Genomic DNA, 56096 nt, shown 5'->3' with positions numbered 1-56096 from the left:
GGTGTGCAATCGCACACCATTGGTTTCGATGAGCCGTTCAGTCGAGCGGGCGGTATCAGGCACGTGTCTCACCAAAGCACACGCCCGGCCTGCCCGGAAGGGTCCGACCAGCGGCCGCGACGGCCTTCGGAGGCCTTGGGAACTGTCGTTCGTTCAATTCACTGACGGGCCGGCGGCGACGTGCCGCGCCCGCCTCCGCCGCGCTGGCCTCGGCCAGTTGCCCGTCTCTTCCGCGGGCAGCGCACCGCCCGCATCGTCGCCGGGCGGGCCACTGGCGGTAGCCTGGACTATTCGAGCTGCGTGTATCGGGGAAGGACCTGGCCGGCACGGCCGATGATTGATGAACCGAAAAAACGTGATCCGCACCCTCACGGCGATCGCTGTCGTGCTGCTGCTGGGCTGGTCATTCTTCTATTTCAGTGACGACACCCGCGGCTATCAGCCCGTCGACACCTCGGTGGCGGTGGCCCAGATCAAGGCCGACAACGTCAAGACCGCCCAGATCGACGACCGCGAGCAGCAGCTGCGGTTGACCTTGAAAAAGGCCGACAGTGACACCGAGGGCTCCGACAAGGTCATCACCAAATACCCCACCGGCTACGCCGTCCCGCTGTTCGATTCGCTGAGCAGCAAAAACACCAAGGTCGGCACCGTGGTCAACCAGGGCAACATCCTGGGCTCACTACTGATATATGTGCTGCCGCTGCTGCTGCTGGTCGGCCTGTTCGTGATGTTCTCCCGCATGCAGGGCGGGGCGCGGATGGGCTTCGGCTTCGGCAAATCGCGGGCCAAGCAGCTCTCCAAGGACATGCCCAAGACCACCTTCGCCGACGTGGCCGGTGTCGACGAGGCGGTCGAGGAGCTCTACGAGATCAAGGACTTTCTGCAGAACCCGGCGCGCTACCAGGCGCTGGGCGCCAAGATCCCCAAGGGCGTGCTGCTCTACGGCCCGCCGGGAACTGGTAAGACGCTGCTGGCGCGCGCCGTCGCAGGCGAGGCCGGCGTCCCATTTTTCACCATCTCCGGGTCGGACTTCGTCGAGATGTTCGTGGGGGTGGGCGCATCCCGGGTCCGTGATCTGTTCGAGCAGGCCAAGCAGAATAACCCGTGCATCATTTTCGTCGACGAGATCGACGCGGTGGGCCGCCAGCGCGGCGCCGGGCTCGGCGGCGGCCACGACGAACGCGAGCAGACGCTGAACCAGCTGCTGGTCGAGATGGACGGTTTCGGCGAACGCGCCGGCGTCATCCTGATCGCGGCCACCAACCGCCCCGACATCCTCGACCCGGCGCTGCTGCGGCCCGGCCGCTTCGACCGTCAGATCCCGGTTTCGAACCCCGACCTCGCCGGCCGGCGCGCGGTACTGCGCGTGCATTCCAAGGGCAAGCCGATCGGGCCCGACGCCGACCTCGACGGGCTGGCCAAGCGGACCGTGGGTATGACCGGCGCCGATCTGGCCAACGTCATCAACGAGGCTGCGCTGCTCACCGCCCGGGAGAACGGCACCGTGATCACCGCCGCCGCTCTGGAGGAGGCGGTCGACCGGGTGATCGGTGGGCCGCGCCGCAAGGGCCGGATCATCAGTGAGCAGGAGAAGAAGATCACCGCCTACCACGAGGGCGGGCACACGCTGGCGGCTTGGGCGATGCCGGACATCGACCCGGTTTACAAAGTGACGATCCTGGCCCGCGGGCGCACCGGCGGGCATGCGGTGGCAGTACCCGAAGACGACAAGGGGCTGCGGACCCGCTCGGAGATGATCGCGCAGTTGGTGTTCGCGATGGGCGGTCGCGCCGCCGAGGAACTGGTGTTCCGCGAGCCGACGACGGGCGCGGTGTCCGACATCGAGAAGGCCACCCAGGTCGCCCGCGCGATGGTCACGGAGTTCGGGATGAGCTCGCGGCTGGGCGCGGTCAAATACGGCACCGAACACGGCGACCCGTTCCTGGGCCGGACGATGGGCACCCAGCCGGACTACTCGCATGAGGTGGCCCGCGAAATCGACGAGGAGATCCGCAAACTCATCGAGGCCGCGCACACCGAGGCGTGGGAAATCCTCACCGAATACCGGGATGTGCTCGACACCCTGGCCGGCGAGCTGCTGGAGAAGGAGACCCTGCACCGCGCCGAACTCGAGGCGATCTTCGCCGACGTCGAAAAGCGCCCGCGACTGACCATGTTCGACGACTTCGGCGGCCGTATCCCGTCGGACAAACCGCCGATCAAAACACCGGGTGAGTTAGCCATCGAGCGTGGCGAGCCGTGGCCCCAGCCCGCACCCGAGCCCGCATTCAAAGCCGCGATCGCGCAAGCGACCCGGGAAGCCGCGCAGGCCGAGACCGATCGAGGCACCAACGGAACCAATGGTTCGCACGGGCCGGACGACGCCGTTGCGGCGCGCCCGACCCAACCCGATTACGGCGCGCCGGCGGGTTGGCACGCGCCCGGCTGGCCGCCCCAGCAGCAGCCGCCCGGCTACCGCTACCCGTCGCCGCCGTCACAGCCACCGCATTGGTCGCCACCGCAGCACTACGCGGGCCACCAGGGTCAGCCGTATCCGCCCTACCCTCCGTATCCGCCGCCTGGTAAACCAACTCCGGAGACCGGGCCGCCCCCCGAGCAGCAGGGCGGGGACCCGAGTCGGTCCAACCCGCCGGCGCGCGGCTGACAAAAGGGGGTCCGATGGCTTCGATAGCACAGCCGAATTCCCGTATCGCCAACCTGCACACACCGAAGTTCGACCAGGCGCGTGTCGAGGCAGCGGTCCGCGAATTGCTCTGTGCGATCGGCGAGGATCCGGATCGCCACGGCTTGGAAGACACCCCGGCGCGGGTCGCCCGCAGCTACCAAGAGATGTTCGCCGGGCTCTACACCGACCCCGACTCGGTGCTGGACACCACATTCGACGAACAGCACGACGAGTTGGTGATGGTCAAGGAAATCCCGCTGTACTCGACCTGCGAGCACCACTTAGTGGCATTCCACGGGGTGGCGCACGTGGGCTACATCCCCGGATCCGACGGTCGGGTGACCGGGCTGTCCAAGATCGCCCGGTTGGTGGACCTGTACGCCAAGCGGCCGCAGGTGCAGGAGCGGCTCACCGCGCAGATCGCCGACGCGCTGATGCGAAAGCTCGATCCGCGGGGGGCGATCGTGGTGATCGAGGCCGAGCACCTGTGCATGTCGATGCGTGGAGTGCGCAAGCCCGGCGCGATCACCACCACGTCGGCCGTGCGGGGTCTGTTCAAGACCAACCAGGCATCTCGAGCCGAAGCGCTCGAGCTCATCTTGCGCAAGTGAGCACGACACGCGTCCATGTCATGGGAGTGGTGAACGTCACCGACGACTCGTTCTCCGATGGCGGTCGCTACCTGGACGCTGACCGCGCCGTCGAACACGGCCTGGCCATGGTTGCCCAAGGCGCGTCGATCATCGACGTCGGCGGAGAGTCGACCCGTCCCGGCTCGATCAGGCTGGACGTCCGAGTCGAGGCGGCCAGGGTGGTGCCTGTAGTGAAAGCGCTTGCAGCAGAGGGAGTTACGGTCAGCATTGACACCATGCACGCCGGTGTGGCGCAGGCGGCGCTGGACAATGGCGCGCGGATCGTCAACGACGTGTCCGGTGGGCGTGCCGATCCCGCGATGGCGCCGCTGTTGGTGGAAGCCGGCGTGCCGTGGGTCTTGATGCACTGGCGATCGGTCTCGCATCAGGTGCCGCGCTACGACGACGTGGTCGCCGACGTGCGCGCCGAACTGCTTGCCAGTGTCGACAACGCAGTGACCGCCGGCGTCGACCCGGCGAAACTGATCATCGACCCAGGGCTGGGATTCGCCAAGACCGGGCAACACAATTGGGCGCTGCTTCATGCGCTGCCGCAATTGGTGGCCGCCGGGGTGCCGGTCTTGGTGGGAGCCTCGCGCAAACGCTTTCTCGGCACGTTGCTGGCCGACCCGGACGGTGCGGTGCGGCCACCCGACGGGCGTGAAACGGCGACCGCGGTGGTGTCGGCGCTTGCTGCACTGCACGGTGCGTGGGGGGTACGGGTGCACAACGTGCGAGCCTCGGTCGACGCGCTCAAGGTGCTGGCGGCTTGGGAATGGGCTGGGGCCAATGACTGATCGAATCGAGTTGCGCGGCTTGACCGTTCGTGGCCACCATGGTGTTTTCGAACACGAACGAACCGACGGTCAGGACTTCGTCGTCGACATCATCGTGTGGATCGACTTGGCCGACGCCGCGGCCAGCGACGACTTGACCGACACCTATGACTACGGCGCACTGGCCCGGCGCGCGGCCGATATCGTCGGCGGGCCGGCCCGCAACCTGATCGAAACTGTCGCCGCCGAGATCGCCGAGAATGTGATGAACGACAAGCGCGTGCACGCTGTCGAGGTGACCGTGCACAAGCCGCAGGCCCCGATCCCGCAGGCCTTCGCTGATGTGGCCGTGGTGGCCCGACGCTCGCGGCGCAATGGCCGCGGCGCCGTGATTCCGGCTGGAGGGCGACGCGCGTGACGCAGGTGGTGCTGTCGATCGGTTCCAATCTCGGGGACCGGCTGGCTCGATTGCAATCGGTGCTCGACCGACTCGGGGAGAACGTGCGGGCCATTTCACCGGTGTACGAGACCGCAGCGTGGGGCGGTGTCGAACAGGGACCTTTCCTCAACGCGGTGGTGATCGCCGACGATCCGGCGCTCGACGGCCAGGGCTGGTTGCGCTGTGCTCAGGAAATGGAGCAGGCCGCCGAGCGGGTACGCGGCCAGCGGTGGGGACCGCGGACCCTCGACGTGGACCTGATCGCTTGCTACGACGACGGCACCGAGCTGTTCTCCCGGGACAACGGCCTGACGTTGCCGCATCCGTTGGCGCATCTGCGCGCATTCGTCATGGTGCCCTGGCTGGCGGTCGAGCCGGACGCGGAACTGACCGTGGCCGGCCACAAGCGGTCGATCGCCAAGTTGCTCGCCGAGCTGGATCCCGCCGACCGCGCCGGCGTGCGACTGACCGATTTCGCGCTGACGCCTCCGGGAGCCTGATGGGACCTACCCGCAAACGTGACCTGACGGCCGCGGTGATCGGCGCGGCGGTAGCCGGATACCTGGTGGTGGTGCTGCTATACCGGTGGTTTCCGCCGATCACGGTCTGGACCGGGCTGTCGCTGCTGGCCGTCGCCGTCGCCGAAGCGCTGTGGGGACGATATGTGCGGGCCAAGATCAGCGACGGCCAGATCGGCGACGGGTCGGGCCGGCTGCATCCGCTGGCGGTGGCCCGCAGCCTGGTGATCGCCAAGGCCTCGGCGTGGGTCGGCGCCCTGATGCTGGGTTGGTGGGTCGGGGTCCTGGCGTACCTGCTGCCGAGGCGATCGTGGCTTCGAGTGGCCGGCGATGACACTGCGGGCACCGCGGTGGCGGCCCTCAGCGCGCTGGCGTTGACGGTTGCCGCGCTATGGCTACAACATTGCTGCAAGTCACCTCACGACCCGACCGAACACGGCGAGGGCGCGCAAAGTTAACGCGCCCGGCGACGATGCAGCCCGCGGAGAGGGGTGAGAAGGAGCCGGGCAATTAGTCCAGGTGAGAATCGCCGGAGTGCGGCGACACGCGGAGTGACCTCGGCCCGGTACAGTCGGGCCATGACCGTTCTGTCCCGCGGCGCCCGGGTCCGGCGCGGCGGCCGCAGGCCGGGTTGGCCATTGTTGACGGCGTTGCTGGTTCTCGCGATCGGGGCCAGTTCCGCCTTGGTTTTCACCAATCGCGTGGAGCTTCTCAAACTCGCGGTGATCCTGGCGCTGTGGGCTGCCGTGGTGGCCGCGTTCGTGTCGGTGATCTACCGGCGGCAAAGCGATGTCGATCAGGCGCGGGCGCGAGACTTGAAACTCGTTTACGACCTGCAGTTGGATCGGGAGATTTCGGCGCGCCGCGAGTACGAGCTGACCGTGGAGTCCCAGCTGCGCCGCGAGCTGGCCTCGGAATTGCGCGCCCAGGCAGCCGATGAGGTCGCCGCGCTGCGCGCTGAGCTGTCGGCGTTGCGCACCAACCTCGAGATCCTCTTCGATGCCGAGCTCGACAACCGGCCGGCGTTGGAGACCGAACGCAAAACCGTGCGCGGCTACAGCGACTGGGAGCGGGAAGACGAGAGCCCACGGGATCGGATCAATCGAGTGACCTCGGTTCGCGCGGAACAGACCGCGCAACGGGCCGAAGACAACTCGATCATCGACGTTCCCGAGGAGCCGTTGGCACCCCCGCCGCGACCGAGTGCGTACGCCTACCAGACGCCCGACGCGTACCAAGCCGCCGAACCACACGAGCCACCCGGTTACCGCGGTTCGCACTGGCAACAGGCCGAGTCCCGGGGCCAGCCGCCGCACGGCCAGCAGCCGTCGAGCCCCGGTTGGGCACCGCCAGAACCACACTCGCGAGGCGGTTGGTCAGACGCCGAGGAACACGACGAACCGCAACCACGGCAGCGTGCCCGTCGGCGATACGCGTTCCAGCCGCCGCCCGGCGAGCCGCGGTTCGAACCTCCGCCGATGCCGCAAGCGCCGCAACCGCCGCAACCGGAAGAGCGGCGGCCGGCATGGTCGCCTCCGGACGAGGAGCCAGCGCCGCCCGCTGCGGCCAGCGACTGGCAGCCCATCGGTGCGGAGGGTCAGTGGCTGCCGCCGGGGGCACCCGGCAGCAATTGGGCACCTGGTTCCGCGCCTGGCGGTAGCGCGGTGACCGACGACGGCACGGCCCGCGAGCCCACGCTGGCTGCGCCGCCGCCGGCCGAGCCCCGAGGACGGCATTCCAGCCCGGCCCAGCCGGTGACGACCCAACACGGCGAGGCCGAAAGTGGTTGGGAATTCGGTGAATCCGATCGTCGGGCGAGGGCGCGCCATTCTGTGGAAGCCGCCGGAGATGCTGGTCCGACGCCACCGCATGGCCAGCCGGCGCCGGCCATGTCGCCGCCACCGCAGCCCGCCGCTCGGCACCGCGGCACCGACTCGTCGTCGGATTCCGACGGCGTGCACACCGGCGGCCAGTCGGTCGCCGAACTACTGGCGCGGCTGCAGGCCAGCCCCGGTGGAGGTGGCCGGCGTCGTCGCCGCGAGGACTGAGCGTGGCGCACGCCACGTCGCGTCACCGGCCCGCATCACGGTAGAGTTTTGCTGACCGTCCGGTACCTGCTTCGCGGGACTGGAACGAACTAACGAACTTGTGAGGGTCGTCTGCGATGGTGCAGTTCGACGGATTGCGCCCGGCCCGGCTCAAAGTGGGAATCATCTCCGCGGGCCGGGTAGGCACCGCGTTAGGAGTCGCGCTGGAGCGCGTCGACCATGTCGTGGTGGCATGCAGCGCGGTCTCTCGCGCATCCCGGCAGCGAGCCGAGCGTTGGTTGCCGGACACCCCGGTATCCCCGGTACCCGAAGTCGCCGGCTCAGCTGAGCTGCTGCTGTTGGCCGTGCCGGACACCGAGTTGCCCGGCCTGGCGGCCGGCCTGGCCGCTACCTCGGCAGTACGGCCCGGGACCATCGTGGCGCACACCTCCGGCGCCAACGGGATCGGCGTACTGGCCCCGCTGGCCGAGCAGGACTGCATTCCGCTGGCCATTCACCCGGCGATGACGTTCACCGGATCCGACGAGGACATCGGCCGGCTGGCGGGCGCCTGTTTCGGGATCACCGCCGCAGACGACATCGGCAATGCGATCGCGCAGTCGCTGGTCCTGGAAATCGGCGGTGAGCCGTTCCGGGTTCGCGAGGAAGCGCGGACGCTCTATCACGCCGCGCTGGCCCACGCCGGCAACCACATCGTGACGGTGCTCGGCGATGCCCTGGACGCTTTGCGGTCCTCGTTGTCCGGGCAGGAGCTCCTCGGGCAACAGCTGATCGATGACCAGCCCGGTGGACTCGCCGAACGTGTCCTTGGCCCGCTGGCCCGGGCAGCGCTGGAGAACACTCTGCAACGCGGTCAGGTGGCGCTGACCGGGCCGGTCGCCCGCGGTGACGCCGACGCACTTGCCGGCCACCTGTCCGCTCTGAGTGCGCTTGACGCGCGGCTGGCGCAGGCCTACCGGGTGAACGCACTGCGCACCGCCGAGCGGGCGCATGCGCCCGAGCACGTTTTCGAGGTGCTGGCGCAGTGATCAACCGCAAGATGCCGGCGTTTCGCCCCGATGAGCTCAACGTGTACTCGACGCCCGGTGATGTCAGCGCCGTCAGTCGCGCGCTGCGCCACACCGGGCGGCGGGTGATGCTGGTGCCGACCATGGGGGCGCTGCACGACGGGCACCTGGCCCTGGTCCGTGCCGCCAAGCGGGTGCCCGGCGCGGTGGTCGTGGTGTCGATCTTCGTCAATCCGTTGCAGTTCGGCGCCGGCGAAGATCTCGAGGCCTACCCGCGCAATCTCGAGGACGACCTGGCACTGCTTCGCGGCGAAGGTGTCGAAGTCGCGTTCACGCCCAGTGTCGCGGCGATGTATCCCGACGGCCCCCGCACTGCCGTACATCCGGGACCGTTGGCGGCGGAACTCGAAGGCGCTTCCCGGCCAACGCATTTCGCTGGCATGCTGACCGTCGTGCTGAAACTGCTACAGATCGTGCGGCCCGATCGGGTGTTCTTCGGCGAGAAGGACTATCAGCAGCTGGTGCTGGTACGGCAAATGGTCGCCGATCTCAACGTCGGAGCAGCGGTGGTCGGCGTACCGATCGTGCGTGAAAACGACGGGCTGGCAATGTCATCGCGTAACCGCTATCTCGATCCGGACCAGCGGGAGTTGGCCGGCGCACTGTCGGCGGCGCTGGTGGCCGGAATGCACGCCGCACCGGCCGGAGCGGACGCCGCGCTGGCGGCGGCCGCCGCCGTGCTCTCGGAGCTACCGGCGATCGAGGTCGACTACCTACAGGTCCGCGACCCAGCACTCGGGCCGGCGCCGGCCCACGGCCCCGGTCGACTGCTGATCGCCGCCAGACTCGGCACGACCCGACTCCTGGACAACATCGCTATCGAAATCGGTACCACCGTCGGCATTGACGGGCGAGAGCCCGCTATGCATCACCAAACATCGTGGAGGAACTGATGTTACGGACAATGCTCAAGTCGAAGATCCACCGCGCGACCGTCACGCAGGCGGATCTGCATTACGTCGGCTCGGTGACCATCGACGCCGATCTGATGGACGCGGCCGACTTGCTCGAAGGTGAGCAGGTGACGATCGTCGACATCGACAACGGCGCCCGACTCGTCACCTACGCCATCACCGGCGAACGCGGCAGCGGTGTGATCGGAATCAACGGCGCCGCCGCGCATCTGGTTCATCCCGGTGACCTGGTGATCCTGATTGCCTACGCGACCATGGATGACGCGGAGGCCCGCGCCTACCGGCCGCGGATCGTTTTTGTCGACGCCGACAACCGCCCGATCGACCTCGGGCACGACCCGGCATTCGTGCCCGACGATGCCTCCGACCTGCTTTCCCCGCGGTAGCCGTGCTGCTCGCGATCGACGTCCGCAACACGCACACCGTCGTAGGCCTGCTCTCTGGGTCCAAAGAGCACACGAAGGTGGTGCAGCAGTGGCGGATACGCACAGAATCCGAAGTCACCGCCGACGAGTTGGCGCTGACCATCGACGGGCTGATCGGTGATGATTCGGAACGGCTCACGGGCGCGTCGGCGCTGTCCACCGTTCCGTCGGTGCTGCACGAGGTGCGAATCATGCTCGAGCAGTACTGGCCGTCGGTGCCGCATGTACTGATCGAGCCCGGTGTGCGCACCGGCATCCCACTGCTGGTCGACAACCCCAAAGAAGTCGGAGCCGACCGGATCATCAACTGCCTGGCAGCTTTTCACAAGTACAAGACCGCGGCCATCGTCATCGATTTCGGTTCGTCGATCTGTGTCGATGTGGTGTCTGCCAAGGGCGAATTCCTCGGTGGCGCCATCGCGCCCGGGGTGCAGGTGTCCTCGGATGCCGCGGCCGCGCGGTCGGCGGCGTTGCGACGCGTCGAACTGGCCCGGCCCCGCTCAGTGGTCGGCAAGAACACCGTCGAATGCATGCAGTCCGGCGCGGTGTTCGGCTTCGCCGGGCTGGTCGACGGCCTGGTGCAGCGCATCCGCGACGATGTGGACGGGTTCGGCGGTGACGACGTCACCGTGGTGGCCACCGGGCACACCGCCCCGCTGCTGTTAGCCGAACTGGACTCTGTCGACCACTACGATCAGCACCTGACGTTGCAAGGGCTGCACCTGGTGTTCGAACGCAACCGCGACAGCCAGCGCGGCCGGCTCAAGACCGCGCGCTAGTCATCGCGAAACAGAAGCCATGGCTGCGATCGGACGGGGATCACTACCCTGGCTTCCATTTCGCGGGCCGTGTCGCGCGCTCATCTAAGCTGGCTGGTCGTGAGCTCCGCCGAGGACATCCCCGAGCAGTACCGGATCCGCCGGGACAAGCGCGCTCGGCTGTTGGCGGAAGGCCGCGACCCCTACCCGGTCGTTCTTGAACGGACCCACAGCCTGGCCCAGGTCCGTGCCGCATATCCCGATCTTCCGACAGATTCGGCGACCGGCGACTTCGTGGGCGTTGCAGGTCGAGTGATATTCATTCGCAATTCCGGCAAATTGTGCTTTGCGACGCTGCAGGAGGGCGACGGCACCCAACTGCAGATAATGATCAGCCTCGCCGGCGTCGGGCAGGACGCGCTCGACGCGTGGAAGGCCGACGTCGACATCGGCGACATCGTCTACGTGCACGGCGAGGTGATCAGCTCACGACGCGGTGAGCTGTCGGTGCTTGGCGACTCCTGGCAGATCGCGTCGAAGGCACTGCGGCCGCTGCCGGTCGCGCACAAAGAGATGAACGAAGAGTCGCGGGTACGTCAGCGCTACGTCGACTTGATCGTTCGCCCGCAGGCCCGCGAGGTTGCCCGTCAGAGAATCGCCGTCATCCGTGCGATACGGACGGCGCTGGAACAGCGCGGGTTTTTTGAGGTCGAGACGCCGATGTTGCAAACTTTGGCCGGCGGCGCGGCGGCTCGGCCGTTTGTCACACACTCCAATGCACTCGACATGGATCTGTACCTTCGGATCGCGCCGGAACTGTTCCTGAAGCGCTGTGTGGTGGGCGGGTTTGACAAGGTCTTTGAACTTAATCGGGTGTTCCGAAACGAAGGCGCCGATTCCACGCATTCCCCGGAGTTTTCCATGCTGGAGACTTACCAAGCCTATGGAACCTACGACGATTCGGCGGTTGTCACTCGCGAACTCATTCAGCAGGTGGCCGATGAGGCGATAGGCACTCGTCAACTGCCACTGCCCGACGGCAGTGCCTATGATATCGACGGAGAATGGACCTCGATACAAATGTATCCGTCACTATCCGCTGCGGTCGGTGAAGAGATCACGCCGGATACTACCGTCGATCGCTTACTGCGCCTCGCCGGGGCGCTCGGCGTCGAAATTCCCGCCGACCGCGGTTACGGACACGGCAAACTGGTCGAGGAACTGTGGGAGCATACCGTCGGCGCCGGCTTGTCCGCACCGACCTTTGTCCGGGACTTCCCGGTTGAGACAACACCATTGACACGCCAGCACCGCAGCATTCCGGGTGTCACCGAGAAGTGGGATCTCTACGTGCGCGGTGTCGAACTTGCCACCGGCTATTCCGAATTGATCGACCCAGTGATACAGCGGGAAAGATTCGCGGCCCAGGCGAAGGCTGCGGCCGCCGGCGACGACGAGGCGATGGCGCTCGACGAAGATTTTCTTACTGCACTCGAGTATGGTATGCCGCCGTGCACCGGAACAGGAATGGGTATCGATCGGTTGTTGATGGCTTTGACCGGCCTGTCAATTAGGGAGACCGTTTTGTTCCCGATTGTTCGTCCGCACGGCAACTGAACTGTCTTGCCGCGGCGCCGGTATTGAATACCGTGCCTTTGTATGGCAGATTGATGCCAAGGGGTTCAACGAAAACTCGCACACCAAGTGCACAGGAAAGTCGAGGGTGGGAGCTAATGGCGAAGAAAGTTACCGTCACCTTGGTCGATGATTTCGACGGTGAGGGTGCCGCTGATGAAACAGTCGAATTCGGCCTCGACGGTGTGACCTATGAGATTGATCTTTCAACCAAAAATGCAACAAAACTGCGTAACGACCTGAAGCAATGGGTGGAAGCCGGCCGTCGTGTTGGTGGCCGGCGCCGTGGACGTTCCGGCTCGGGTCGTGGCCGTGGCGCCATCGACCGCGAGCAGAGCGCGGCTATCCGGGAATGGGCTCGTCGTAACGGACACAACGTGTCGACGCGGGGCCGTATCCCGGCCGACGTCATCGACGCGTTCCACGCCGCCACCTGACCCTAGGAGCACTTTCGCTGGTGGCGAACTGATCACCCGTTAATACGGGAAACGTTTCGGGCATTCGCGGCGTTGCCTTGTTGTGCTGACCGTGTGGTAGGAACCCCGGGCCAGTCGACCACTACAGTGGACGGCAGGTACGCAGGGACCGACCTAATGCCCGTCGTTGTACCGATGGTGAGGGAGAGCAGGTAACCACCAATGTTCGAGAGATTTACCGACCGTGCCCGCAGGGTCGTCGTCCTGGCGCAAGAAGAGGCCCGGATGCTCAACCACAACTACATCGGCACCGAGCACATCCTGTTGGGCCTGATTCACGAAGGTGAAGGCGTGGCGGCCAAGTCGCTCGAGTCGCTCGGTATCTCGCTGGAAGGTGTCCGCAGCCAGGTCGAAGAGATCATCGGCCAGGGCCAGCAGGCGCCGTCGGGCCACATTCCGTTTACTCCACGGGCCAAGAAGGTCCTCGAGCTGAGCCTGCGCGAGGCGCTGCAGCTGGGCCACAACTACATCGGCACCGAGCACATTCTGCTCGGGCTGATCCGCGAGGGCGAGGGTGTGGCCGCCCAGGTGCTGGTGAAGCTCGGCGCCGAGCTGACGCGGGTGCGTCAGCAGGTGATCCAGCTGCTGTCGGGCTACCAGGGCAAGGAGACCGCCGAGGCCGGCACCGGCGGCCGGGGCGGAGAGTCCGGCTCCCCTTCGACGTCATTGGTGCTCGACCAGTTCGGTCGCAACCTGACCGCCGCCGCGATGGAAGGCAAGCTCGACCCCGTCATCGGTCGCGAGAAGGAAATCGAGCGGGTGATGCAGGTGCTCTCCCGTCGTACCAAGAACAACCCGGTGCTGATCGGCGAGCCCGGCGTCGGCAAGACCGCCGTCGTCGAGGGCCTGGCCCAGAACATCGTGCACGGCGACGTCCCCGAGACGCTGAAGGACAAGCAGCTCTACACCCTGGATCTGGGTTCGTTGGTCGCCGGCAGCCGCTACCGCGGAGACTTCGAGGAGCGCCTGAAGAAGGTGCTCAAGGAAATCAACACCCGCGGCGACATCATCTTGTTCATCGACGAGTTGCACACTTTGGTCGGCGCCGGGGCCGCAGAGGGGGCGATCGACGCCGCGTCGATCCTGAAACCGAAGCTGGCCCGCGGTGAGCTGCAGACCATCGGCGCCACCACGCTCGACGAGTACCGCAAATACATCGAGAAGGATGCCGCCCTGGAGCGTCGCTTCCAGCCGGTGCAGGTCGGTGAGCCGACGGTGGAGCACACCATCGAGATCCTCAAGGGTCTGCGGGACCGCTACGAGGCGCACCACCGGGTGTCGATCTCCGACTCCGCGATCGTGGCCGCCGCCACCCTGGCCGACCGCTACATCAACGACCGGTTCCTGCCGGACAAGGCCATCGACCTGATCGACGAGGCGGGTGCCCGGATGAGGATTCGCCGGATGACCGCGCCGCCAGATCTGCGCGAGTTCGACGAGAAGATCGCCGACGCGCGCCGCGAGAAGGAGTCGGCGATCGATGCGCAGGACTTCGAGAAAGCGGCCAGCCTGCGCGACCGGGAGAAGCAACTAGTTGCCCAGCGCGCCGAGCGCGAGAAGCAATGGCGTTCAGGCGATCTCGATGTGGTTGCCGAGGTCGACGACGAGCAGATCGCCGAGGTGCTGGGCAATTGGACCGGTATCCCGGTGTTCAAGCTCACCGAGGCAGAGACCACCCGGCTGCTGCGTATGGAGGACGAGATCCACAAGCGGATCATCGGCCAGGAGGATGCGGTCAAGGCGGTCTCCAAGGCGATCCGCCGTACCCGCGCCGGGCTGAAGGACCCCAAGCGCCCGTCCGGTTCGTTCATCTTCGCCGGCCCGTCCGGGGTGGGTAAGACCGAGCTGTCCAAGGCGCTGGCCAACTTCCTGTTCGGTGACGACGACGCGCTCATCCAGATCGACATGGGTGAGTTCCACGACCGGTTCACCGCGTCGCGGTTGTTCGGCGCACCGCCTGGATACGTCGGCTACGAGGAGGGCGGTCAGCTCACCGAGAAAGTCCGGCGCAAGCCGTTTTCCGTGGTGCTGTTCGACGAGATCGAGAAGGCGCACCAGGAGATCTACAACAGCCTGTTGCAGGTCCTCGAGGATGGCCGGCTCACCGACGGGCAGGGCCGCACGGTGGACTTCAAGAACACCGTGCTGATCTTCACGTCCAACCTCGGCACCGCCGACATCTCCAAAGCGGTCGGTCTGGGCTTCACCCAGGGCGGCGGCGAGAACGACTACGAGCGGATGAAGCAGAAGGTCAACGACGAGCTGAAGAAGCACTTCCGCCCGGAGTTCCTCAACCGCATCGACGACATCATCGTCTTCCACCAGCTGACTCGTGACGAGATCATCCGGATGGTCGATCTGATGGTCACCCGGGTCGAGAAGCAGCTCAAGACCAAGGACATGGCGCTTGAGCTGACCGAGAAGGCCAAGTCGCTGCTGGCCAAGCGGGGCTTCGATCCGGTGCTGGGCGCGCGTCCGTTGCGCCGAACCATTCAGCGTGAGATCGAGGACCAACTCTCGGAGAAGATTCTGTTCGAGGAGATCGGTCCGGGACAGGTCGTCACCGTCGACGTGGACAACTGGGACGGCGAAGGTGCCGGCGAGGATGCGGTGTTCACGTTCACCGGAACCCGCAAGCCGGCCGAGCCGGCCGAGGAAGATCTGGCCAAGGCCGGAGCCCACAGCGCCGGTGGTGCGCACAGCGCCGAGTAGCGACAGCGCCGAGGCAGCCGGTCTCAGTCAGGCTTGACCGGCTGCCAGCGCGCTTCGACGTTGGCCAGCTTCCAGTAACCGATCGCGCCGATCCATGTCACCGCGAACAGCACGACGATCGCCAGACCGGCATTGTTCAGGTTGATGCCGGCGATCCAACTGGTGACCGGGTCGACCCAGCCGAGGTCGTCGTGCAGGATCGACACGAGCTCGATCGACCCGATCAGCAGTGCGACCGCGATCGACAGTCCGGTGACCGTCAGGTTGTAGTAGATCTTGCGGGCCGGCTGCATGAACGCCCAGTCGTAGGCCGCGGTCATCAGCAGGCCGTCCAACGTGTCCATCAGGCTCATGCCGGCGGCGAACAGTAAGGGCAGGACCAAGACTGCGTACCACGGGAGGCCGGCCGCCGCGCCGGTGCCCGCCAACGCCAGCAGCGCGACTTCAGTTGCGGTGTCGAAGCCAAGGCCGAACAGCACACCGACGGGATAAAGCTGCACCGGCCGTTTGATGCGGTTCATGATCGGCCGCAACAGCCGCGCCAGGAAACCGCGGTCGTTGAGGGCTACTTCGAGTTCTTGGTCGGAATATGTCCCGCCCCGAAGTTTGGTGAAAGCCCGGACTATTCCGCTCAGCGCGATGATGTTCATGATTGCGATGAGATACAGGAACAGGCCAGAGGCCAGCGTGCCTGCGAAGCCGAGTGCATGCCGGGCCGGTGAGCCGTCGTCGACCAGAGCACCCACCGCGTGGGCGCCGAGGACGACCAGGACCGCCATCGCCAGCACGATCGTGGAATGGCCCATGGCGAACCAGAATCCGACCGACTTCGGTTTCTGGCCGTCGCTCATCAACTTGCGGGTGGTGTTGTCGATGGCGGCGATATGGTCGGCGTCGAACGCGTGCCGGAGCCCGAACAAATAGGCGGTTACACCGAGCCCGACTCCGAAGATTTGGGTTCCGGCCTGATACCGGTGTGGCGCGATGAACAGAATCAGCGTCGCGAATCCGAGAACGTGCATCAGCACGATCACGCCCAGCAGGGCACCGATCTCGATGCGATCGCGACGATCCCACGTCGATGTCAGCCTGCGGATGCTCGCGCCGAGACCGGCTGATCGAGCAGCGGATGCCGGAATTGACATAAGACCGCCTCCCGGGGATTTTCGCGTCCCCATTCGAGATGTGCCGGGAAGGTCTGGCTCTCCAGCGTCGAAACGCTGGTTACAGTGGCGCGACCGCACCGGAATATGCACCGGTTTCCTCGCCGTCACATGACTATCGCGAAAGACGCTATACCGCCTGCATCGGCCTGGCAACTGACCGTGCCGTTGTGAGCACAGCGCAGTGACAACGCTTTTCAAACCCGCGGTGACCGGGCTTTGGGGTGACCGCGATAATGATCATGATGTTGGGTCGGGTCGACGGTCGGAGCGCCAGGGGCGAAGTCATCCGGCTGACGCTGGTATCGCATGCAATGACCGAGGCGCTGGCGGCCGGACGTTTCCCCACCGATGAGCCGCTCAACGGCGCCGGGCACCGGCAAGTCGACGCGTCAATCGATCTTGGCGTCGCCGCCGTCGTACTCGCCGGGCCCGAGAAGCGAACCAGGCAGACGGCGGAATTACTCGGCTTGGCGCCCAGGATCGAACCGCAACTCGCCGACCTGGACTGTGGGCGGTGGCGCGGCCACGTGCTCGGCGGGGTGCGGCCGGCTGAACTGGCGGTCTGGCTCACCGATCCCACCCGCGCCCCGCACGGCGGTGAGTCGGTGGTCGACCTGGTGGAGCGAGTGCGCGCATGGCTGAACTCGTTGACCACCGCCCGGTCGCGGCTGATCGCCGTCACGCACCCGTCGGTGATCCGCGCCGCGATTCTAGTGACGTTGGATGCACCAGCAAAGTCGTTCTGGCGCATGGATATCGCACCGGCAAGCGTGACCGTGATGCGTTTCCGCGGGCACGCTTGGACGTTGTTGACGAATTAGCGTGGCGAGGGTAGCAATGCGAAAACCTGCTTGGCGATCTGGAGCATCCAGCCGGTAATCTTGGGCCCGTGATCACGTGACCAATTCAACTGGAAGCTGACCACCCACGGCTGACCCGTTGTGTCGACGGCATACCAGCTGAACGTCAGGTCACCCGGCAGGCCACCGGCTTTGGCTCCGATGTAGGGCCACTCGCGCCGGTTCAGGTCGACGCCGGGGACAGCGGACAAAATCTGCTTCACTGGTGCCGCTGCGCCGACGGCACCCTCCTGCAGCGCCGCATGTATCCGACAGATGTCCTCTGCGCTGCCATACCATTCCGCACCGTATTCAGATGCCGGGGTGTGGGCCCGGGTCGGATCAGGTTCGTACGGGCGGGAATTGGCCTGCTGCAACAACTGCGCGCGGATTTGTGGATCGGCATGCTTCCACTGTGTGCGCAGGTCCGGCTCACCCCAGGCGACCGAGAACAGCTCGTACATTGTCGGGAACGGTGTCATGCTGGCCGGGTCGTGGTGGCCGGCGGCGACGAGCGCGTCCACGACGGCCTGGGGTCCCACCCTTCCGATCAGCAGGTCAGTCGCCATGTTGTCGCTGGTGGCAATCATCTTCTCGGCGGCGGTGCGAACTGAAACATGCGCTCCGACAGGAAGTTCCAAGCCAGAACCAACGGCTTTGCCCTTGTCGGTGACGGTCAACTGGTCATTCCAGGACACTCTGCCGTCCTTGACTCCTTCCGCGACGGCATACAGCACGTAAAGCTTGAAAATGGATGCCAACGGTAGCGATAGCGTGGTGTTGGTGCCCGCGACCGGATCGCAGTGGCCATCATCGACTTTGGCGACCTGCCAGGAATACCGAGCGCCGGTCTTGGTCAACGTGTCATCGACGTCGCGCCACGAGGAGATCGTTGGTGCCTGCGTGGTGAGGTCGAAACCGTCCACCAGGGTGTCCTCATTGGTGTGAATGCGGATGGACTGTAGTGCGCCGTAGGACGTGATGAGTTTGAGGGTGGCCGCGCCCGCGCTGATGTCGATCGCGTCGAGGCGGAACGGGCGGTCCCACCAGAGTGCTTCCATGGTGTCCTCGACCTGCTTGGCCACCTCGGGCGAGGCCAAGGTGCCGACACCGATCGGACCGATCGGCCAATCCGAGTTGAGCATGTCCAGGGTCTGCTGAGCCCGCAGCCCCGGCGGCGTCCTGATGTCGATCCGGACACCAGTATCAGCCGCGTGAGCAGCCGGTGTGGGTGGTGAAGCACAGCCGGGCGCCGACGCGGCCAGCAAGGCGGCGACCGCAGCCATTGCCAGCGCGCGGTACCGCGCCCGGTGTGGGCTACGCCGTCGAGCCGCTACCGGCAACGTCTAACACAACCTCGAATTCCAGCAGCGACGCGCCGGTCGCCACGGGGTTGGCCCGGTGGCCGGCGTGGGCTTCGATGGCCGGCCCGGTCGCCCATGCCTGGAAGGCTTCCTCGGACTCCCACTGCGTCACCACGAAGTAGCGGTCCTCACCCTTGACCGGGCGCAGCAGCTGAAAGCCCAAAAAGCCCGGCGAATTCTCGACCGCATGCGCGCGATGGGCGAACCGCTTCTCCAGCTCGGGGCCGGCATCCGCAGGCACCTCGATTGCGTTGATCTTCACCACTGGCATGGGCCTAGGCTACCGTGCCCGAGGTGACCGCCGAGCTGCTGACTCCCCGTGGGGGACGTGGGCAGCCGGTGGTCTTGGTGCACGGCCTGATGGGGCGGGGCAGCACGTGGTCGCGCCAGTTGCCGTGGCTGACCCGACTGGGCGCCGTGTACACCTACGATGCGCCGTGGCATCGCGGTCGCGACGTCGCCGACCCATACCCGATCAGCACCGAACGCTTCGTGGCCGACCTGGGAGACGCGGTGGGCGCCCTGGGCGAACCGGCGCGGCTGGTCGGGCATTCGATGGGTGGGCTGCACTCGTGGTGTCTGGCCGCTGAGCGCCCAGATTTGGTGTCGGCGTTGGTGATCGAGGATATGGCACCCGATTTCCGTGGCCGGACAACCGGCCCCTGGGAGCCGTGGCTGCATAATCTGCCGGTCGAATTCTCGTCTGAGAAGCAGGTATTCGACGAATTCGGGCAGATCGCCGGTCAGTACTTCCTGGACGCATTCGACCGTACGGCGAGCGGCTGGCGGCTGCATGGTCACACCGCGCGGTGGATCGAGATCGCTGCCGAATGGGGGACTCGTGATTACTGGGAGCAGTGGCGTGCGGTGCGGTCGCCGGCGTTGCTCATCGAGGCCGGCAACTCGGTCACGCCGGCCGGCCAAATGCAAATGATGAATGAAACCGGCTGCCACGCAAGCTACTTGCGTGTTGCTGACGCCGGGCACCTGATTCACGACGACGCGCCGCATACGTACCGCAACGCGGTGGAATCGTTCTTGGGCGCACTTTAAAATTCTTCGCCCGCCAGGGCGTACATCCCGTCGATCGTCTGTTTCACCAAGCCGTCGGCAAGCAGAGAATCCAGCGCCCGGTCCCGTTGCTCTGTATCGGTCAGCCAGGCCACGTCGAGCTCGGCGCGGCCGACCGGGACGTCACTGAGGCGCAATACATCCAGTAACAATCCGCGGACCTGGCGGTCGGTTCCCGCGTAGCGCTGCGGACGCCGAGCGGGCGCCTGCGTCGCCGGGTATCCGGCCTGCCGCCAGCTACACCGACTGAGCGGACACAGGCCGCATTGTGGACTGCGGGCGGTGCACACCGTCGCGCCCAATTCCATCAGCGCAGCTGAAAACCGGTGCGCGCTACCATCGCTCGGTAACAGCGCGGACACGTCGACGTGGTCGCGGGCAGCCGAGGGCGCGCCCGATCCGGCGCGTCCGTGGACGACCCGGGCAACCACCCGGCGCACGTTGGTGTCGACCACCGGAACCGGCTGACGGTAAGCGAAGCAGGCCACTGCGCGTGCGGTGTAGCTGCCGACGCCGGGCAGCGTGACCAGCGTGTCGACGTCGCAGGGGACCACGTCGGCGTAGTCGCGCGCGATCACCGTGGCGCATTCGTGCAGGCGCTTGGCCCGCCGCGGATAACCTAACTTGCCCCAGGCCCTCAGCACATCGGCCGCACTGGCCGCTGCGGTAGCCGACGCTGACGGCCACCGCGCGACCCACTCCTGCCAGATCGGCAGCACCCGCGCCACCGGAGTCTGCTGCAGCATGAACTCGCTGACCAGAATCTGCCACGGCGTGACACCGGGCTTACGCCACGGCAGATCGCGTCGCGAACGGTCGTACCAGCCGAGAAGCTCCTCCGCCGGAAGGCTCATCGGCGGGTGCGGCAGAATGTCGGCCATGCCCAATACCAATCCGATCTCCGCATGGAAGGCACTCAAAGAGGGTAACGAGCGCTTCGTCGCCGGCAAGCCCCAACATCCCAGCCAGAGCATCGATCACCGAGCGAGCCTCACCGAGGGACAAAAACCTACCGCTGTGGTGTTCGGGTGCGGTGACAGTCGGGTGGCCGCCGAGATCATCTTCGATCAGGGGTTGGGCGACATGTTCGTGGTCCGCACCGCCGGCCACGTGATCGACTCGGCGGTGCTGGGCTCGATCGAATTCGGGGTGTCGGTCCTCGACGTGCCGCTGATCGTGGTCTTGGGCCATGACAGCTGCGGCGCGGTGAAGGCCACACTGTCCGCACTGGACGACGGCGTGCTGCCCGGAGGGTATGTGCGCGACCTGGTCGAGCGGGTGACGCCGTCGATCCTGCTCGGTCGCCGCGAGGGCTTGACGCGGGTCGACGAGTTCGAAGCGCGACATGTGGCCGAGACCGGCGCGCAACTGATGGCGCGTTCGACAGCCATCGCTGAGCGGGTCGGTTCGAATGACCTGGCGATCGTGGGCGTCACCTACCACCTCGCCGACGGGCGGGCGGTGCTGCGCAATCACATCGGCAACGTCGGCGACGAGCCCTAACTCGAGCAGCGGGGTGTGCGGCCGCGCGGGACCAGCATCGCGACACGCCGAGAGCGGTCGGACAGGTTGCAGTGACCTGGGCTTACCGTGTGAATGTGCTGGATCTGGAACCGCATGGCCCGTTACCGCCGGAGATTTACTGGCGACGCAGGGGACTGGCGATCGGTATCGCGGTTGTCGTGGTGGGAATCGTGGTCGCGACCGTCGTCGCCCTGCTGAGTGGAAACGCCGACGCCAAACCCGCCGCGGTCGACAAGCCGTCGAATCCCCCTGCCGCGGCCTCCGGTGCGCAGCCCGAAGTCAAGACGCCGGTAGTGCCACCCGCCGGGGAGAACCAACTCCCGACCGAGACCCCGACCGCGGCTGTGCAGCCGCCACCGGTGCTCAAGGAGGGCGATGACTGTCCGGATTCGACAGTGGCCGTCAAAGGCCTGACCAACGCACCCCAGTACGTGATCGGTGACCAGCCGAAATTCACCATGGTCGTCACCAATATCGGGCTGGTGGCCTGCAAACGCAACGTCGGAGCAGCGGTGCTGGCGGCCTACGTCTACTCACTGGACAACAAGCGGTTGTGGTCCAACCTGGATTGCGCGCCCTCCAACGAAACCCTGGTCAAGACGTTCACGCCCGGTGAGCAGGTGACCACGGCCGTGACGTGGACCGGTATGGGATCGGCGCCGCAGTGCCCACTGCCGCGACAGCCGATTGGCGCCGGCACGTACAACCTCGTGGTGCAACTGGGCAACCTGCGCTCGGCGCCGGTGCCGTTCATCTTGGCTGATGCGGCGCCGCCCGGCGCCCCACCGCCGGGAGGGCCGGGTGCGCCCCAGCCCGGGCTGCCGGCGCCCGGCGAACTCGGACCACCGCCCGGTCCGGCGCAGGCTCCCGCCGGCAACTGAGCAGGGTTGCCCGGCGTCTCAGCTGACTGAGTCGGCGATCGTCGACTCGGCCAACTGCGAGAGTCCTTCGCGCACGTGCCGAGCCCACATCTCGCCGATACCCTCCACCGACTGCAGGTCACCGGCGCTGGCGGCCAGTAGACCCTGCAGCGAGCCGAATTCGCGAACCAGCCGGTCGACATGAGCGAACTGCAGCCGCGGGATACCCGACATCGCGCGGTAGCCACGCGAACCCATTGCTGAGTCCTGGGCTTCGGTCGTCGACGGGTATCCGAAAACCTTTGCCAGCACCGTGAAATCGAGCAACTCGGTGTCCGACAGGGCATCCAGCTCGTCGAGGGTGGCGGTGACTTCGGTTTTGCTCAGCGGCTCGGGATTGGCGTGGTAGTCGCGCACGATCAGTTCCCGGGCGAGGTCGTTGCCACCGAGCAGCTCCTCCAGCTGCAGCCGCAGTTGGCGCCCGTCGGTGCCCAATTCGACAGCGTCGTAATCGATCACCAGACCGATTCGGCGAACCAATTCCAGCCGCTGCACCACCGTCATCACGTCGCGCAGTATGACGAAGTCTTCGATCTCGGCCCGTGAGAGTTGCCTGCTGACCTCGTCGAGCCGGATCTTGTAGCGCTCCAACGTGGCGATGGCCTGGTTGGCCCGCGACAAGATGGTCGCCGAGTCGGCCAGCACGTGGCGATCCCCCGCCACATAGACGGTCACGATGTTCATCGAATGGCTGACCGAGATCACCGGGTAACCGGTCTGGATGGCGGCCCGCTCGGCCGAGCGGTGCCGAGTGCCGGATTCATCGGTGGGGATGGACGGGTCGGGAACCAGCTGGACGTTCGCGCGCAGGATGCGGCTCCCATCGGTGGCCAGCACTACCGCCCCGTCCATCTTGCACAGCTCACGCAACCTCGTCGGCGCGTACCGCACGTCCAGGGAGAAGCCGCCATCGCAGATGGCCTCCACGCTGTCGTCGTAGCCCAGGACGATCAGCGCACCGGTACGGCCGCGCAGGATGCGCTCCAGCCCGTCGCGCAACGCAGTTCCCGGCGCCAGCCGCCCGACGGCCTCACGCAGGGTGGGCCGCGGCGTCGGCACCGGGCCGATTCTCCTGGCTTTGCTCGCAGTCATTACCCGCCATTCTGCTCTGCCGGAGGCGGGTCGAGCCGGTGTGGTGGCGCTGGCGTGTTGCCGCGGTGCTCGGCGATGTCGAGCATGTGCTGCAGCGCCGCGACGATGGTGGCTGCCTGTAAGACCCGCAAGCCCGGCGGCGACGCATCGCATCCGGCTGGTACCAGCGCGGTGGTGAAGCCCTGCCGGGCGGCTTCGGCCAGCCGGCGCGCCATGCCGCTGACCCGTCGCAGATCGCCGGCCAATCCGACTTCACCGATCATCACGGCGGTAGTGGGCAGCGGGAGATTCGCGTAGGCGGACGCCAAAGCGATCGCCACTGTCAGATCCGACGACGGATCGGCTAACCGCATGCCTCCGACGGTGGATAGGAAGATGTCGACGGGCGAAAGTGCCAGCCCCGCATGCTTTTCCAGTACAGCGGTGATCATCGCGGCGCGGGCGTGGTCGACGCCGCTGACGGCGCGGCGCGGACGCCCGTCCGACGGGCTGGCCAGCAGCGCCTGCACCTCGCCGACCAGGGGTCGCTTACCGTCCAACGTCACCGTGATCGCGGTTCCGGGGACCGGCCGCGGCCGCTGGTCCAGGAACAGCCCGGACGGATCGGCGACACCTTCGATGCCGCCCTCGTGTAGCTGGAAACAGCCGACCTCGTCGGCGGCCCCGAACCGGTTCTTGACGCCACGGACCATGCGCAAGGTGCAGTTGCGGTCCCCCTCGAAATGCAGCACCACGTCCACGAGATGCTCAAGCGAACGCGGTCCGGCGATGGCGCCGTCCTTGGTGACATGGCCGACCAGGATCATCGCCACGTCGCCCGCCTTCGCCGCGGCTGTCAGTGCGGTGGTCACTGCCCGGACCTGGGTGACCCCGCCGGTGACACCGTCGGCCTCGGTGGTGGACATCGTCTGTACGGAATCGACCACAACCAGCGTGGGCCGCACGGCCTCGATATGACCGAGCACCGCGCCCAGGTCGGATTCGGCGGCCAGGAACACCTCGTCGTGGCTGCAGTCAGTCCGGTCGCCGCGCAGCCGGATCTGGCCGAGGGACTCCTCACCGGAGACGTACAACGCGCGTCGACCGGACCGGGCCCATTGATGGGCGACCCGGAGGAGCAATGTCGACTTACCGACCCCGGGCTCGCCGGCGAGCAGTGTCACCGAGCCGGGCACCACACCGCCGCCCAGTACTCGGTCGAGTTCGTCGACACCAGTGGGGCAGTGACGCGCGCTATGCGGCTCGATAGAACTGATGGGCACGGCCGGCGACGTTGGGGCCGCCGAGGCTATTGAGCGTGGGGTCCGGCCGTTGACCGCGGACAGCACCGCCACTTCCTCGACCGTGCCCCAGGTGGCGCACTCGAGGCAGCGTCCTACCCACTTAGCGGTGACGTGCCGGCATTCCGAACAGCGGTATTGCGAGCGTGTCTTGGCCACACCGGAACGGTATCGGGCCGGTATGACAGGTCAGGGGTGTTCGGCCGGGACCGGCGTTTCTTCCTGCCGGGGAGCCAGCCCCGCGGAAATCGGCACGGTCAAGCTGGTGCGCCCGGCCTTTTCGAAGTCGAAGGTGAAGTTGTAGAGGAGGCCGTTGGTGATCGGCTTGTCCAACGCCACGATCGCCTTCGCGGTCCCTGCGGGCTCAATGGCCTCGACAGCTTTCTTGCTCTGGCCGTCGGCGGTGCCGACGAACAACGTTCCACCCGGCGCCAGTGCGGTATCGCCGGACACCGTGACCGGGCCGATGTCCGAGGTGATGCCGAGAAGTTTGTCGGCGACGTCCACGGAGTCGTTCACCGCGACCAGGACTAAATTCACGGTTTTGCCCGGCTCCAGAAAGTCGCCGGTCTGCGCGGCCTGAATGTGAACGTTGCGCAGCGCCACGTTGTTGATCACCGTCTGTGTGCCGTTGACGGCAGGCACCTGAGCAGCGGTCTGCGAGAGCTGACCGCTACCACAGCCGGTGAGCGCGGCGGCGCCGAGAATGCTCCCGGCGGTCAGTGCGGCGAGGGTGGTCGAGCGGCGATTGTCCAAGCGTTTCACTCAAAGCCTCCTGCTCGCCCGTGACGGTTCGACTATGCACAGTAGTAGGTCAGATCCGAAGGCTGATAGTCGAGGGCGCCGGCAGCGTACACAGGGCAGCGAAGTACGATCTTCAATGCCCTTGTCAGGGGTCCGGCGCAAGCTGTCGGCGGGGCCCCGAGGGTCCCCAGCCGGGATATCAAAAGGTCGGTGCCATGCACGAATTCACCAGTCTGTCAACCCCTAGGCTTCGTGTGCGATGCCCCTGACCTGCATCGTTGGACCACGCCTGTCGACGCACCGTGCTAGAATTGCAGTAACGAAAGGGGCTCGAACCAGATGATCTTCAAGGTCGGAGACACCGTTGTCTATCCACACCACGGTGCTGCGTTAATCGAGGCGATCGAAACCCGGACCATCAAAGGGGAACAAAAAGAGTATCTCGTCTTGAAGGTGGCGCAGGGGGACCTGACAGTTCGAGTGCCTGCCGACAACGCCGAGTATGTGGGCGTGCGTGATGTGGTCGGGCAAGAAGGTCTGGACAAAGTCTTTCAGGTGCTGCGTGCACCGCACACCGAGGAACCGACCAACTGGTCGCGCCGCTACAAGGCCAACCTCGAGAAACTTGCCTCCGGTGATGTCAACAAGGTTGCCGAGGTAGTGCGCGACTTGTGGCGTCGCGACCAGGAACGCGGCCTGTCGGCCGGGGAGAAGCGGATGCTCGCCAAGGCACGTCAGATCCTGGTGGGCGAGTTGGCGCTGGCTGAAAGCACCGACGACGCGAAGGCCGAGACAATCCTCGACGAGGTTTTGGCCGCCGCGTCCTGACTGTGACGGGCACGGCCGCGGTCGTCCCGGCCGCGGGGTCGGGTGAGCGGCTGGCGGCCGGTGTTCCCAAGGCGTTTTTTCATCTCGACGGACGCACGCTGGTCGAACGCGTCGTAACCGCTCTGCTGGAATCCGGAGTCGTCGACCGCGTGGTGGTGGCGGTGCCTGCCGACCGCACTGACCAAGCCAAGCTGATACTCGGACGCGACGCCATGGTTGTGGCCGGCGGCGCCAACCGCAGCGAGTCGGTTGCGCGAGCGTTGACCGCCGCCGGAGAACCGGACTTCGTACTGGTGCACGATGCAGCGCGGCCCCTGACGCCGGCGGGTTTGGTGGTCCGCGTGGTCGAGGCGCTGCAGGCGGGGCATTCGGCCGTCGTGCCCGCGCTGCCGGTGCCGGACACCATTAAGGCCGTCGACGCCAACGGAGTCGTCCTGGGGACACCTGAGCGCTCCGGCCTGCGTGCGGTGCAAACCCCGCAGGGCTTTGCGGCCGAACTACTGCAACGCGCCTACCAGCGCCCGTCGAACGCCGAGTTCACCGACGACGCGTCGATGGTCGAGCACATCGGCGGCCAGGTCCACGTGGTCGAGGGCGATCCACTGGCCTTCAAGATCACCACTCGGTTGGACTTGTTGTTGGCCCAGGCCATCATCAAGCAATGAACGTTCGGGTCGGTCTGGGCACCGATGTGCATGCCATTGAGCCGGGGCGGCCGTGCTGGCTGCTGGGCCTGCTGTTTCCGGACGCCGACGGCTGCGCCGGCCACTCCGACGGCGACGTCGCCGCGCACGCATTGTGTGACGCGCTGCTGTCGGCTACCGGGCTTGGCGATGTTGGCAGCGTGTTCGGCGTCGACGATCCCCGCTGGGCAGACGCCAGCGGAGCCGACATGCTGCGCGTCGTCGTCGAACTGATTTCGGAACATGGCTACCGCGTCGGTAATGCGGCCGTGCAGGTCGTCGGTAACCGACCCAAGATCGGACCGCGACGCGCCGAGGCGCAGGAGTTGCTGTCCGGGCTACTCGACGCGCCGGTGGCGGTGTCGGGCACTACGACTGACGGTCTGGGTTTGACCGGTCGCGGTGAGGGTATGGCGGCGATAGCAACGGCGCTGGTGGTGCAGGCGTCCGGCTAACGGTGATCGCAAGCGCGGCGGAGCCGGGCGCGGCGGGTCGGCGCCAACCAACTAGCCCCCCGGTAAGCTGGCACGTCGTGACCGATCGCGCCCGACTGCGGCTACACGACACGGCGAGCGGTGCCGTGCGCGATTTCGTTCCGCTGCGGCCCGGACACGTCTCGATCTACCTGTGCGGCGCAACCGTGCAGGGCCTGCCGCACATCGGCCACGTGCGCAGCGGCGTGGCCTTCGACATTCTGCGGCGCTGGCTGATGGCGCGCGGCTATGACGTCGCGTTCATCCGCAACGTCACCGACATTGACGACAAGATCCTCAACAAGGCCGCGGCGGCCGAGCGGCCGTGGTGGGAATGGGCTGCCACGTACGAGCGCGCGTTCACCGCCGCCTACGACGCGCTCGGTGTCTTGCCGCCGTCGGCAGAGCCGCGCGCCACTGGACACATCACCCAGATGATCGAATTGATCGAACGCCTGATCTGCACCGACCACGCCTACGCCGGCAACGGCGATGTGTACTTCGACGTGCTGAGTTATCCCGAGTACGGGCAGCTGTCCGGACACCGGATCGACGACGTGCACCAGGGCGAGGGAGTGGCCACCGGCAAGCGCGATCAGCGTGACTTCACGTTGTGGAAGGGCGCCAAGCCCGGCGAACCGTCGTGGCCAACCCCGTGGGGTCGCGGGCGTCCGGGCTGGCACCTGGAATGCTCGGCGATGGCCCGCACCTACCTGGGACCCGAGTTCGATATTCATTGCGGCGGCATGGATTTGGTGTTCCCGCACCATGAGAACGAGATCGCTCAGAGCCGTGCGGCCGGAGACGGCTTCGCCCGTTATTGGTTGCACAACGGCTGGGTGACCATGGGCGGCGAAAAGATGAGCAAATCGCTGGGCAACGTGCTGGCGATTCCTGCTGTGCTGCAACGGGTTCGCCCGGCCGAGTTGCGCTACTACCTGGGCAGCGCCCATTACCGCTCGATGCTGGAGTTCTCCGAGAGCGCGTTGCAGGACGCAGTCAACGCCTACCTCGGCATCGAGGACTTCTTGCACCGGGTGCGCAACCGGGTCGGCGCCGTCGTACCCGGAGAATGGACGCCGCGGTTCGCCGAGGCGCTCGACGACGACCTGGCAGTGCCGATCGCGCTGGCCGAGGTGCACCACACCCGCGCAGAGGGCAACCGGGCGCTGGATGCCGGCGACCACGACGGCGCATTGGCCAACGCCGGCGCGATCCGGGCGATGATGGGCATCCTCGGCTGCGATCCGCTCGACGAGCGCTGGGAATCCCACGACGAGACGTCGGCCGCATTGGCCGCCGTCGACGTGCTGGTGCGCGCCGAAGTGGAGCAACGTGAGCAGGCCCGCGAACAGCGTGACTGGGCGCTGGCAGACCAGATCCGCGACCGACTCAAGGACGCCGGCATCGAGGTCACCGACACCGCCGACGGGCCCCAGTGGTCGCTGGAAGCCAAGTAGATGGCCGGCAATTCGCGGCGGCGCGGGGCGATACGCAAGCCCGGCACCAAGAAGGGCCCCACGGTCGGGTCGGGCGGGGTCCGTCGGCGTGGCCTGGAGGGCCGCGGCGCCACCCCGCCCGCCCACCTGCGGCCCAACCATCCCGCCGCCAAGCGGCTGCGGTCCCAGGCCCGGCGGCCGGCCAAGCGCACCGAGGATGAGACCGAAACGGTGCTCGGCCGCAACCCGGTGCTGGAATGTCTGCGTGCCGGTGTTCCGGCCACCGCACTATATGTTGCGCTCGGCGCCCAGGCGGACGAGCGCCTCACCGAATCCGTCACCCGGGCAGCCGATTCCGGTATCGCGATTCTGGAGGTTCCGCGTAGCGATCTGGACCGGATGACCACCAACGGCCTGCACCAGGGCATCGCCCTGCAGGTTCCCCCGTATGACTACGCCCATCCCGACGATCTACTTTCCGCCGCTATGGACACCCCGCCGGCACTGCTGGTTGCCTTGGACAACATCTCCGACCCGCGCAACCTGGGTGCGATCGTGCGATCCGTGGCAGCCTTCGGCGGCCACGGGGTGCTGATCCCGCAGCGGCGCTCCGCCTCAGTGACCGCTGTGGCCTGGCGGACCAGCGCCGGCGCGGCGGCCCGGGTGCCGATCGCCCGGGCCACGAATCTGACTCGCACCCTGAAGGATTGGGCCGGCCGCGGTGTCCAACTGGTCGGGCTGGATGCCGAGGGCGACACCACGCTCGACGATTTGGACGCCGCCGGGCCGGTAGTGGTGGTGGTCGGATCCGAGGGCAAGGGACTCTCGCGGCTGGTGCGGCAAAGCTGCGACGCGGTGGTGTCGATCCCGATGGCCGGTTCCGCCGAATCGTTGAATGCCTCGGTGGCCGCCGGGGTGGTGCTCGCCGACATCGCGCGTCAACGCAGGCGCTAACGCCGCATGCGTTTCCGCCTGGCCGCACTGGTTGTGGCGGTTCTCGTCGTTCCCGGTCCGCCGCGGGCCAGCGCACAACCATCGAGCTTCGACGTGGTGGCGCACCGTGGCGGTGCCGCGGCCCTCGAAACCGGAGTCGGCACTTTGGAATTCGACATCGGTATCACCAGAGACCACCAGCCCGTCGTCTGGCATGACCAGGACATCCGGCCGCAGAACTGCGCCGACACCCGGCCCGCTGTTGCCGGTGACCCGCAGTATCCTTACGTCGGGAAGCTGGTACACGACCTCACGCTGGCGCAGATCCGCACGCTCGACTGCGGCCATCCCATCGCCACGCTGCCGGAAATCTTCGCCCTCACCGACTCGTATCGAGCTGATGTCCGCTACGACATCGAAACCAAGGTGGACCCCGAACAGCCCGCCGCGTCAGCGAGTCCCGAGGAGTTCGTCGACGTGATACTGGACGCGGTCCGGTTGGCGGACAAGCTCGATCGGGTCGAGATACAAAGTTTCGACTGGCGGACGTTGCCGATGGTGCGGCACGCCGAGCCGTCGATTCCATTGGCGGCGTTGTGGAACCAGATGACATGGCGGCCCGGGTCTTCGTGGCTGGCGGGAATCGCCCCGACCGTCGTCGGTGATCCGGTCGTTGCTGCCGCGATGGTCGGCGCCAGCATCGTCTCGCCGGCCTATTCGTTGGTCGACAGCGCTTTGGTCGACAGGGCACATGCGTTGGGGCTCAGAGTTCTTCCGTGGACTGTCAACGACGCCGAGGCGATGCGCGCCCTGATCACTGCCGGCGTCGACGGCATCATCACCGACCAGCCGGCCCAATTGCGGGCGGTGATGGAGGATCTCGGCATGCCGTTGCCTGCTCGCTTTGTCAAACCCCCAACAGCCGCACGCTGACCCACAACGCCAGCACCGCCGCCACCAACGCGGTGGGCACGGTGCACAGCCCCAGCCGGGTGTATTCGCCGATACTCGCCGGCACGTTGTGCCGACGCAGCACCCGCCGCCACAGCAGGTTGGAGAGCGACCCGACGTAGGTCAAGTTGGGACCGATGTTCACCCCGATCAACACCGCCAAAATCGCTGCCGGCCCACTACTTGCGGCCAGCGGCAGCAGTACCAGCGTCGCGGGCAGGTTGTTGACGAGATTGGCCAGCACGGCGGCAACCGTCGCAATACCCAGCAGCGCAAGCAAGCTCGAGCCCGACGGCAACACCGCCCGCATGCCGTCGGCCACGCCGTTGAGCATCACGGCCTCTACCACAATGCCCAACGCCAACACGAACACCAAGAACGGCACGTTGACCGCGCGCACCAACTCCACCACTGTGGTGTGGCGGTGCCGAAGACTGCGGATACCCAGCACCGAAGCGCCGGCAATTGCTGCCCATGCCGGTGCTATACCCAGTGCCTCGGTGATGGCGAACCCAGCCAGCGTCAAAGCCACTACCGCCAGCACGAATACCGGCGGGCGTGGTGGGGGTCCGATCTCCTGTCGCTCCGGCGACACGTCCAGATCGCGTGCGAAGAACCAACGGAAGACCAGATATACGGTGCCCACCGCGGCCAGCCATGGCAACGCCATCACCGCAGTGAATTTGATGAACGACAGATCGGCGATGTGGAAGGCGAGCAGATTGGTCAGATTCGACACCGGCAGTAACAGTGAGGCGGCGTTGGCCAAATGTGCGCTGGCATAAGCGTGTGGCCGGACCGGCGCCCGCAGCCAGCGGACCGTGGCAAGTACGACCGGAGTCAACAGCACCACGGTCGCGTCCAGGCTCAGCACGGCGGTGATCACGGCCGCGATGACGAACACCTGCCGCAGCAGCCGTTGTGAGCCGAATCGGGCCCGGGCCATCGCCGCTCCGGCTGCCTCGAACAGGCCTTCGTCGTCACACAGTTTGGCCAGCACCAGTACCGCGCCCAGAAACGCGACTACCCGGGCCAGGCTGGCCGCTTCGGTGGCGGCCTGGTGCAACGATATGGCGCCGGCCCCAATCAGCACCGCGACGGCTGGTATCGCCGCGAACGCCTCGGGCCACCCCCGCGGGCGTGCGACGGCAAAGCCGAGCACGACGGCAAGCAGCAGCAGTGCGAGGAATAGCGACAACGGACTTCAGGCCCAGGGATCTTCGCACTGCCAGGCGGTCGGCATATCCAGCGGGACATCGTCCGCCGCGGCCAGCCCGTCGAGGATGTGCATGGCAGCATCCAAGTCGTCAACCGCATACGGAAACGCCCGCAACGGCTTTGAGAGCGGGCGGAAGAAATCATCCCAATGGATCAGCACCACTCTGCGTGCGCCGACCGCGCGTACCGTTTCCGTCCAATAGTCGACGAGGTAGGTCTTTGGCTGTAAGCCGAGCTGACCGACGCCGAGGTAGACCACGTCGGCGCGCTGCCCGGCCAGGGCGCCTTTTACGAATCCGGCACTGCCCTGGACCAAGACTCGCCGACCCGAGGGGTGGTGTTGGATAAAAGTCGACCATGCCTCCCCGCAGCGAAAGGCCGACGCCTTCACCGGAGGAACCACCGGCGCGGTGATCGCGCCGGGAAACCGGTCCGGCGGGCAGTGGTGCGACTCGATGAGCGTGATCTCGAAGGGATCCAGCGCAATTGGCTTACCCGGTGTGGCCACCGTCAGGCGGACCTCGGCCAGGCCGTAGCCGCGGCCGATATTGGCCGCCGATTCGCCTCCGACCAGTTGCGCGCCGGTCCGGTCGGCCACCAGCGGAGAGTCCAAAGCATGATCGATATGCGTATGCACCGGTACCACGGCTGCCAGTCGGTCCACTTTGGCCCGGGCCAGGCATCCGTCCACGCGGGCCGGCGACGGCGAAACCTTGCGCAGCGCCACCCGCGACAGACTGGGCCGGGAGAAGTAGCCGTCGGTCATCAGCGCTGCAGAGCCGTCGTCGAACAGCAGCGTCGATACTCCCATCCACGTCACCGTCAGCGGCGCATCGGTTTTGGCGGGCGGGACGGTGAACCGGTTCGAATATCGCGCGATGTCGGGCCGGCCGGGGCGCAGTCGCATCAGCTGAACGCTTTCACGTCGATACCGTCCGCTGTCAACCGATCCCGCACTGCGGCGGCTATTTGCACCGCGTTCGGGGAATCGCCATGGACACAGACCGATTCGGCCTGCAGCGTGACCACTGTCCCGTCAACCGCGGTGACTTGTCCGGTGGTCACCATCGTTACCACCCGCTCGGCGATGACGCTCGGGTCGTGTAACACGGCGTCAGGTTCCCGTCGGGACACCAACTGGCCGTCCGGCCGGTAAGCGCGATCGGCGAATGCCTCCGGGACGGTACGCATCCCCCGTTGACCGGCCTCGTCGAAAAACACCGACTCCGCCAGGCCCAGTACCGGCAGGTCGGCGTCCACCATGCGCACCGCCTCGGCGACGGCGGCCGCCTGTACGCGGTTGGACATGATCGTGTTGTACAGCGCGCCATGGGGTTTGACGTACGACACCGACGAACCGGCGGCTCCTGCAAGCCCCTGTAGCGCGCCGATCTGATAGACGACGTCGGCGAGCAGGTCCTCGGGCGTCTCGTCGATGTAACGGCGGCCGAATCCGGCCAGGTCGCGGTAGCCGACCTGGGCGCCGATCCGCACGCCCCGCGCGGCAGCCGCCCGGCAGACCCGCAACAGCCCGGCCGGGTCACCGGCATGGAAACCGCAGGCCACGTTGGCGCTGGTAACGATACCGAGCATGGCGTCGTCGTCGCCGAGTCGCCAAACACCGAACCCCTCGCCCAAGTCGGCGTTGAGATCCACACAGGCCACGGTCGCTAGCTTAAGGCCGGGATCGTTGTACCGTCAGTGAGCATGTCCAGGAGTCCCACGCCGCGCCGGCGGGCGACCCTGGCGTCGGTGGCCGCTGACCTCAAGGTGTCGCGGACCACCGTCTCGAATGCCTACAACCGGCCGGACCAACTCTCTGCTGAGCTGCGTGAGCGGGTGCTCGCCGCGGCGCAGCGGCTGGGATATCCCGGACCGGACCCGGTGGCAAGGTCGTTGCGTACCCGCAAGGCCGGAGCGGTCGGTTTGGTGAGCACCGAACCGCTGACTTATTCCTTTCGTGACCCCGCAGCGCTGGATTTCGTTGCGGGACTGGCACAGTCGTGCGAAGAGCTGGGGCAGGGGCTGATGCTGGTGGCGGTCGGTCCGAGCCGGACGGTTGCCGAGGGGACGGCGTCGGTGCTCGCCGCCGGAGTCGACGGCTTCGTGGTGTACTCGGTGGCGGTGGACGACCCCTATCTGCAGGTCGCGTTGCAGCGGCGGCTGCCCGTCGTCGTGGTCGACCAGCCCAAGAACGTTGCCGGCGCATCCCAGGTGGGCATCGACGACCGAGCGGCGATGCGTCAACTTGCCGACCACGTGCTGAATCTGGGCCACCGCGAAATCGGTGTGCTGACGATGCGGCTGCACCGTGAGCGTCGCCAGGGCCTGGTCGGCGCCGACCGACTGCAGTCAGCGATGTTTCAGGTGCAGGGTGAACGCGTAACCGGGGTTCGCGAGGCAATGGCGGCGGCCGGATTGAACCCAGACGTGCTGACGGTGGTGGAAAGCTACGACCACACGCCGACGGCGGGCGGTATTGCCGCCGAGGTGGCATTGGCGGCCAACCCGCGGATCACCGCACTGATGTGTACCGCTGATGTGCTGGCGTTGTCGGCCATGGATTACCTGCGCGGGCGCGGCATCTACGTCCCCGGGCAGATGACCGTCACCGGCTTCGACGGCGTGCCGGAGGCGCGGCGGCGCGGACTGACCACGGTAGGCCAGCCGAGCCTGCAGAAAGGCCGTCGCGCCGGCGAACTGTTGCACCGCAACGGTATTCAGCCGGCCGTGGAGATACTGGACACCGAGCTGATCCGCGGCCGCACGGCCGGGCCGCCGAGCTAGGTGGTTTGCGGCTCTTGATCGCCGATCAGTAGCCGCACCGCCAGGTCCAGTCGTTTGCTCACGTCCGTTGCCGAGGCGCGCCGGGTGAGCCAGGCCAGCAGGTTGGACAGCCACACATCCGAGATGACCCGGGCAATGTGGTACTGATCTTCGGTCGGTTCGCCGTCGCTCATCGCGCGGGCGAACATGGAGTCGATGAGCTTCTCGACATGGTCGACTTCGCCGGCCGCCGAGGCGTCGGCGAACACGTACGCCCGGGTCATCGCCTCGGTCAGCAGCGGGTTGCGCTGCATGGCCCGGTTGAGTTTGCTGACCATGAAGTTCAGCCGCTGGAAAGGCGTCCCGCCGGTCAACGTTGACCGGTCGGTCTTGGCGTCGATGCGTTCGAATTCCCGGCCCAGCGCCGACACCAGCAGATGCACTTTGGACGGGAAATACCGGTACAGCGTGCCCACCGCCACGTCGGCGCGGTCAGCCACCGCCCGCATCTGAACTGCCTCGTAACCGCCCTTGGAGGCGATCGCCATCGTCGCGTCCAGGATGCGCTTGCGACGCTCCCGCTGCGCCTCGGACCCGAGCTCGGACTCGGCCAGTACCGCCACGTTCATGACCTCACGAGGCTGCGCGTCCGACGCGCGGCTCGAGCCGCTGTTCGCTGGCGACGACATCTGACGGGCAGCTCCTTCTTCGTGCGTTTCGCTGTCAAACGATACGCATGCCGAGCGCGAATTTCCCACCTCCGTGCGGCCGGGACACCGGGGTATCCTGCTGCGATGGCGTTCGACTTGACGGTCGATCGCTGGCACTATTAGAACACGTTCTAGTGTTGCTTAGCGCCCTTTGTTACGCCGAATTAGGAGCCGACCGTGCCAGCGACCACCACTGACGAACAGTTCGCGGCGCGTCAGTTGGTGCGCGATTGGGCCGGATCCGCCGTTGGGGCTAGTTCCAAGGCGGCGATCCGCGATATCGAGCAGGGCAAGCCCGAAGCCTGGCGGCCGGTTTTCGACGGCCTGGCCGGTCTGGGGCTGTTCGGGGTCGCGATTTCCGAGGACTGCGGTGGCGCCGGTGGCAGTACCGGTGACCTCTGCGCCATGGTCGACGAAGCCGCGAAAGCCCTGGTCCCGGGTCCGGTGGCGACTACCGCGCTGGCCACGCTGCTCGTCACCGATGCTGGGTTACTCGAGTCGTTGGCGTCGGGGGAGCGCACCGCGGGTGTCGCGCTGTCGGCCGATGTCCGGTTGGACAACGACCGGGCGTCGGGCAGCGCCGACTACGTGCTGGGCGCCGACCCGGCCGGTGTGCTGCTGGTGCCGGCCGCCGATGGCTGGCTGGTCATCGATGCCGCGGCCGACGGCGTCACGGTCGAATCGCTGGGTGCCACGGACTTCTCCCGGTCGCTGGCCCGCGTCACGCTGGACTCCGCGGCTGCGGCGATCCTTCCGACACCGGTACAGCGCGCCGAAGACCTCGCCGCCACCGTGCTGGCAGCCGAGGCCGCCGGCGTCGCGCGGTGGGCGCTGGACACCGCCACCGAGTACGCAAAGGTGCGCGAGCAATTCGGCAAGCCGATCGGCAGCTTTCAGGCGATCAAGCACCTATGCGCGGAAATGTTGCTGCGGGCCGAGCAGGCATCGATCGCCGCCGGTGATGCAGCGACGGCCGCCGCCACCGATGCCAGCGATCAGCAGCTGTCCATTGCCGCCGCGGTCGCCGCCGCGACGGGCATCGAGGCCGCCCAGGCCAACGTCAAGGACTGCATCCAGGTGCTCGGCGGCATCGGCATCACGTGGGAGCACGACGCGCATCTGTACCTGCGCCGCGCCTACGGGATCGGCCAGTTCCTCGGCGGCCGGGCACGCTGGCTACGTCGGGTGGCAACATTGACGCAGCAGGGCATTCGGCGCGAGCTGCACATCGACTTGGACTCGGTGGCGCACCTGCGCCCGGACATCAGCGCCGCGGTCGGGGAAGTCGCCGCGCTGCCAGTCGAGAAGCGCCGGCGGGCGCTGGCGGAGGCCGGACTGCAGGCACCGCACTGGCCGACGCCCTACGGGCGCAACGCTTCACCGGCCGAGCAGCTGCTGATCGATCAGGAGATGGCGGCGGCCGGGGTGGAGCGCCCAGACCTGGTGATCGGCTGGTGGGCTGCGCCGACCATTCTCGAACACGGCACACCGGAGCAGGTCGAGCGCTTCATTCCGGCCACCCTCAACGGTGAAATCCTATGGTGCCAACTGTTTTCCGAGCCGGGCGCCGGCTCGGACCTGGCGTCGCTGCGAACCAAGGCGGTCCGCGCCGACGGCGGCTGGCGGCTGACCGGGCAGAAGGTGTGGACATCGGCGGCGCACAAGGCGCAGTGGGGGGTGTGCCTGGCACGGACCGACCCCGAGGCGCCGAAACACAAGGGCATCACTTATTTCCTGGTCGAGATGTCTTCGCCCGGGGTCGACATCCGGCCGCTGCGCGAGATCACCGGCGACGACTTGTTCAACGAGGTTTTTCTGGAGGACGTGTTCGTTCCCGACGACATGGTGGTCGGAACGGTCAATGACGGCTGGCGGCTGGCCCGCACCACGCTGGCTAACGAGCGGGTGGCGATGGCGGCGGGCACCGCGCTGGACAATCCCATGGAAGAGGTACTGCGCACCGTCGCCACGCTTGATCTTGACGTGAGCGAGCAGGACCGGCTTGGCGCGCTGATTCTCTCGGCCCAGGTGGGTTCGCTGCTGGATCAGCGTATTGCGCAGTTGGCCGTGGGCGGTCAGGATCCCGGCGCGGAGTCGAGCGCCCGCAAGCTGATCGGGGTCCGCTACCGCCAGGAGCTGTCCGAATTCCGGATGGAGTTGTCCGACGGCCGGGGCGTGGTGGAGAACAAGACGGTGCACGACTTCCTCAACACCCGCTGTTTGACCATCGCCGGCGGCACCGAGCAAATCTTGCTGACCTTGGCCGCCGAGCGGCTATTGGGCCTGCCGCGCTAATCCGCCGACATTCGCCCAACGTCGACTTGTTGCGCTCGATTGACCGATTTCGCCCAACAACTCGACGCTCGGTGGTTAGAACGTGGTCTGCGCGCAGGTGCTGGGCGACGTCAGGTTGACTCCCGGATACACCACCTGGATGTGCGTGCAGACGATGACGTTGGAGTCCGTCTTGGGCTGCCCGGTGCGCCAGTCGGTCGAGTCGATCCGGCCGCTGGTCTGGTACTTCTCCGGCGGGCCGTCACCCGTGTAGATGTCGGTGATCACGTCGGTCCCGCCTTGTTTCATCACCCGCTCGGATTGGCCGTTAGCGTGCACGTCCAGGTAGACCAGCCGGTTCGACGACCGGATCTCGGTGCTCTGCCGGGCCCACAGTCCCGACGGGAATCCGGCCGCCCCGTCCGGGGTGCGGAGGTTGGCGCCGACGGTGAAGTCGCAGCTGCCGGTGCCGGGGTGACAATCGAGGGTGTTGTGGGTTTCCAGTTGGGTGCCCTCGTCGATCGGCATGAGCGTGGTGGCCGTGTTGCTTGCCGCCGACGACGGCGGTGCCGTCACCAAAGCCAGTGCAACGCCCGTCGCTGCCGCCACCAGATGTTTGCTCATGTGCAGAACCTAACGCCCGCGATCACTCGTCGTAGGTGACTTCGACCGAATCGGTCTCTGGCCGGGACTGACAGGCCAAGATCAGCCCCTCGTCGAGGTCCTGCTGCTCCAGGACGTCGTTGACCTCCATGTTCACCTTGCCCTTGCGCAGGCTGCACGCACACGCACCGCAGTGGCCCTCCCGGCAGGAGAACGGTGCGTCGAGGCCGGCGTCCAACAACACGTCGAGCAGCTTGGCGCCGCGCGGCCACGACACGGTGTGCGTTTCACCGTCGAGCTCGACGACGGCGGTGGCCGGCGGCTCGTCGCCGTCATCCTCGACTTTCACCGCGACGAACGGATCGGAGTCCAGCGACTTGAACACCTCGAGATGCACTTGGCCGCCGGGCACGTCCAAAGACTGCAGCGCCTCGCGGGCGGCCTGCATGAACGGGCCAGGTCCGCAGATGAACGCCTGCCGGTCGGTGTAGGGCGCAGCCAGCTGCGCCAGCGCCGCCGTGGTGGGCAGCCCTTGCAGCGATTCCAGCCAGTGCACGACGGTCAGCCGGTCGGGGTATTTCGCGGCCAGCTCTCGCAGCGCATCGCCGAAGATCACCGAGCGGTCGTCGCGGTTGGCGTAGAACAGCACCACCTGCCCGCTGCCTTCGGACAGCGCCGACTTGCAGATCGACATGATCGGGGTGATCCCGCTGCCGGCGGCCAGCAGCAGGAAGTCGGCGTCGAGCGTCTTGGGCACGAAGTTGCCCGACGGAGCCAGCACATGGATCCGCATCCCGGCGTGAGCGTGGTCGCACAGCCAGTTCGACGCGTAGCCGTCCTTGTCGCGCTTGACGGTCACGGTGAGCGCTTCGTCGGTGAACGGCGAGCTACACAGCGAGTAGCAGCGTGCCACCGACCCGGTGCGCTCGCTGGGGATCCGCAGCGTCAGGAACTGGCCGGGCGCGTAGCGCAGCCGGTCGGCGGGGATATCGTCGGGTGCTGCGAACACCAGCGATCGCGCATCGTCGGTCTCCGCGACGACGGCAGCGATCTGCAGTTCGAGGACGTGGCTGCCGAGCGGCTCGTCGGGAACGGTGTCCGTCGTCGTCACCCCGCCCTCCTTTCATCGCAACTAGAACAGGTTACAGAAACCTGGCTAGGTATTGCTACCAGCCGCAGGAATACCCTGCTCGACACAAATCGGAACGTGTTCTAGTCTCTGTTGTAAGTCAGCACTCCCAGGAGGCATCAGCAGTGACGTCCATTCAACAGCGTGACGCGCAGTCGGTCCTAGCCGGCATCGACGACCTGCTTCCGCAGCTGCGGGAGCGGGCCCAGGCGACCGAGGATCTGCGCCGGTTGCCCGAGGAGACCGTCAAGGCGCTCGACGACGTCGGCTTCTTCACGCTGCTGCAACCCGAGCAGTGGGGCGGGCTGCAGTGCGACCCGGCGTTGTTCTACGAGGCGGCGCGGCGGCTGGCCAGCGCGTGCGGCTCGACCGGTTGGGTGGGCTCGATCATCGGCGTGCACAACTGGCATCTGGCGCTGTTCGACCAGAAAGCCCAGGAGGAGGTCTGGGGCGAGGACCCGACTGTGCGGATCTCGTCCTCCTACGCTCCGATGGGGGCGGGCACCGTGGTCGACGGCGGCTATCTGGTCAGCGGCTCGTGGAACTGGTCGTCGGGCTGTGACCACGCCACCTGGGCCTTCCTGGGTGGCCCGGTCATCAAAGACGGCCGGCCCGTCGACTTCGGCAGCTTTTTGATCCCCCGCTCCGACTACGAGATCAACGACGTCTGGCACGTGGTCGGCCTGCGCGGCACCGGCAGCAACACCGTCGTCGCCAAGGACGTGTTCGTGCCGCGGCACCGGTTCCTGTCCTACAAGTCGATGAATGACGGCAGTGCCGGCGGCTACCAGACCAACACCGCACCGGTGTACAAGATGCCTTGGGGCACAGTGCATCCCACCACGATCTCGGCTCCCATCGTCGGCATGGCCTACGGGGCCTACGACGCGCACGTCGAGCACCAGGGCAAGCGGGTACGTGCGGCGTTCGCCGGCGAGAAGGCCAAAGACGATCCGTTCGCCAAAGTGCGTATCGCCGAGGCTGCCAGCGACATCGACGCGGCGTGGCGACAGTTGATCGGCAACGTCAGCGACGAGTACGCGTGTTTGGTCGCCGGCAAGGAGATCCCGTTCGAGTTGCGTGCCCGTGCCCGTCGCGACCAGGTACGCGCCACCGGCCGGGCGATCGGCTCGATCGACCGGCTGTTCGAGGCCTCGGGCGCCACTGCGCTGGCCAATGACGCTCCGGTCCAACGCTTCTGGCGTGACGCGCACGCCGGGCGGGTGCATGCGGCCAACGACCCCGAGCGCGCATACGTCATCTTCGGAAACCACGAATTCGGGCTGCCCCCCGGCGACACGATGGTATGACCGCGACCCAAGAGTTGACGTTCGAATCCACGTCGCGTTTCGTCGAGGTCGACGTCGACGGACCGCTGAAACTGCACTACCACGAGGCCGGTGTGGGCAATCCGCAGACGGTGGTGCTGCTGCACGGCGGCGGTCCGGGCGCGTCGAGCTGGACCAACTGGTCGCGCAACATCACGGTGCTCGCCGAGCGGTTTCACATCCTGGCCGTCGATCAGCCCGGTTACGGTCATTCCGACAAACGGCCAGAGCATGGGCAGTTCAACCGGTATGCGGCCAGGGCCCTCAAGGGCCTCTTCGACCAGCTCGGCCTGGAGCGCGTTCCGCTGGTGGGAAATTCGCTGGGCGGTGGCACCGCGGTCCGGTTCGCACTGGACTACCCGGACCGGGCCGGCCGACTGGTGCTGATGGGTCCGGGCGGGCTGAGCGTCAACCTGTTCGCACCGGATCCCACCGAGGGCGTGAAACGGCTGTCGAAGTTCTCGATGGCGCCGACGCGAGAAAACCTCGAGTCATTCCTGCGGGTGATGGTCTACAACCAGAAGCTGATCACCGACGAGCTGATCGACCAGCGGTTCGAGCTGGCGAGCACGCCGGAGTCGCTGGCGGCCACCCAGGCGATGGGGAAGTCGTTCTCCTCGGGTGACTTCGAGCTGGGCATGATGTGGCGTGAGGCCTACCGGTTGCGCCAGCCGGTGCTGCTGATCTGGGGGCGTGAGGACCGGGTCAACCCGCTGGACGGGGCGCTGGTCGCGGTGAAGACGATTCCGCGTGTGCAACTGCACGTCTTCGGGCAGTGTGGGCACTGGGCACAGGTGGAGAAGTTCGACGAGTTCAACAAGCTGACGGTTGATTTCCTGGGAGGTGCGTGATGAGCATCCGCTCTTTGGGTTATATGCGCATCGAGGCCACCGACATGGCCGCTTGGCGTGAATACGGGCTCAAGGTGCTCGGCATGGTCGAGGGCAACGGCGCTGTCGAAGGTGCGCTGTACCTGCGAATGGACGATTTCCCGGCGCGGTTGGTGATCGTTCCCGGTGAGCATGACCGGCTCTCGGTGGCCGGCTGGGAATGCGCGAATGCCGAAGGTCTGCAGGAAATCCGGGGTCGGCTCGACGTCGAGGGCACTCCGTACAAAGAAGCCACCGCCGCCGAATTGGCGGATCGACGTGTCGACGAGATGATCCAATTCCAGGACCCGTCGGGTAACTGCCTGGAGGTCTTCCACGGCGCCGCGCTGGAGCACCGCCGGGTGGTCAGCCCGTACGGGCACAAGTTCGTCACCGGTGAGCAGGGACTGGGCCATGTGGTGCTCTCCACCCGCGACGACGCCGAGGCGCTGCACTTCTACCGCGACGTGCTCGGTTTCAAACTGCGCGACTCCATGCGGATGCCGCCGCAATTGGTCGGCCGCCCCGCCGACGGAGCACCGGCATGGCTGCGGTTCTTCGGCTGCAATCCGCGCCACCACAGCCTGGCTTTCCTGCCCCTGCCCACGCCGAGCGGCATCGTCCACCTGATGGTGGAGGTAGAAAACGCCGACGACGTGGGGCTGTGCCTGGACCGCGCGCTGCGCCGCAAGGTGCCGATGTCGGCCACGCTCGGTCGGCACGTCAACGACCTGATGCTGTCGTTCTACATGAAGACGCCGGGCGGATTCGACGTCGAATTCGGTTGCGAGGGCAGGCAAGTCGACGACCACGACTGGATCGCCCGGGAGAGTACCGCCGTCAGCCTGTGGGGTCATGACTTCACGGTCGGCGCTCGCGGGCAGTAATGACTGCTGCGCCGATTGACCCGCGCGCCTTCCGACAGGCGCTGGGTCAGTTCTGCACCGGGATCACCATCATCACCACCGTGCACGACGACGTCCCGGTCGGGTTCGCCTGCCAGTCGTTCGCGGCGCTGTCCTTGGAGCCGCCGTTGGTGCTGTTCTGCCCAACCAAGGTGTCGCGCTCCTGGCAGGCCATCGAGACCAGCGGGAAGTTCTGCGTCAATGTCCTGACCGAATCCCAGAAGGACGTCTGCGCGCGATTCGGGTCCAAAGAGCCGGACAAGTTCGCCGGGATCGACTGGAGCCCATCAGAGTTGGGTTCGCCCATCATCGACGGCTCACTGGCCTACATCGATTGTGCGGTCGCGTCGGTGCACGACGGCGGCGACCATTTCGTGGTGTTCGGCGCGGTCCAGTCGCTCTCCGAAGTGCCCAAGATCAAACCCAGGCCGCTGCTGTTCTACCGCGGCGACTACACCGGCATCGAACCGGACAAGACCACACCGGCCCAGTGGCGCGACGACCTCGAGGCCTTCCTGACGACCACCACCCAGGACACCTGGCTGTAGGCGCGGGGTCGCGCACTCACGCGCACAGGCTGTCGACGCTCATTGTGGTATCAGCGCTCGTAGGTGGTTTCGGTGTTGGCGTCCTGAAACATTTCCGACACGATGAGCCAGGATCCATCGCCTTGGCGCTGCAGGGCCCGCAACGAGAAATTGTCCCGGTCCAAGGTCCCGCCGCCCACCAGACCCTGTCCCCGGATTTTCAGATGCGCAGACACCAGCACTACTTCTGCTGTCAACACACGGAACGTCGTCTCCGGTGCATCGACAAGCTCACCCCGGTTGAAGTTTTCATCCTGAAACAGGCCGCTCAGGTAGTCGACGATGTCGTCGCGTCCCCGTTTGACTGTGCCGAAGGCGTTGACCCAGTCGGCGTCGTCGGAGTACACGGCGCGCAGCGCGTCGGCATCGCGATCGTCGAACGCCCGCAGCAATGTCAGAAGCGTCTTGCCGATCGCCTGCTGGTCGTGCTGCGCCAGGTCCGAGAAGTCGGTCATGTTTTGTGATCGTAGGCCGACTGGTGCCCGTGCCAGCGAGCCTGGTGGTCGGCGTGGGTCTGCAGGTAGGCGCCCGGCCGAAAGAACTCGTCGTAGAAGTCGGTGTCCAGATGTTGCGCCTGCAGATACATCAACACGTGCACTGTCGGCACGGTGCCGGGCAGCTTGCCGAAGGTGTCATAGATGTGGGACGCCTCAACCGTGACGATTTCCTGGATGCCCTCGGGCGGTAATGCGGACGCGCGCACCTTCGGAGAATCCGACCACGGCCCTGGCGTATCGGAGTCGAAAGGGCCGCCCGGGCCGAACTTCCGCGCGACGAGCTTCTCGACGCCCGCCGCTACCGACGGGACATGCGGTGGGCTGAGGGTCTCGAAGTGTCCGGGTAGCCCGGTGACATTCGGGAATGGCCACCGCTGGTCGTCGTCGGCGGCAAAGCCCAACCCGTCGAGCACCGACAACCGATTCAGTCCGTCGTAGATCCAGCCGCCAAGTCCCATCGCCTGCAGGGCCAGCATCCCGTTGTTGGCGGCGATGGCGAGTTCCGCGCTGGCCTCGGTGAGCGTGTACTGCTCGACGAATGACAGCGGGACCGGGTCGTCGGCGTGTCCGAGTGATGAAAACTGTTCGATGGCAGAGATTGTGCGCCCCGTGATGTCGTCGAAAATCGGGTAGCCGTTGGCGGCGAAGAACCACAGGTTTTCCATCAAGTGTTCGGCGAGGTCGGCCACCGGGAACGCCAGCAGACTGCCCGGATGGTTACCGATCCAGATGTTGTGGCCTTCCATGTGCGGTTCCATCCGCGGCAGTTCGAGGCGCATGGCTGAAATCCGCACGTAGGACGCCGCGGTGTGGCTGATCCATTCCTCGATGCTGTGGAACTCGCGTGGCGGCTTGTCGCGGGTCGGCAACAGATAGCTGCCGGTGTCGTCGGTGAAGAACAGTTGGCTGGTGTGGAAGCCTGCCGCCGACGGGAAAGTGCGACCGGTCGCGCTGCCCGAATAGTTCGGTAGCGATGGCGCGTAGCCGGGGTGGTGGGTAATGCCGCTGTGCCAGCCGGTGACCCCGGCGGTCATGGAAACCACCAGCGCCCGTTCGACTTCGGATAGCGGTTGCACCGGTCGGCTACTGGTGAAAGCCAATGCGCCGGCGGGGATCCGGCCGCCGGCCGGGAATCGCCGTGACCGTCGTCCAGTGACGGCGGCAAACAGCGGGAACTGCGACGCCTCGGCCAGCGCGGCCCGCTCGTGCTCGGAAATGACGAGGCTCACCGCCGCAGCCACGGCTCGATGCGGCTCAGCGCCTCTTCGATATCCGACGCGGGCCCGGCGAACGACAGCCGGACGAATGAGCCGCCCGCTGCGGTGTCGAAGTCGATGCCAGGTGCGATCGCTACGCCGGTGTCCGCCAAGAGCTTCGAGCAGAACTTCATCGAGTCGGTGGTGAAGTCCGAGACATCGGCATAAACGTAGAACGCACCATCGGTGGGTGCCAATCGATCGATCCCGATGTCGCGCAGGCCGTCGAGTAACCGCCTGCGGTTGACCGCGTACTGGTGCAGATGGCCATCGGCCTCGGCGGCGGATTCCGGGCTGAACGCGGCGACGGCGGCGTACTGCGAAAGCACCGGCGGGCAAATGGTGAAGTTGCCGGTGAGGCGGTCCACTGCCCGGCGCAACTCGGTCGGTACCAGCAGCCAGCCCAGCCGCCAGCCCGTCATCGCGAAGTACTTGGAAAAGCTGTTGACCACCAACGCATTCCGTGATGTCTGCCAAGCGCAGCTGGTCTGCGGTGCGCCCTCGTAGACCAGCCCGTGGTAAACCTCATCGCTGATCAGCCGGACCCCCGAGGCGTCGCACCACGATGCAATCGCCGCCAACTCGGCCGGCGGGATGACTGTCCCGGTCGGGTTGGCCGGGCTTGCCACTATCACGCCGGCCAGCGGCGGATCGATCTCGACGAGCATCTGCGCGGTGGGCTGGAATCGGGTATCCGGTCCGCACGGGATCTCGACGACCTCGCATCCGAGCGCCGCGAGAATGTTGCGGTAGCAGGGGTAGCCAGGGCTGCTGACCGCCACCCGATCGCCGACGTCGAAGCAGGCCAGAAAGGTGAGCAGAAACCCTCCCGACGACCCGGTCGTCACCACCACGTCGTCGGCGTCGACTTCCAGTCCGTGCCGGCTCAAGTACGCGGCCGCGATCGCCGCGCGCAGCTCCGGAATACCGAGCGCCACCGTGTAGCCCAACTGGTTGTGGTGTAGCGCCTCGGCCGCGGCGGCGCGCACCGGCTCGGGGGCTCCGGCACTCGGCTGCCCCGCCGACAGGTTGACCAAATCGCCATGGGTGCGTTGCCGCTCGGCGGCCGCCAGCCACACGTCCATCACGTAAAACGGCGGGACGCCGGCGCGCAGCGCGACGCGATCGGTCATGCGCCCAGGTTAGAGCACCTGCGACTCGAGTCGCCGCAAGTGCTCGCGAGGCGCACCGAGCAACTGCGAACTGCCATGCGCGCGTTTGAAGTACAGCTGCATGTCGTGCTCCCACGTGATCGCGATACCGCCATGCAGCTGAACGCCTTCGGCGGCCACCGCGCTGAACGCCTCGCTTGCCGCGATGCGGGCCAGTGTGGCCGTTGTTGTCGACGGCTCGGCCACCGCGTCGTTGACGACCGCGCGGGCCGATTGCACTGCGACGTACAGGTCGGCCATCCGGTGCTTGAGCGCCTGAAAGCTGCCGATCGGCCGGCCGAACTGCACTCGCTCCTTGGTGTAGTCGACGGTCAGGTCCAGGCAGCGCGCTGCGGCACCGATCTGATCGACGGCCAGCAGGATGGCCGCGGTGTCGGCGATGCCGGGGTCGGCGCCCAGTGGTGTGCTGCTCTGCGCCTCGACGCGGGCAAGCCGACGGGTGGGATCCATCGCGGCGACCGGCTCGGCGGTGAACTCGGTCCACCGGGTGAGCTTGCCGTCCGCGGCGCTGACCACGACGTCGGCGATATCACCGTTGACCACATAATCGGGATCGAATACCACCGCCCCGATTGCGGCGCCCTCGGCCAGTTGCTCCAAGGTTTCGGCGTCCGGCTCGTCGGCTGCGAGCAGCGCCAGTTCAGCCAGTGTGGTTCCCAGCAACGGAGTGGGCACCAAACCCTTGCCGAGCTCCTCCAGGACGACGGCAGCGTCAGCCAAACCGCCACCGGCACCGCCGCATTCCTCGGGCACCAGCAGCGCCGCCGCGCCGACTTGCTCGCACAGCAGCTGCCACAGCGTCTCGTCGTAGCCGCGGTCCGATTCCATCGCCGCGCGCACCGCCTCGGGCGAGGCGTGCTTGCTCACCAGCGCGGCGACGGTCTCGCGCAGCAGTTCCCGTTCGTCAGTCATCATTGCGCCGCTCCTCCTCATCGCGCTGCGCGTTCTGCATCGTCGCCGGCGCGCATCTCACAAAGCCTCCAGTACCCGTCGGCGATGCGCAGCGGGGGCACCCCACGCGGGCCGCAGCGCCTGCACCCGCAGTAGCCACAACGACAAATCGTGTTCGGCGGTGAAGCCGATGGCGCCGTGGGTCTGCAGTGCGGCGCGGGCCGCCAGCAGGGCGGCGTCGGATGACGCGGCCTTGGCGGCGCTGACATCGCGGGCGGTGTCCGGGGAGTCGGTGGCCAGCGACAGCGCGGCACCGTAAACGAGTGGCCGGGCCAGCTCGACAGCGATGTGCGCGTCGGCCAGCTTGTGTTTGATCGCTTGGTAGGAGCCGATCGCCCGGCCGAACTGGGCGCGTTGCTTGGCGTAGTCGACCGCCGCGTCCAGTAGGGCCTGCCCGGCGCCGACCAGCTGGGCGGCGGTAGCCAGTGCGCCGAATTCGTAGGCACGCGCGACGTCGCCGTCCCATGCCGTGCCGGTGGCGGTGACGTCGAACAGGCGACGGCTGGGGTCGACACACTCGTGGCACTGCCCGGCTTCGGCCGCGCTCACCCGGTTGTCTGCCAGCAACACCAGCCCGGCGGCATCGGCGTCCACGGCGCGCGGCACCTGTGGCGGCAGGGCGACCGTGGCGATCAGCTCTCCGGCCGCCAGCGCTGTGCAGCGCTCGTCGTCACCCAGCAGAAGCGGCGCTACCGCAATGGATTCGGTGACCGGACCGGGCACGCACCAGCGTCCGAGCCGTTCCAGCGCGACGACCAGGTCGACCGGTTGCGCGTCGAGACCGTCGAACCGTTCGGGCACCAGCAACGCCGTGACACCCAGGTCGGCCAACTGTGTCCACACTTTGCGGCCCGGCGCAGTGTCGCCGGCGGCCCAGGCGCGGACAGCACCTGGCACGTCGGCCGCCGCAAGCGCGGCATCGATGCTGGCCGCAAAGTCGCGCTGCTGCGCGTCGAGGTCGAATCTCATTTGGCTTTCTCCCGGGGCAGGCCCAGCAGCCGCTCGGCGATAATGTTGCGCTGAATCTCGTTGGTGCCTGCGTAGATCGGGCCGCCCAACGCGAACAATAACCCGTCGGTCCACGGGTCGGCGAGTTCGCCGTCGGTGCCGCGGATGTCCAGCGCAGTCTGGTGGATTGCGACGTCCAAATCAGACCAGAACACCTTGGTCACCGACGATTCGGCGCCGAGTTCGCCGCCCTCGGTCAATCGGGTCACGGTACCGAAGGTGTGCAGTCGATACGCTTGCGCCTTGATCCACGCGTCGGCCACCTGATCGCCGAAAGCGCTGTCGCCCTGGTTCTTCCACAGCTGCGCCAGCCGCTCGGCGGCGGCCAGGAAACGCGCCGGACTGCGCAGCGACATGCCGCGTTCGTTGCTCGACGTGCTCATCGCGGCCCGCCAGCCGTCGTGCACGGTGCCGATCACGTCGACGTCCGGCACGAAGACGTCGTCGAGGAAGATCTCACCGAAGCCGGTGTCGCCGCCGAGTTGGGCGATCGGGCGCACGGTGATCCCGTCGGCCTTCAAGTCGAACATGAAATAGGTCAGGCCGCGGTGGCGCTCGGCTTGGGGATCAGAACGGAAAAGTCCGAACCCCTTCTCGCCGAACGGTGCCCGGGAACTCCAGATCTTCTGACCGTTGAGCAGCCAGCCGCCGTCCGTCTTGGTAGCGGTTGATCTCAACGACGCCAGGTCGCTGCCGGATTCGGGCTCCGACCAGGCTTGCGCCCAGATCTCCTCGCCGCTGGCCATCTTGGGCAGTATGCGGTCCAGCTGTTCCTCGGTGCCGTGCGCGAACAATGTGGGTGCGAGCATCGAGGTGCCGTTGGCGCTGGCGCGCCCGGGAGCACCGGCCCGGAAATACTCTTCTTCGAAGATCACCCACTGCAACAGCGTCGCGTCCCGCCCGCCGTAGCGCTGCGGCCAGCTGATCACCGACAGGCCGGCATCGAAAAGTAACTTGTCCCAACGCCGATGCTGCTCAAAGCCCTCGGCCGTATCGTACGACTTGGTCGGGAATGACGCTTTGTTCGCGGCCAGGAACTCGCGCACCTCATGCTGGAACTTCAGCGTTGCATCGTCGAAATCAAGGTCCATCTACGACATCTCTCGCAATAGCGGTTTGACCACCTTGCCGCCGGGATTGCGGGGCAGCGTGTCGACAAACCTCACCGAACGGGGGGCTTTGAAATTCGCCAGATGTTCACGGGTGTGGGCGATCACCGCCTGCTCGTCGAGACCGTATCCTGCTCGCGTCACCAGGAACGCGCGACCGACCTCGCCGAGCCGTTCATCGGGGACGCCGATAACCGCGGCGTCGAGCACGCCGTCCAGCCGGGCCAGCACCTGCTCGACCTCCGCGGGATAGACGTTGAACCCGCCGCAGATGTACATGTCCTTGAGCCGGTCGGTGATCTGCAAATTCCCTGCGGCATCGAGCTTTCCGATGTCGCCGGTGTGCAGCCAGCCCTCAGCGTCCACCGTCGTCGCCGTGGCCTCGAAATCGTCGAGGTAGCCGAGCATCACGTTGGGTCCGCGTAGCAACACCTCACCCTGTTCACCGATGCGGAGCTCGAAGCCGGCGATCGGGCGACCACAGGTCGTGGCTACGGTAACGGCGTCGTCGTCGGCGCGGCACATGGTGCCGAACCCGTTGGATTCGGTCAGACCGTAGGCGGTCAGCACGATGTCGATGTCCAACTCGGTCTGCATCCGCTCGATCAGCACCACCGGCACCGTCGCTGCGCCGGTGACCGCGAACCGCAACGAGCTCAGGTCATAGCTGCCGCGGCGCGGATGATCCAGCAGCGTCTGGTAGATGGTCGGCGGGCCGGGCAGCACGGTGATCCGGTGGTCGGCCACGGCCTGCATCGCCCGCTCCGGGTCGAAAGTCAGCTGCGGATATAGCGTGGCGCCGGTTTGCAGGCAGGCCAAAATGCCTGCCTTGTAGCCGAAGTTGTGGAAGAACGGGTTGATGCACAGGTAGCGATCGTCGGTGGTGATCTTGCCGCAGGCCGCCCACGCCGCCGACCCGGCCAGCGATTGCCGATGGGCGCACAACACGCCTTTGCTGCGACCGGTGGTGCCGGACGTGAACAGAACGTCGGAAACGTCGTCGGGGCGCACCGCGGCGGCCCGGGCGTCGGCGACAGCCAGGTCGGTGCCGCGCGCGACGAATTCGTCCCAGGTGCCGTCGTCCGCCTCTATCGGCACCCGCACGATATGACGCAACGCAGGCAGGGCCTCGCGGCGCAGATCGGCCACCTTGTCCGCGCCGAGGAACTCACCCATTGCTACCAGCAGCGGAGCTTCGGTCCGGGCCAGGATGTCGGTGGCCTCGGCCGCGGTGTAGCGGGTATTCAGCGGCACCACGGTGCCGCCGGCGTAGTGGGTGGCCAGGCAGCCGACCACCCAGTGCCAGGTGTTCGGCGACCAAATCGCTACCCGATCCCCGGCGCCGAGGCCTAGGTTGACCATCGCCGCCGCGGCTTGGCGCACCTCGTCGCGCAACTCGCCGAAGGTGAGGCTGCGGTCCGGGGTGACCAGGGCAGCATGCTCGGGTAGGTCGCGAGCGATGCGATCCAACACCGCAGGAATGGTCTGCGGATCGCTCGACATCGACGCTCCTCTAACTTCGCCCCACGCCGGCCGGAAATCACCCAGGGGCTAACAAAGCAAGTGCTTGGTAGGTTAGCCTACAGGGGTGCAGGACGTCGAGGAGTTCCGGGCCGAGGTCCGCGACTGGCTGGCCGCGAACCTGACCGGTGAGTTCGCCGCGCTCAAGGGGCTCGGCGGTCCGGGCCGCGAGCATGAGGCCTTCGAGGAGCGACGTGCCTGGAACCGGCATTTGGCGGCGGCGGGGCTGACCTGCCTGGGATGGCCGGTCGAACAGGGCGGGCGCGGTCTGTCCGTCGCCCACCGGGTGGCGTTCTACGAGGAGTACGCGATCGCCAACGCGCCCGCCAAGGTCAACCACTTCGGTGAGGAACTGCTGGGGCCGACGTTGATCGAGTTCGGCACCCCCGAGCAACAACAGCGGTTTTTACCCAAGATCCTCGATGTCACCGAACTGTGGTGCCAGGGCTACTCCGAGCCGGGAGCCGGTAGCGATTTGGCCAACGTGTCCACCACCGCGGTGCTCGACGGCGACGAGTGGGTGATCAACGGCCAGAAGGTGTGGACGTCGCTGGCGCATTGGGCGCAGTGGTGCTTCGTCATCGCGCGCACCGAAAAGGGCTCCAAGCGCCATGCCGGATTATCTTATCTGCTGGTGCCTCTCGACCAGGCCGGGGTGCAGATCCGCCCGATCGTCCAGCTCACCGGTGACTCGGAATTCAACGAGGTCTTCTTCGACGACGCCCGCACCGACGCCGGTCTGGTGGTCGGCCCGTCCGGCGACGGCTGGCGGGTCGCGATGGGAACGCTGACATTTGAGCGAGGCGTTTCGACGCTCGGGCAGCAAATCGTCTACGCGCGCGAACTCGACGGCGTCGTCGAGCTGGCCAAGCGCACCGGTGCCGCCGACGATCCGCTGATCCGGGAACGACTGACCCGGTCCTGGGCCGGCCTGCGGGCGATGCGCAGCTATGCCCTGGCCACCATGGACGCCGAGGGAGGCGGCCGGGCCGCCGGAAAAGATAACGTGTCGAAGCTGTTGTGGGCCAACTGGCATCGGGAGCTGGGCGAGATCGCGATGGACGTGCGGGGCAAGGCGGGCATGGCGCTGACCGACGGTGACTTCGACGAATGGCAGCGCCTGTACTTGTTCACCCGGGCCGACACCATCTACGGCGGCTCCAATGAAATCCAGCGCAACATCATCGCCGAGCGGGTGCTCGGCCTGCCCCGGGAGATCAAGGGATGACGCTTGCCAGCGCACCGAAAGAGATTGACGGACACGGCCTTTTAACCGGCAAGGTCGTGGTCGTCACAGCCGCCGCGGGCACCGGCATCGGATCGGCGACTGCGCGGCGTGCGCTGCTGGAGGGGGCCGACGTCGTCGTCTCCGACCACCATGAACGACGACTGGGCGAGACCGCCGGCGAACTGTCGGCACTGGGACTGGGTCGCGTCGAGCACGTGCTCTGCGATGTCACCTCCACCGCGCAAATCGACGCGCTGATCGCTTCTGCCACCGCACGGTTAGGCCGGGTCGACGTCCTGGTCAACAACGCCGGCTTGGGTGGTCAAACCCCGGTGGCCGACATGACCGACGAGGAATGGGACCGCGTGCTCGACGTCACGCTGACATCGGTGTTCCGCGCCACCCGTGCCGCGCTGCGTTATTTCCGCGATGCCGGCCACGGTGGTGCGATCGTCAACAACGCCAGCGTTCTGGGCTGGCGCGCCCAGCACTCCCAATCGCACTATGCCGCAGCAAAAGCCGGAGTGATGGCGCTGACCCGCTGCGCCGCCGTCGAGGCCGTCGAATACGGCGTGCGGATCAACGCGGTGTCGCCCAGTATCGCCCGGCACAAATTTCTCGACAAGACCACCTCGACCGAACTACTCGACCAGTTGTCGGCCGGCGAAGCGTTCGGCCGCGCGGCCGAGCCGTGGGAGGTGGCCGCCACAATCGCGTTCTTGGCCAGCGACTACTCCAGTTATCTGACCGGAGAAGTGATTTCGGTATCGAGCCAACACCCATGACCCGGCGTGAAGAACTCCTGGAGCTCGCCGCGACGATGATGGCCGAGCGCGGCCTGCGCGCGACGACCGTCCGCGATATCGCCGACGGCGCAGGCATCCTGTCCGGCAGCCTGTATCACCACTTCTCCTCGAAAGAGGAGATGGTCGATGAAGTGCTGCGTGGCTTTCTGGACTGGCTGTTTGACCGCTACCAGGAAATCATCGACACCGAACCCAATCCGTTGGAGCGGCTCAAGGGCCTGTTCATGGCGTCGTTCGACGCGATCGAACATCGTCACGCGCAAGTCGTCATCTACCAGGACGAGGCCAAACGGCTCACGTCGCAGGCCCGGTTCTCCTACGTCGAAGACCTCAACAAGCGGCAGCGCAAGATGTGGGTCGACGTGCTGCACCAGGGGATCGAAGAGCGCTACTTGCGCCCCGACCTCGACGTCGACCTGGTCTACCGTTTCATCCGCGACACCACCTGGGTCTCGGTGCGCTGGTATCAGCCTGGCGGACCGCTCACCGCTCAGCAGGTGGGCCAGCAATACCTCGCGATAGTTCTGGGCGGAATCACCGCAAATAGAGAAGGAGTCTGAAATGGCTGACGCGTACATCATCGACGCTGTGCGGACCGCGGTCGGCAAGCGAAACGGCTCACTTGCCGGTGTGCACCCGATCGATTTGGGAGTAGCCGCATTTCACGGGCTGTTCGACCGCGTCGACGTCGACCCCGCGGCCGTCGACGACGTCGTCGTGGGCTGTGTGGACGCCCTGGGCGGGCAGGCCGGAAACATCGGCCGCAACGCCTGGCTGGCGGCCGGGTACCCCGAAGAGGTTCCAGGCGTCACCGTCGACCGGCAGTGTGGATCCAGTCAGCAGGCGATTTCTTTTGGCGCGCAAGCGATCATGTCCGGCACCGCGGATGTGATCCTGGCCGGTGGCATGCAGAATATGAGCCAGATCCCGATCGCGTCGGCAATGGTGGTCGGCAAGGAGTTCGGATTCACCTCTCCCACGAGTGAGTCGAAGAACTGGCTGCACCGCTATGGGGACCAGGAAATCTCGCAGTTCCGCGGCGCGGAGTTGATCGCCGAGAAGTGGAACCTTTCCCGCGAGGAAATGGAGCAGTTTGCGCTGAGCAGCCACCAGCGTGCGCTGGCGGCGATCCATGGCGGGCACTTCGACAACGAGATCGTCGAGGTCGACGGGTTCCGGATCGACGAGGGCCCGCGCGAGACGTCGCTGGAGAAGATGGCTTCACTGAAGACCCTGTCCGAGGGAGGCCGGTTGACCGCAGCGGTGGCCAGCCAGATCTCCGACGGCGCCAGCGCGGTGCTGTTGGCGTCCGAGCAAGCCGTCAAGGATCACAAGCTCACGGCGCGGGCCCGCATCCACCACATCAGCGCCCGTGGGGCCGACCCGGTGTTCATGCTGACCGGCCCCATTCCGGCGACCCGCTATGCGCTGGAGAAGACGGGGCTGTCGATCGAGGACATCGACGTGGTCGAGATCAACGAGGCGTTTGCACCCGTCGTTTTGGCATGGCTCAAGGAGATCAAGGCCGATCCGGAGAAGGTGAACCCCAACGGCGGTGCGATCGCGCTAGGTCATCCGCTCGGTGCTACCGGGGCCAAGCTGTTCGCCACCATGCTCAACGAGTTGGAGCGCACCGGCGGCCGCTACGGCTTGCAGACGATGTGCGAGGGCGGCGGCACCGCCAACGTCACGATCATCGAACGGTTGTAGCCGCGTTTTGCGCGAGCGTGCGTGTCCCCGGGCGACACGCCGGGGCGTGTCGCGGGAACACGCACGCTCGCGGCATTAAAGGCGAGCCGTCACCGTGACAAGCCGGCAATAATGTCGTCGACCGTGCGCCTCGCCAGCGCGTTGACCTCACGGCGATTCGCCCGCTTTAGCGGTCCGCGGAGGACCAGTTCGGCGAATCCGTGCACCGCCGACCAGCAGGGCCACTCGGCGTCGATACGTCGTTGGGCGGTCAGCACGCCCGCCTTTGCCATGGCGTCAAGGGCGTCAACCAGCGCGAGATACGGTGGGGCAATATCGGTTTCGTTCTGATTGTCGGTTAGGTCGGCGCCGAAGAAAGCCGTCGAAAACCACCCCGGCTCGTCAAGCGCAAACCTGATGTAGCCCAGCCCGACCGCTCGCAGCCGGTCACCTGCCTGCAGTTCGTTAGAACCGCGTCGGTGCATCGAGGTGTGCATCTGCGTCGCCATCCGGTGCTGGATGGCGGTGGCAACCGCCCGTAGCAATGCTTCACGATCGGCGAAGTGACGGTATGCGGCGTTAGGCGAAACCCCTACCCGCCGAGTCGCTTCCCGGATGGTCAGTGCGTCCGGCCCGCCGGACCGAGTGAGTTCGAGGCCCGCGTCGATCAATGCGTCCTGCAGATCCCCATGGTGATAAGCGGTCTTCAAGTCGGCCAACTCTTGACCCTCCTCAGGCTCAAGTGTACGGTGTGAACATTACATCAAATGTGGACGGTGTGAACATCTAGAACACCGCCAATAGCATTAGGAGCTACCATGACCGACGATGTAGTCAGTGAGGTCGTCACCATCGATGCGTCGGCCGCGACCGTGTTTCGCGTCCTCGCCGACCCGACAGCGCATGCAGCCATCGACGGAACCGGCTGGGTCCGCGAATCACTCGACGGGCGGCAACTGCTTGACGTGGGTCAGATCTTCCGGATGGCGATGTATCACGACAACCACCCGGTGCGAACCTACGAGATGGCCAATCAAGTGGTCGCATACGAGCCTCCGCGCGCCATCGCGTGGAAACCAGGACAAGACATCGCCGGCGACGGCAATATCGAATTCGGCGGATGGATCTGGCGATACGACGTGACACCGTTGGGTCCGTCCGAGACGCAGGTCGTGTTGACCTACGACTGGTCGGCGGTGCCGGCCACGCTACGTGAGCACATCCAATTTCCGCCGTTCCCCCTCGATCACCTGAAGAACTCGTTACACAATCTCGGCGAGCTCGCCGCCAATGCTGCGGCGGCTTCCGCTGCGTCCCAGAGCATTAATGATGAAGGGAGACCGTCGTGATATCCGCAGCCTTACCGCCCGTGGTCGACCAGGAAACCTGGCAGCGTGAACTAAATGCTTTGCGCGCTCGGGAGAAGGCAGCCACCCGGGAGCTCGACGCAATCGCCGCGCAGAGACGACGCCTGCCGATGACCGAGATGCCGGACTACGTGCTGGCAGGGGAGAACGGACCGGCTCGGCTAGTCGATATATTCGAAGACAAGCAGCAGCTGATCGTGTACAACCACATGTGGTTCCCGGGTGAGGAATGGCAGTGTCCCGGCTGCACCGGGTTCACCTCGCAGTTCACCCGCCTGGAATTCCTGGATAACTACGACGCACGGTTCGTCATCGTCACGCAGGGACCTATCGCCGAAGCGCTTGCGTACAAGCGGCGGGTAAATAACCGGATGACGTGGTACTCGACTGCCAATAGCTCGTTCGGAGCCGACGTCGGAGCTCCACCGGCCGGCGGGTTCGCAGTCAATGTCTTTCTGCGCGACGGGGATCGGGTGTATCGCACCTGGCATACCAATGGGCGCGGGACCGAGCAGCTTAGTCACTCGTTCGCATTGATCGACCTATTGCCCTACGGGCGCCAGGAAGAGTGGCAGGATTCACCAGACGGCTGGCCCCAGCGTCCGACTTACAGCGGGTGGGCGAGTTCGGAGGAAATCGCGCGAACCTACGGTGCCGAACGGATCTGACCCGTCGGCCGCGAGCGTGCGCAATCCCGCGCCAATCAT

Annotated in this window: 58 protein-coding genes (1 of these 58 running past the window's edge); 36 read left to right on the top strand and 22 right to left on the bottom strand. The window is 66.4% G+C overall.

Going from position 1 to position 56096, the window contains the following annotated elements:
- Positions 1-63, bottom strand: partial view of an alpha/beta fold hydrolase gene (locus AC5Y42_RS21075; protein ID WP_499900506.1) — the 5' end (the start) only. 915 nt of this gene lie to the left of the window's left edge; 63 of the gene's 978 nt are visible here — the first part of the coding sequence; its start codon is at positions 61-63; its stop codon lies off the left edge, out of view.
- Between the two features lie 277 nt (positions 64-340).
- On the opposite strand from AC5Y42_RS21075, the gene ftsH reads away from it, so the two are divergent.
- The 14 genes from ftsH (at position 341) to clpC1 (ending at position 15089) form a co-directional block, all read left to right on the top strand.
- Positions 341-2668 carry an ATP-dependent zinc metalloprotease FtsH gene (gene ftsH, locus AC5Y42_RS21070; RefSeq protein WP_499900505.1) on the top strand — a complete coding sequence of 776 codons (2328 nt, stop codon included), beginning with the start codon at positions 341-343 and terminating at the stop codon, positions 2666-2668.
- 23 nt (positions 2669-2691) lie between these two features.
- Positions 2692-3300 carry a GTP cyclohydrolase I FolE gene (gene folE / locus AC5Y42_RS21065; RefSeq protein ID WP_499900525.1) on the top strand — a complete coding sequence of 203 codons (609 nt, stop codon included), beginning with the start codon at positions 2692-2694 and terminating at the stop codon, positions 3298-3300.
- 20 nt (positions 3301-3320) lie between these two features.
- Positions 3321-4118 (top strand): dihydropteroate synthase, encoded by a 798-nt coding sequence (gene folP / locus AC5Y42_RS21060; protein ID WP_499900524.1) that lies wholly within the window; start codon positions 3321-3323, stop codon positions 4116-4118.
- Positions 4111-4515: a dihydroneopterin aldolase gene (gene folB / locus AC5Y42_RS21055; RefSeq protein WP_499900504.1), complete on the top strand. Its 405-nt coding sequence runs from the start codon at positions 4111-4113 to the stop codon at positions 4513-4515. The genes folP and folB overlap by 8 nt, the downstream gene beginning before the upstream one ends.
- Positions 4512-5036, top strand: coding sequence for a 2-amino-4-hydroxy-6-hydroxymethyldihydropteridine diphosphokinase (folK, locus tag AC5Y42_RS21050; protein WP_499900503.1), 525 nt, complete (start codon positions 4512-4514; stop codon positions 5034-5036). Before folB ends, folK begins: the two co-directional genes overlap by 4 nt.
- On the top strand, positions 5036-5512 hold the full coding sequence (locus tag AC5Y42_RS21045; RefSeq protein ID WP_499900502.1) for a DUF3180 domain-containing protein: 477 nt from the start codon (positions 5036-5038) through the stop codon (positions 5510-5512). Before folK ends, AC5Y42_RS21045 begins: the two co-directional genes overlap by 1 nt.
- A gap of 120 nt (positions 5513-5632) precedes the next feature.
- Positions 5633-7102, top strand: a complete 1470-nt coding sequence (locus AC5Y42_RS21040; RefSeq protein WP_499900501.1) for a DUF6779 domain-containing protein — start codon at positions 5633-5635, stop codon at positions 7100-7102.
- A gap of 116 nt (positions 7103-7218) precedes the next feature.
- Entirely contained in the window at positions 7219-8130 is a 912-nt protein-coding gene (locus AC5Y42_RS21035) for a Rossmann-like and DUF2520 domain-containing protein (protein WP_499900500.1), read from the top strand.
- 11 nt (positions 8131-8141) lie between these two features.
- Positions 8142-9062 (top strand): pantoate--beta-alanine ligase, encoded by a 921-nt coding sequence (gene panC / locus AC5Y42_RS21030; RefSeq protein ID WP_499900523.1) that lies wholly within the window; start codon positions 8142-8144, stop codon positions 9060-9062.
- Positions 9062-9469, top strand: a complete 408-nt coding sequence (gene panD, locus AC5Y42_RS21025; RefSeq protein ID WP_499888948.1) for an aspartate 1-decarboxylase — start codon at positions 9062-9064, stop codon at positions 9467-9469. The genes panC and panD overlap by 1 nt, the downstream gene beginning before the upstream one ends.
- A 2-nt stretch (positions 9470-9471) precedes the next feature.
- A complete protein-coding gene (locus AC5Y42_RS21020; RefSeq protein WP_499900499.1) occupies positions 9472-10287 on the top strand; it encodes a type III pantothenate kinase in 816 nt (271 codons plus the stop codon).
- Between the two features lie 93 nt (positions 10288-10380).
- On the top strand, positions 10381-11883 hold the full coding sequence (gene lysS / locus AC5Y42_RS21015) for a lysine--tRNA ligase (RefSeq protein WP_499900522.1): 1503 nt from the start codon (positions 10381-10383) through the stop codon (positions 11881-11883).
- A 116-nt stretch (positions 11884-11999) separates the two neighbouring features.
- A complete protein-coding gene (gene lsr2 / locus AC5Y42_RS21010) occupies positions 12000-12338 on the top strand; it encodes a histone-like nucleoid-structuring protein Lsr2 (protein WP_499888951.1) in 339 nt (112 codons plus the stop codon).
- 201 nt (positions 12339-12539) lie between these two features.
- Complete coding sequence (gene clpC1, locus AC5Y42_RS21005) at positions 12540-15089, top strand: ATP-dependent protease ATP-binding subunit ClpC (protein ID WP_499888953.1); 2550 nt, start codon at positions 12540-12542, stop codon at positions 15087-15089.
- Positions 15090-15112: 23 nt separating this feature from the next.
- Here the strand turns inward: clpC1 and nicT are convergent, their stop codons facing one another.
- The gene (nicT, locus tag AC5Y42_RS21000) at positions 15113-16234 is read right to left on the bottom strand and encodes a Nickel transporter NicT (protein WP_499900498.1); all 1122 of its coding nucleotides are present in this window, start codon (positions 16232-16234) and stop codon (positions 15113-15115) included.
- A gap of 263 nt (positions 16235-16497) precedes the next feature.
- On the opposite strand from nicT, the gene AC5Y42_RS20995 reads away from it, so the two are divergent.
- Positions 16498-17076 carry a histidine phosphatase family protein gene (locus AC5Y42_RS20995; protein WP_499900497.1) on the top strand — a complete coding sequence of 193 codons (579 nt, stop codon included), beginning with the start codon at positions 16498-16500 and terminating at the stop codon, positions 17074-17076.
- On the opposite strand, the gene AC5Y42_RS20990 is transcribed toward AC5Y42_RS20995, so the two are convergent.
- Positions 17073-18380, bottom strand: coding sequence for a serine hydrolase (locus AC5Y42_RS20990; protein WP_499900496.1), 1308 nt, complete (start codon positions 18378-18380; stop codon positions 17073-17075). The two genes, AC5Y42_RS20995 and AC5Y42_RS20990, sit on opposite strands and share 4 nt — an antisense overlap.
- Positions 18381-18411: 31 nt before the next feature.
- On the bottom strand, positions 18412-18729 hold the full coding sequence (gene mhuD, locus AC5Y42_RS20985; RefSeq protein WP_065015132.1) for a mycobilin-forming heme oxygenase MhuD: 318 nt from the start codon (positions 18727-18729) through the stop codon (positions 18412-18414).
- Between the two features lie 23 nt (positions 18730-18752).
- On the opposite strand from mhuD, the gene AC5Y42_RS20980 reads away from it, so the two are divergent.
- The gene (locus tag AC5Y42_RS20980) at positions 18753-19511 is read left to right on the top strand and encodes an alpha/beta fold hydrolase (RefSeq protein WP_499900495.1); all 759 of its coding nucleotides are present in this window, start codon (positions 18753-18755) and stop codon (positions 19509-19511) included.
- On the opposite strand, the gene AC5Y42_RS20975 is transcribed toward AC5Y42_RS20980, so the two are convergent.
- Positions 19508-20410 carry an iron-sulfur binding domain-containing protein gene (locus tag AC5Y42_RS20975; protein ID WP_499900494.1) on the bottom strand — a complete coding sequence of 301 codons (903 nt, stop codon included), beginning with the start codon at positions 20408-20410 and terminating at the stop codon, positions 19508-19510. The genes AC5Y42_RS20980 and AC5Y42_RS20975 overlap by 4 nt on opposite strands.
- On the opposite strand from AC5Y42_RS20975, the gene AC5Y42_RS20970 reads away from it, so the two are divergent.
- Together AC5Y42_RS20970 and AC5Y42_RS20965 are read left to right on the top strand one after the other, a co-directional pair.
- Complete coding sequence (locus AC5Y42_RS20970; RefSeq protein ID WP_499900493.1) at positions 20409-21032, top strand: carbonic anhydrase; 624 nt, start codon at positions 20409-20411, stop codon at positions 21030-21032. The two genes, AC5Y42_RS20975 and AC5Y42_RS20970, sit on opposite strands and share 2 nt — an antisense overlap.
- Before the next feature lie 95 nt (positions 21033-21127).
- The gene (locus AC5Y42_RS20965; RefSeq protein WP_499900492.1) at positions 21128-21934 is read left to right on the top strand and encodes a hypothetical protein; all 807 of its coding nucleotides are present in this window, start codon (positions 21128-21130) and stop codon (positions 21932-21934) included.
- 18 nt (positions 21935-21952) lie between these two features.
- Here AC5Y42_RS20965 and disA read toward each other — a convergent pair whose 3' ends face one another.
- Genes disA through AC5Y42_RS20950 form a run of 3 tightly spaced genes read right to left on the bottom strand, consistent with a single transcriptional unit; the run spans position 21953 to position 25101 of the window.
- A complete protein-coding gene (gene disA, locus AC5Y42_RS20960; protein ID WP_499900491.1) occupies positions 21953-23065 on the bottom strand; it encodes a DNA integrity scanning diadenylate cyclase DisA in 1113 nt (370 codons plus the stop codon).
- Positions 23065-24504 (bottom strand): DNA repair protein RadA, encoded by a 1440-nt coding sequence (radA, locus tag AC5Y42_RS20955; protein ID WP_499900490.1) that lies wholly within the window; start codon positions 24502-24504, stop codon positions 23065-23067. Before radA ends, disA begins: the two co-directional genes overlap by 1 nt.
- A 30-nt stretch (positions 24505-24534) precedes the next feature.
- A complete protein-coding gene (locus AC5Y42_RS20950) occupies positions 24535-25101 on the bottom strand; it encodes a copper chaperone PCu(A)C domain-containing protein (RefSeq protein ID WP_499900521.1) in 567 nt (188 codons plus the stop codon).
- A gap of 327 nt (positions 25102-25428) precedes the next feature.
- Here AC5Y42_RS20950 and carD point away from each other — a divergent pair, with 327 nt between their 5' ends.
- The 6 genes from carD (at position 25429) to AC5Y42_RS20920 (ending at position 30378) form a co-directional block, all read left to right on the top strand.
- Positions 25429-25917 carry an RNA polymerase-binding transcription factor CarD gene (carD, locus tag AC5Y42_RS20945; protein ID WP_065015102.1) on the top strand — a complete coding sequence of 163 codons (489 nt, stop codon included), beginning with the start codon at positions 25429-25431 and terminating at the stop codon, positions 25915-25917.
- Positions 25914-26582 carry a 2-C-methyl-D-erythritol 4-phosphate cytidylyltransferase gene (ispD, locus tag AC5Y42_RS20940; protein ID WP_499900520.1) on the top strand — a complete coding sequence of 223 codons (669 nt, stop codon included), beginning with the start codon at positions 25914-25916 and terminating at the stop codon, positions 26580-26582. The genes carD and ispD overlap by 4 nt, the downstream gene beginning before the upstream one ends.
- Positions 26579-27055: a 2-C-methyl-D-erythritol 2,4-cyclodiphosphate synthase gene (ispF, locus tag AC5Y42_RS20935; protein WP_499900489.1), complete on the top strand. Its 477-nt coding sequence runs from the start codon at positions 26579-26581 to the stop codon at positions 27053-27055. Before ispD ends, ispF begins: the two co-directional genes overlap by 4 nt.
- 77 nt (positions 27056-27132) lie before the next feature.
- On the top strand, positions 27133-28533 hold the full coding sequence (gene cysS / locus AC5Y42_RS20930; RefSeq protein WP_499900488.1) for a cysteine--tRNA ligase: 1401 nt from the start codon (positions 27133-27135) through the stop codon (positions 28531-28533).
- Entirely contained in the window at positions 28534-29466 is a 933-nt protein-coding gene (gene rlmB / locus AC5Y42_RS20925; RefSeq protein ID WP_499900487.1) for a 23S rRNA (guanosine(2251)-2'-O)-methyltransferase RlmB, read from the top strand.
- Between the two features lie 6 nt (positions 29467-29472).
- A complete protein-coding gene (locus AC5Y42_RS20920) occupies positions 29473-30378 on the top strand; it encodes a glycerophosphodiester phosphodiesterase family protein (protein ID WP_499900486.1) in 906 nt (301 codons plus the stop codon).
- On the opposite strand, the gene AC5Y42_RS20915 is transcribed toward AC5Y42_RS20920, so the two are convergent.
- Genes AC5Y42_RS20915 through AC5Y42_RS20905 form a run of 3 tightly spaced genes read right to left on the bottom strand, consistent with a single transcriptional unit; the run spans position 30353 to position 33279 of the window.
- Positions 30353-31594 carry an SLC13 family permease gene (locus AC5Y42_RS20915; RefSeq protein WP_499900485.1) on the bottom strand — a complete coding sequence of 414 codons (1242 nt, stop codon included), beginning with the start codon at positions 31592-31594 and terminating at the stop codon, positions 30353-30355. The genes AC5Y42_RS20920 and AC5Y42_RS20915 overlap by 26 nt on opposite strands.
- Before the next feature lie 6 nt (positions 31595-31600).
- On the bottom strand, positions 31601-32521 hold the full coding sequence (locus tag AC5Y42_RS20910; RefSeq protein ID WP_499900484.1) for an MBL fold metallo-hydrolase: 921 nt from the start codon (positions 32519-32521) through the stop codon (positions 31601-31603).
- Positions 32521-33279, bottom strand: coding sequence for a LamB/YcsF family protein (locus AC5Y42_RS20905; RefSeq protein ID WP_499900483.1), 759 nt, complete (start codon positions 33277-33279; stop codon positions 32521-32523). The genes AC5Y42_RS20910 and AC5Y42_RS20905 overlap by 1 nt, the downstream gene beginning before the upstream one ends.
- A 42-nt stretch (positions 33280-33321) precedes the next feature.
- On the opposite strand from AC5Y42_RS20905, the gene AC5Y42_RS20900 reads away from it, so the two are divergent.
- Entirely contained in the window at positions 33322-34401 is a 1080-nt protein-coding gene (locus tag AC5Y42_RS20900; protein WP_499900482.1) for an Rv3575c family transcriptional regulator, read from the top strand.
- Here AC5Y42_RS20900 and kstR read toward each other — a convergent pair.
- Positions 34398-35003 (bottom strand): cholesterol catabolism transcriptional regulator KstR, encoded by a 606-nt coding sequence (kstR, locus tag AC5Y42_RS20895; RefSeq protein WP_499900519.1) that lies wholly within the window; start codon positions 35001-35003, stop codon positions 34398-34400. The two genes, AC5Y42_RS20900 and kstR, sit on opposite strands and share 4 nt — an antisense overlap.
- A gap of 264 nt (positions 35004-35267) precedes the next feature.
- On the opposite strand from kstR, the gene AC5Y42_RS20890 reads away from it, so the two are divergent.
- Positions 35268-37385 carry an acyl-CoA dehydrogenase family protein gene (locus AC5Y42_RS20890; protein WP_499900481.1) on the top strand — a complete coding sequence of 706 codons (2118 nt, stop codon included), beginning with the start codon at positions 35268-35270 and terminating at the stop codon, positions 37383-37385.
- A gap of 75 nt (positions 37386-37460) precedes the next feature.
- Here the strand turns inward: AC5Y42_RS20890 and AC5Y42_RS20885 are convergent, their stop codons facing one another.
- Both AC5Y42_RS20885 and AC5Y42_RS20880 read right to left on the bottom strand, forming a co-directional pair.
- Entirely contained in the window at positions 37461-37988 is a 528-nt protein-coding gene (locus tag AC5Y42_RS20885) for a hypothetical protein (RefSeq protein ID WP_499900480.1), read from the bottom strand.
- 22 nt (positions 37989-38010) lie between these two features.
- Positions 38011-39078 carry a 2Fe-2S iron-sulfur cluster-binding protein gene (locus AC5Y42_RS20880; RefSeq protein WP_499900479.1) on the bottom strand — a complete coding sequence of 356 codons (1068 nt, stop codon included), beginning with the start codon at positions 39076-39078 and terminating at the stop codon, positions 38011-38013.
- A 143-nt stretch (positions 39079-39221) separates the two neighbouring features.
- Between AC5Y42_RS20880 and hsaA the strand changes: the two genes are divergently transcribed.
- Genes hsaA through hsaB form a run of 4 tightly spaced genes read left to right on the top strand, consistent with a single transcriptional unit; the run spans position 39222 to position 42746 of the window.
- Positions 39222-40406 (top strand): 3-hydroxy-9,10-secoandrosta-1,3,5(10)-triene-9,17-dione monooxygenase oxygenase subunit, encoded by a 1185-nt coding sequence (hsaA, locus tag AC5Y42_RS20875; RefSeq protein ID WP_499900478.1) that lies wholly within the window; start codon positions 39222-39224, stop codon positions 40404-40406.
- Positions 40403-41275 (top strand): 4,5:9,10-diseco-3-hydroxy-5,9,17-trioxoandrosta-1(10),2-diene-4-oate hydrolase, encoded by an 873-nt coding sequence (hsaD, locus tag AC5Y42_RS20870; RefSeq protein ID WP_499900477.1) that lies wholly within the window; start codon positions 40403-40405, stop codon positions 41273-41275. The genes hsaA and hsaD overlap by 4 nt, the downstream gene beginning before the upstream one ends.
- Positions 41275-42180, top strand: a complete 906-nt coding sequence (gene hsaC, locus AC5Y42_RS20865; RefSeq protein ID WP_499900476.1) for an iron-dependent extradiol dioxygenase HsaC — start codon at positions 41275-41277, stop codon at positions 42178-42180. Before hsaD ends, hsaC begins: the two co-directional genes overlap by 1 nt.
- Positions 42180-42746, top strand: a complete 567-nt coding sequence (hsaB, locus tag AC5Y42_RS20860) for a 3-hydroxy-9,10-secoandrosta-1,3,5(10)-triene-9,17-dione monooxygenase reductase subunit (protein WP_499900475.1) — start codon at positions 42180-42182, stop codon at positions 42744-42746. Before hsaC ends, hsaB begins: the two co-directional genes overlap by 1 nt.
- Positions 42747-42796: 50 nt before the next feature.
- On the opposite strand, the gene AC5Y42_RS20855 is transcribed toward hsaB, so the two are convergent.
- Genes AC5Y42_RS20855 through fadD3 form a run of 7 tightly spaced genes read right to left on the bottom strand, consistent with a single transcriptional unit; the run spans position 42797 to position 50281 of the window.
- Positions 42797-43240 carry a YybH family protein gene (locus AC5Y42_RS20855; RefSeq protein ID WP_499900474.1) on the bottom strand — a complete coding sequence of 148 codons (444 nt, stop codon included), beginning with the start codon at positions 43238-43240 and terminating at the stop codon, positions 42797-42799.
- A complete protein-coding gene (locus tag AC5Y42_RS20850; protein WP_499900518.1) occupies positions 43237-44511 on the bottom strand; it encodes a hypothetical protein in 1275 nt (424 codons plus the stop codon). Before AC5Y42_RS20850 ends, AC5Y42_RS20855 begins: the two co-directional genes overlap by 4 nt.
- Positions 44508-45671, bottom strand: coding sequence for a pyridoxal phosphate-dependent aminotransferase (locus tag AC5Y42_RS20845; protein ID WP_499900473.1), 1164 nt, complete (start codon positions 45669-45671; stop codon positions 44508-44510). The genes AC5Y42_RS20850 and AC5Y42_RS20845 overlap by 4 nt, the downstream gene beginning before the upstream one ends.
- 9 nt (positions 45672-45680) lie before the next feature.
- Positions 45681-46622 carry an acyl-CoA dehydrogenase IpdE2 gene (ipdE2, locus tag AC5Y42_RS20840; protein ID WP_499900517.1) on the bottom strand — a complete coding sequence of 314 codons (942 nt, stop codon included), beginning with the start codon at positions 46620-46622 and terminating at the stop codon, positions 45681-45683.
- Positions 46623-46679: 57 nt separating this feature from the next.
- Positions 46680-47630: an acyl-CoA dehydrogenase family protein gene (locus AC5Y42_RS20835; RefSeq protein WP_499900472.1), complete on the bottom strand. Its 951-nt coding sequence runs from the start codon at positions 47628-47630 to the stop codon at positions 46680-46682.
- Entirely contained in the window at positions 47627-48760 is a 1134-nt protein-coding gene (locus AC5Y42_RS20830) for an acyl-CoA dehydrogenase family protein (protein ID WP_499900471.1), read from the bottom strand. Before AC5Y42_RS20830 ends, AC5Y42_RS20835 begins: the two co-directional genes overlap by 4 nt.
- The gene (fadD3, locus tag AC5Y42_RS20825; protein WP_499900470.1) at positions 48761-50281 is read right to left on the bottom strand and encodes a 3-((3aS,4S,7aS)-7a-methyl-1,5-dioxo-octahydro-1H-inden-4-yl)propanoate--CoA ligase FadD3; all 1521 of its coding nucleotides are present in this window, start codon (positions 50279-50281) and stop codon (positions 48761-48763) included.
- Between the two features lie 85 nt (positions 50282-50366).
- Here fadD3 and ipdE1 point away from each other — a divergent pair, with 85 nt between their 5' ends.
- From ipdE1 to fadA6, 4 genes are read left to right on the top strand one after another with little or no spacing between them, the layout of a single operon-like run.
- Complete coding sequence (ipdE1, locus tag AC5Y42_RS20820; protein ID WP_499900469.1) at positions 50367-51527, top strand: acyl-CoA dehydrogenase IpdE1; 1161 nt, start codon at positions 50367-50369, stop codon at positions 51525-51527.
- A complete protein-coding gene (ipdF, locus tag AC5Y42_RS20815; RefSeq protein ID WP_499900468.1) occupies positions 51524-52312 on the top strand; it encodes a (5R,7aS)-5-hydroxy-7a-methyl-1-oxo-2,3,5,6,7,7a-hexahydro-1H-indene-carboxyl-CoA reductase in 789 nt (262 codons plus the stop codon). The genes ipdE1 and ipdF overlap by 4 nt, the downstream gene beginning before the upstream one ends.
- Complete coding sequence (gene kstR2 / locus AC5Y42_RS20810; RefSeq protein WP_499900467.1) at positions 52309-52893, top strand: TetR family transcriptional regulator KstR2; 585 nt, start codon at positions 52309-52311, stop codon at positions 52891-52893. The genes ipdF and kstR2 overlap by 4 nt, the downstream gene beginning before the upstream one ends.
- Before the next feature lies 1 nt (position 52894).
- Complete coding sequence (fadA6, locus tag AC5Y42_RS20805) at positions 52895-54043, top strand: steroid 3-ketoacyl-CoA thiolase FadA6 (protein WP_499900466.1); 1149 nt, start codon at positions 52895-52897, stop codon at positions 54041-54043.
- Between the two features lie 89 nt (positions 54044-54132).
- Here fadA6 and AC5Y42_RS20800 read toward each other — a convergent pair whose 3' ends face one another.
- Positions 54133-54741: a TetR/AcrR family transcriptional regulator gene (locus AC5Y42_RS20800; protein ID WP_499900465.1), complete on the bottom strand. Its 609-nt coding sequence runs from the start codon at positions 54739-54741 to the stop codon at positions 54133-54135.
- Positions 54742-54840: 99 nt separating this feature from the next.
- Here AC5Y42_RS20800 and AC5Y42_RS20795 point away from each other — a divergent pair, with 99 nt between their 5' ends.
- The gene (locus AC5Y42_RS20795; protein ID WP_499900464.1) at positions 54841-55371 is read left to right on the top strand and encodes an SRPBCC family protein; all 531 of its coding nucleotides are present in this window, start codon (positions 54841-54843) and stop codon (positions 55369-55371) included.
- Complete coding sequence (locus tag AC5Y42_RS20790; protein WP_499900463.1) at positions 55368-56057, top strand: DUF899 domain-containing protein; 690 nt, start codon at positions 55368-55370, stop codon at positions 56055-56057. The genes AC5Y42_RS20795 and AC5Y42_RS20790 overlap by 4 nt, the downstream gene beginning before the upstream one ends.
- Positions 56058-56096: the final 39 nt, after the last annotated feature.

This window comes from Mycobacterium sp. NGS48, assembly GCF_059812585.1.
Note: the sequence above shows the minus strand (reverse complement) of the source record. Positions and strands in the feature narration are given on the sequence as shown.

Bases quoted from the DNA above. Each gene is read 5' to 3' on its own strand.
- ftsH (WP_499900505.1), top strand. From the start codon at position 341: ATGAACCGAAAAAACGTGATCCGCACCCTCACGGCGATCGCTGTCGTG.
- folP (WP_499900524.1), top strand. From the start codon at position 3,321: ATGGGAGTGGTGAACGTCACCGACGACTCGTTCTCCGATGGCGGTCGC.
- folB (WP_499900504.1), top strand. From the start codon at position 4,111: ATGACTGATCGAATCGAGTTGCGCGGCTTGACCGTTCGTGGCCACCAT.
- AC5Y42_RS21045 (WP_499900502.1), top strand. From the start codon at position 5,036: ATGGGACCTACCCGCAAACGTGACCTGACGGCCGCGGTGATCGGCGCG.
- AC5Y42_RS21040 (WP_499900501.1), top strand. From the start codon at position 5,633: ATGACCGTTCTGTCCCGCGGCGCCCGGGTCCGGCGCGGCGGCCGCAGG.
- AC5Y42_RS21035 (WP_499900500.1), top strand. From the start codon at position 7,219: ATGGTGCAGTTCGACGGATTGCGCCCGGCCCGGCTCAAAGTGGGAATC.
- panC (WP_499900523.1), top strand. From the start codon at position 8,142: ATGCCGGCGTTTCGCCCCGATGAGCTCAACGTGTACTCGACGCCCGGT.
- panD (WP_499888948.1), top strand. From the start codon at position 9,062: ATGTTACGGACAATGCTCAAGTCGAAGATCCACCGCGCGACCGTCACG.
- lsr2 (WP_499888951.1), top strand. From the start codon at position 12,000: ATGGCGAAGAAAGTTACCGTCACCTTGGTCGATGATTTCGACGGTGAG.
- clpC1 (WP_499888953.1), top strand. From the start codon at position 12,540: ATGTTCGAGAGATTTACCGACCGTGCCCGCAGGGTCGTCGTCCTGGCG.
- nicT (WP_499900498.1), bottom strand. From the start codon at position 16,234: ATGTCAATTCCGGCATCCGCTGCTCGATCAGCCGGTCTCGGCGCGAGC.
- AC5Y42_RS20995 (WP_499900497.1), top strand. From the start codon at position 16,498: ATGTTGGGTCGGGTCGACGGTCGGAGCGCCAGGGGCGAAGTCATCCGG.
- AC5Y42_RS20990 (WP_499900496.1), bottom strand. From the start codon at position 18,380: ATGGCTGCGGTCGCCGCCTTGCTGGCCGCGTCGGCGCCCGGCTGTGCT.
- mhuD (WP_065015132.1), bottom strand. From the start codon at position 18,729: ATGCCAGTGGTGAAGATCAACGCAATCGAGGTGCCTGCGGATGCCGGC.
- AC5Y42_RS20970 (WP_499900493.1), top strand. From the start codon at position 20,409: ATGCCCAATACCAATCCGATCTCCGCATGGAAGGCACTCAAAGAGGGT.
- AC5Y42_RS20975 (WP_499900494.1), bottom strand. From the start codon at position 20,410: ATGGCCGACATTCTGCCGCACCCGCCGATGAGCCTTCCGGCGGAGGAG.
- disA (WP_499900491.1), bottom strand. From the start codon at position 23,065: ATGACTGCGAGCAAAGCCAGGAGAATCGGCCCGGTGCCGACGCCGCGG.
- carD (WP_065015102.1), top strand. From the start codon at position 25,429: ATGATCTTCAAGGTCGGAGACACCGTTGTCTATCCACACCACGGTGCT.
- ispF (WP_499900489.1), top strand. From the start codon at position 26,579: ATGAACGTTCGGGTCGGTCTGGGCACCGATGTGCATGCCATTGAGCCG.
- rlmB (WP_499900487.1), top strand. From the start codon at position 28,534: ATGGCCGGCAATTCGCGGCGGCGCGGGGCGATACGCAAGCCCGGCACC.
- AC5Y42_RS20920 (WP_499900486.1), top strand. From the start codon at position 29,473: ATGCGTTTCCGCCTGGCCGCACTGGTTGTGGCGGTTCTCGTCGTTCCC.
- AC5Y42_RS20910 (WP_499900484.1), bottom strand. From the start codon at position 32,521: ATGCGACTGCGCCCCGGCCGGCCCGACATCGCGCGATATTCGAACCGG.
- AC5Y42_RS20900 (WP_499900482.1), top strand. From the start codon at position 33,322: ATGTCCAGGAGTCCCACGCCGCGCCGGCGGGCGACCCTGGCGTCGGTG.
- AC5Y42_RS20885 (WP_499900480.1), bottom strand. From the start codon at position 37,988: ATGAGCAAACATCTGGTGGCGGCAGCGACGGGCGTTGCACTGGCTTTG.
- hsaD (WP_499900477.1), top strand. From the start codon at position 40,403: ATGACCGCGACCCAAGAGTTGACGTTCGAATCCACGTCGCGTTTCGTC.
- hsaC (WP_499900476.1), top strand. From the start codon at position 41,275: ATGAGCATCCGCTCTTTGGGTTATATGCGCATCGAGGCCACCGACATG.
- hsaB (WP_499900475.1), top strand. From the start codon at position 42,180: ATGACTGCTGCGCCGATTGACCCGCGCGCCTTCCGACAGGCGCTGGGT.
- AC5Y42_RS20855 (WP_499900474.1), bottom strand. From the start codon at position 43,240: ATGACCGACTTCTCGGACCTGGCGCAGCACGACCAGCAGGCGATCGGC.
- AC5Y42_RS20845 (WP_499900473.1), bottom strand. From the start codon at position 45,671: ATGACCGATCGCGTCGCGCTGCGCGCCGGCGTCCCGCCGTTTTACGTG.
- ipdE2 (WP_499900517.1), bottom strand. From the start codon at position 46,622: ATGACTGACGAACGGGAACTGCTGCGCGAGACCGTCGCCGCGCTGGTG.
- AC5Y42_RS20835 (WP_499900472.1), bottom strand. From the start codon at position 47,630: ATGAGATTCGACCTCGACGCGCAGCAGCGCGACTTTGCGGCCAGCATC.
- AC5Y42_RS20830 (WP_499900471.1), bottom strand. From the start codon at position 48,760: ATGGACCTTGATTTCGACGATGCAACGCTGAAGTTCCAGCATGAGGTG.
- fadD3 (WP_499900470.1), bottom strand. From the start codon at position 50,281: ATGTCGAGCGATCCGCAGACCATTCCTGCGGTGTTGGATCGCATCGCT.
- ipdF (WP_499900468.1), top strand. From the start codon at position 51,524: ATGACGCTTGCCAGCGCACCGAAAGAGATTGACGGACACGGCCTTTTA.
- kstR2 (WP_499900467.1), top strand. From the start codon at position 52,309: ATGACCCGGCGTGAAGAACTCCTGGAGCTCGCCGCGACGATGATGGCC.
- fadA6 (WP_499900466.1), top strand. From the start codon at position 52,895: ATGGCTGACGCGTACATCATCGACGCTGTGCGGACCGCGGTCGGCAAG.
- AC5Y42_RS20795 (WP_499900464.1), top strand. From the start codon at position 54,841: ATGACCGACGATGTAGTCAGTGAGGTCGTCACCATCGATGCGTCGGCC.